The sequence below is a fragment of the Chitinophaga qingshengii genome (assembly GCF_014529935.1).
In the GTDB taxonomy this organism is placed as follows: domain Bacteria; phylum Bacteroidota; class Bacteroidia; order Chitinophagales; family Chitinophagaceae; genus Chitinophaga; species Chitinophaga qingshengii.
On sequence record NZ_JACVFC010000001.1, the window covers coordinates 1,211,098 to 1,268,768 of the forward strand.

50 protein-coding genes (1 of these 50 running past the window's edge) are annotated in these 57,671 nt (G+C 47.8%); 16 read left to right on the forward strand and 34 right to left on the reverse strand.

The annotated features are described in order from the left end of the window. Nucleotides 1–915, forward strand: partial view of a hypothetical protein gene (locus tag ICL07_RS04295; protein WP_188086700.1) — the 3' portion only. It extends 60 nt beyond the left edge of the window; 915 of the gene's 975 nt are visible here — the last part of the coding sequence; its start codon lies off the left edge, out of view; it ends in the stop codon at nucleotides 913–915. A 149-nt stretch (nucleotides 916–1,064) separates the two neighbouring features. Here the strand turns inward: ICL07_RS04295 and ICL07_RS04300 are convergent, their stop codons facing one another. From ICL07_RS04300 to ICL07_RS04315, 4 genes are read right to left on the reverse strand one after another with little or no spacing between them, the layout of a single operon-like run. Further along, a complete protein-coding gene (locus tag ICL07_RS04300) occupies nucleotides 1,065–3,602 on the reverse strand; it encodes a DNA gyrase/topoisomerase IV subunit A (protein ID WP_188086701.1) in 2,538 nt (845 codons plus the stop codon). A gap of 14 nt (nucleotides 3,603–3,616) precedes the next feature. After that, a complete protein-coding gene (locus ICL07_RS04305) occupies nucleotides 3,617–4,018 on the reverse strand; it encodes a hypothetical protein (protein WP_188086702.1) in 402 nt (133 codons plus the stop codon). Further along, nucleotides 4,015–4,902 carry a DUF1835 domain-containing protein gene (locus ICL07_RS04310; protein WP_188086703.1) on the reverse strand — a complete coding sequence of 296 codons (888 nt, stop codon included), beginning with the start codon at nucleotides 4,900–4,902 and terminating at the stop codon, nucleotides 4,015–4,017. The genes ICL07_RS04305 and ICL07_RS04310 overlap by 4 nt, the downstream gene beginning before the upstream one ends. A 10-nt stretch (nucleotides 4,903–4,912) precedes the next feature. Then, the gene (locus tag ICL07_RS04315) at nucleotides 4,913–6,820 is read right to left on the reverse strand and encodes a DNA topoisomerase IV subunit B (protein ID WP_168868902.1); all 1,908 of its coding nucleotides are present in this window, start codon (nucleotides 6,818–6,820) and stop codon (nucleotides 4,913–4,915) included. A gap of 328 nt (nucleotides 6,821–7,148) precedes the next feature. On the opposite strand from ICL07_RS04315, the gene ICL07_RS04320 reads away from it, so the two are divergent. From ICL07_RS04320 to ICL07_RS04335, 4 genes are all read left to right on the forward strand, one after another. Beyond that, complete coding sequence (locus ICL07_RS04320) at nucleotides 7,149–7,298, forward strand: hypothetical protein (RefSeq protein ID WP_168868903.1); 150 nt, start codon at nucleotides 7,149–7,151, stop codon at nucleotides 7,296–7,298. Between the two features lie 519 nt (nucleotides 7,299–7,817). Next, a complete protein-coding gene (locus tag ICL07_RS04325; RefSeq protein ID WP_188086704.1) occupies nucleotides 7,818–8,987 on the forward strand; it encodes a glycosyltransferase in 1,170 nt (389 codons plus the stop codon). A 27-nt stretch (nucleotides 8,988–9,014) separates the two neighbouring features. Continuing rightward, nucleotides 9,015–10,205: a glycosyltransferase gene (locus ICL07_RS04330; RefSeq protein WP_188086705.1), complete on the forward strand. Its 1,191-nt coding sequence runs from the start codon at nucleotides 9,015–9,017 to the stop codon at nucleotides 10,203–10,205. A gap of 11 nt (nucleotides 10,206–10,216) precedes the next feature. After that, a complete protein-coding gene (locus ICL07_RS04335; protein WP_188086706.1) occupies nucleotides 10,217–11,293 on the forward strand; it encodes a glycosyltransferase family 2 protein in 1,077 nt (358 codons plus the stop codon). Here the strand turns inward: ICL07_RS04335 and ICL07_RS32675 are convergent. The 4 genes from ICL07_RS32675 to ICL07_RS04355 all read right to left on the reverse strand — a co-directional run bounded on the left by ICL07_RS32675 (nucleotide 11,279) and on the right by ICL07_RS04355 (nucleotide 16,796). Beyond that, complete coding sequence (locus ICL07_RS32675; RefSeq protein ID WP_188086707.1) at nucleotides 11,279–12,451, reverse strand: glycosyltransferase; 1,173 nt, start codon at nucleotides 12,449–12,451, stop codon at nucleotides 11,279–11,281. The two genes, ICL07_RS04335 and ICL07_RS32675, sit on opposite strands and share 15 nt — an antisense overlap. Nucleotides 12,452–12,477: 26 nt before the next feature. Next, complete coding sequence (locus ICL07_RS04345; RefSeq protein ID WP_188086708.1) at nucleotides 12,478–12,783, reverse strand: HP0495 family protein; 306 nt, start codon at nucleotides 12,781–12,783, stop codon at nucleotides 12,478–12,480. A 231-nt stretch (nucleotides 12,784–13,014) separates the two neighbouring features. Continuing rightward, nucleotides 13,015–13,683 carry a response regulator transcription factor gene (locus tag ICL07_RS04350; protein ID WP_188086709.1) on the reverse strand — a complete coding sequence of 223 codons (669 nt, stop codon included), beginning with the start codon at nucleotides 13,681–13,683 and terminating at the stop codon, nucleotides 13,015–13,017. Between the two features lie 47 nt (nucleotides 13,684–13,730). Further along, on the reverse strand, nucleotides 13,731–16,796 hold the full coding sequence (locus ICL07_RS04355) for a ligand-binding sensor domain-containing protein (RefSeq protein ID WP_188086710.1): 3,066 nt from the start codon (nucleotides 16,794–16,796) through the stop codon (nucleotides 13,731–13,733). A 196-nt stretch (nucleotides 16,797–16,992) separates the two neighbouring features. On the opposite strand from ICL07_RS04355, the gene ICL07_RS04360 reads away from it, so the two are divergent. The 3 genes from ICL07_RS04360 to ICL07_RS04370 all read left to right on the forward strand — a co-directional run bounded on the left by ICL07_RS04360 (nucleotide 16,993) and on the right by ICL07_RS04370 (nucleotide 21,931). Next, complete coding sequence (locus ICL07_RS04360; protein WP_188086711.1) at nucleotides 16,993–18,072, forward strand: WD40/YVTN/BNR-like repeat-containing protein; 1,080 nt, start codon at nucleotides 16,993–16,995, stop codon at nucleotides 18,070–18,072. 336 nt (nucleotides 18,073–18,408) lie between these two features. Further along, nucleotides 18,409–20,811 (forward strand): glycoside hydrolase family 31 protein, encoded by a 2,403-nt coding sequence (locus ICL07_RS04365; protein ID WP_188086712.1) that lies wholly within the window; start codon nucleotides 18,409–18,411, stop codon nucleotides 20,809–20,811. Nucleotides 20,812–21,232: 421 nt separating this feature from the next. Beyond that, nucleotides 21,233–21,931 carry a CTP synthase C-terminal region-related (seleno)protein gene (locus ICL07_RS04370; protein ID WP_188086713.1) on the forward strand — a complete coding sequence of 233 codons (699 nt, stop codon included), beginning with the start codon at nucleotides 21,233–21,235 and terminating at the stop codon, nucleotides 21,929–21,931. Nucleotides 21,932–23,210: 1,279 nt separating this feature from the next. On the opposite strand, the gene ICL07_RS04375 is transcribed toward ICL07_RS04370, so the two are convergent. The 12 genes from ICL07_RS04375 to ICL07_RS04430 all read right to left on the reverse strand — a co-directional run bounded on the left by ICL07_RS04375 (nucleotide 23,211) and on the right by ICL07_RS04430 (nucleotide 35,203). After that, the gene (locus ICL07_RS04375; RefSeq protein ID WP_188086714.1) at nucleotides 23,211–23,843 is read right to left on the reverse strand and encodes a toxin-antitoxin system YwqK family antitoxin; all 633 of its coding nucleotides are present in this window, start codon (nucleotides 23,841–23,843) and stop codon (nucleotides 23,211–23,213) included. A 112-nt stretch (nucleotides 23,844–23,955) separates the two neighbouring features. Next, nucleotides 23,956–24,861: a DUF4382 domain-containing protein gene (locus tag ICL07_RS04380; protein ID WP_188086715.1), complete on the reverse strand. Its 906-nt coding sequence runs from the start codon at nucleotides 24,859–24,861 to the stop codon at nucleotides 23,956–23,958. A gap of 302 nt (nucleotides 24,862–25,163) precedes the next feature. Continuing rightward, nucleotides 25,164–27,104 carry a 1,4-alpha-glucan branching protein GlgB gene (gene glgB / locus ICL07_RS04385; RefSeq protein WP_223151746.1) on the reverse strand — a complete coding sequence of 647 codons (1,941 nt, stop codon included), beginning with the start codon at nucleotides 27,102–27,104 and terminating at the stop codon, nucleotides 25,164–25,166. Between the two features lie 292 nt (nucleotides 27,105–27,396). After that, nucleotides 27,397–29,166 (reverse strand): DEAD/DEAH box helicase, encoded by a 1,770-nt coding sequence (locus ICL07_RS04390; protein ID WP_188086717.1) that lies wholly within the window; start codon nucleotides 29,164–29,166, stop codon nucleotides 27,397–27,399. 79 nt (nucleotides 29,167–29,245) lie between these two features. Continuing rightward, complete coding sequence (rimO, locus tag ICL07_RS04395) at nucleotides 29,246–30,553, reverse strand: 30S ribosomal protein S12 methylthiotransferase RimO (protein WP_188086718.1); 1,308 nt, start codon at nucleotides 30,551–30,553, stop codon at nucleotides 29,246–29,248. A gap of 242 nt (nucleotides 30,554–30,795) precedes the next feature. Next, nucleotides 30,796–31,680 (reverse strand): cupin-like domain-containing protein, encoded by an 885-nt coding sequence (locus ICL07_RS04400; protein WP_188086719.1) that lies wholly within the window; start codon nucleotides 31,678–31,680, stop codon nucleotides 30,796–30,798. A 211-nt stretch (nucleotides 31,681–31,891) separates the two neighbouring features. Continuing rightward, on the reverse strand, nucleotides 31,892–32,854 hold the full coding sequence (ftsY, locus tag ICL07_RS04405; protein ID WP_188086720.1) for a signal recognition particle-docking protein FtsY: 963 nt from the start codon (nucleotides 32,852–32,854) through the stop codon (nucleotides 31,892–31,894). Nucleotides 32,855–33,089: 235 nt separating this feature from the next. Next, on the reverse strand, nucleotides 33,090–33,263 hold the full coding sequence (locus tag ICL07_RS04410; protein ID WP_078670879.1) for a DUF4295 family protein: 174 nt from the start codon (nucleotides 33,261–33,263) through the stop codon (nucleotides 33,090–33,092). Nucleotides 33,264–33,333: 70 nt separating this feature from the next. Next, the gene (gene rpmG, locus ICL07_RS04415) at nucleotides 33,334–33,516 is read right to left on the reverse strand and encodes a 50S ribosomal protein L33 (RefSeq protein ID WP_089896023.1); all 183 of its coding nucleotides are present in this window, start codon (nucleotides 33,514–33,516) and stop codon (nucleotides 33,334–33,336) included. 30 nt (nucleotides 33,517–33,546) lie between these two features. Next, nucleotides 33,547–33,783, reverse strand: a complete 237-nt coding sequence (gene rpmB, locus ICL07_RS04420) for a 50S ribosomal protein L28 (protein WP_078670880.1) — start codon at nucleotides 33,781–33,783, stop codon at nucleotides 33,547–33,549. A 205-nt stretch (nucleotides 33,784–33,988) separates the two neighbouring features. After that, entirely contained in the window at nucleotides 33,989–34,576 is a 588-nt protein-coding gene (locus ICL07_RS04425; RefSeq protein WP_188086721.1) for a carboxymuconolactone decarboxylase family protein, read from the reverse strand. Nucleotides 34,577–34,648: 72 nt separating this feature from the next. Then, nucleotides 34,649–35,203, reverse strand: coding sequence for a peroxiredoxin (locus tag ICL07_RS04430; RefSeq protein ID WP_188086722.1), 555 nt, complete (start codon nucleotides 35,201–35,203; stop codon nucleotides 34,649–34,651). Between the two features lie 276 nt (nucleotides 35,204–35,479). Between ICL07_RS04430 and ICL07_RS32590 the strand changes: the two genes are divergently transcribed. Beyond that, complete coding sequence (locus ICL07_RS32590) at nucleotides 35,480–35,605, forward strand: hypothetical protein (RefSeq protein ID WP_262488163.1); 126 nt, start codon at nucleotides 35,480–35,482, stop codon at nucleotides 35,603–35,605. 25 nt (nucleotides 35,606–35,630) lie between these two features. On the opposite strand, the gene ICL07_RS04435 is transcribed toward ICL07_RS32590, so the two are convergent. From ICL07_RS04435 to ICL07_RS04465, 7 genes are all read right to left on the reverse strand, one after another. Beyond that, nucleotides 35,631–36,536, reverse strand: coding sequence for a serine hydrolase (locus ICL07_RS04435; RefSeq protein ID WP_188086723.1), 906 nt, complete (start codon nucleotides 36,534–36,536; stop codon nucleotides 35,631–35,633). A 179-nt stretch (nucleotides 36,537–36,715) separates the two neighbouring features. Beyond that, nucleotides 36,716–37,444 (reverse strand): bacillithiol biosynthesis deacetylase BshB1, encoded by a 729-nt coding sequence (gene bshB1 / locus ICL07_RS04440; RefSeq protein ID WP_188086724.1) that lies wholly within the window; start codon nucleotides 37,442–37,444, stop codon nucleotides 36,716–36,718. 48 nt (nucleotides 37,445–37,492) lie between these two features. Continuing rightward, on the reverse strand, nucleotides 37,493–37,990 hold the full coding sequence (locus ICL07_RS04445; protein ID WP_188086725.1) for a hypothetical protein: 498 nt from the start codon (nucleotides 37,988–37,990) through the stop codon (nucleotides 37,493–37,495). 17 nt (nucleotides 37,991–38,007) lie between these two features. Continuing rightward, nucleotides 38,008–38,634 carry a DUF4294 domain-containing protein gene (locus ICL07_RS04450; RefSeq protein WP_188086726.1) on the reverse strand — a complete coding sequence of 209 codons (627 nt, stop codon included), beginning with the start codon at nucleotides 38,632–38,634 and terminating at the stop codon, nucleotides 38,008–38,010. A gap of 91 nt (nucleotides 38,635–38,725) precedes the next feature. Continuing rightward, nucleotides 38,726–39,727 carry an alpha/beta hydrolase gene (locus tag ICL07_RS04455; RefSeq protein WP_188086727.1) on the reverse strand — a complete coding sequence of 334 codons (1,002 nt, stop codon included), beginning with the start codon at nucleotides 39,725–39,727 and terminating at the stop codon, nucleotides 38,726–38,728. A gap of 104 nt (nucleotides 39,728–39,831) precedes the next feature. Next, entirely contained in the window at nucleotides 39,832–42,357 is a 2,526-nt protein-coding gene (ccsA, locus tag ICL07_RS04460) for a cytochrome c biogenesis protein CcsA (protein WP_188086728.1), read from the reverse strand. 108 nt (nucleotides 42,358–42,465) lie between these two features. Continuing rightward, nucleotides 42,466–42,864 (reverse strand): cytochrome c maturation protein CcmE domain-containing protein, encoded by a 399-nt coding sequence (locus ICL07_RS04465; protein ID WP_188086729.1) that lies wholly within the window; start codon nucleotides 42,862–42,864, stop codon nucleotides 42,466–42,468. A gap of 238 nt (nucleotides 42,865–43,102) precedes the next feature. On the opposite strand from ICL07_RS04465, the gene ICL07_RS04470 reads away from it, so the two are divergent. From ICL07_RS04470 to ICL07_RS04480, 3 genes are all read left to right on the forward strand, one after another. After that, nucleotides 43,103–44,146 carry an agmatinase family protein gene (locus ICL07_RS04470; RefSeq protein WP_188086730.1) on the forward strand — a complete coding sequence of 348 codons (1,044 nt, stop codon included), beginning with the start codon at nucleotides 43,103–43,105 and terminating at the stop codon, nucleotides 44,144–44,146. A 4-nt stretch (nucleotides 44,147–44,150) separates the two neighbouring features. Continuing rightward, complete coding sequence (locus ICL07_RS04475; protein WP_188086731.1) at nucleotides 44,151–44,738, forward strand: hypothetical protein; 588 nt, start codon at nucleotides 44,151–44,153, stop codon at nucleotides 44,736–44,738. 104 nt (nucleotides 44,739–44,842) lie between these two features. Then, the gene (locus tag ICL07_RS04480) at nucleotides 44,843–46,138 is read left to right on the forward strand and encodes a radical SAM family protein (protein WP_188086732.1); all 1,296 of its coding nucleotides are present in this window, start codon (nucleotides 44,843–44,845) and stop codon (nucleotides 46,136–46,138) included. Here the strand turns inward: ICL07_RS04480 and ICL07_RS04485 are convergent. After that, nucleotides 46,135–47,064 carry an AraC family transcriptional regulator gene (locus tag ICL07_RS04485; protein ID WP_188086733.1) on the reverse strand — a complete coding sequence of 310 codons (930 nt, stop codon included), beginning with the start codon at nucleotides 47,062–47,064 and terminating at the stop codon, nucleotides 46,135–46,137. The genes ICL07_RS04480 and ICL07_RS04485 overlap by 4 nt on opposite strands. Before the next feature lie 68 nt (nucleotides 47,065–47,132). Continuing rightward, nucleotides 47,133–48,362 (reverse strand): MFS transporter, encoded by a 1,230-nt coding sequence (locus ICL07_RS04490; RefSeq protein ID WP_188086734.1) that lies wholly within the window; start codon nucleotides 48,360–48,362, stop codon nucleotides 47,133–47,135. Nucleotides 48,363–48,503: 141 nt separating this feature from the next. On the opposite strand from ICL07_RS04490, the gene ICL07_RS04495 reads away from it, so the two are divergent. The 3 genes from ICL07_RS04495 to ICL07_RS04505 all read left to right on the forward strand — a co-directional run bounded on the left by ICL07_RS04495 (nucleotide 48,504) and on the right by ICL07_RS04505 (nucleotide 52,317). Then, nucleotides 48,504–49,397, forward strand: a complete 894-nt coding sequence (locus ICL07_RS04495) for a hypothetical protein (protein ID WP_188086735.1) — start codon at nucleotides 48,504–48,506, stop codon at nucleotides 49,395–49,397. A gap of 166 nt (nucleotides 49,398–49,563) precedes the next feature. Beyond that, the gene (locus ICL07_RS04500; protein ID WP_188086736.1) at nucleotides 49,564–51,018 is read left to right on the forward strand and encodes a DUF5723 family protein; all 1,455 of its coding nucleotides are present in this window, start codon (nucleotides 49,564–49,566) and stop codon (nucleotides 51,016–51,018) included. Nucleotides 51,019–51,027: 9 nt separating this feature from the next. After that, nucleotides 51,028–52,317: a bifunctional folylpolyglutamate synthase/dihydrofolate synthase gene (locus ICL07_RS04505; RefSeq protein ID WP_188086737.1), complete on the forward strand. Its 1,290-nt coding sequence runs from the start codon at nucleotides 51,028–51,030 to the stop codon at nucleotides 52,315–52,317. Here the strand turns inward: ICL07_RS04505 and ICL07_RS04510 are convergent, their stop codons facing one another. From ICL07_RS04510 to fbp, 5 genes are all read right to left on the reverse strand, one after another. Next, on the reverse strand, nucleotides 52,318–52,875 hold the full coding sequence (locus ICL07_RS04510; RefSeq protein ID WP_246484972.1) for an NUDIX hydrolase: 558 nt from the start codon (nucleotides 52,873–52,875) through the stop codon (nucleotides 52,318–52,320). A 9-nt stretch (nucleotides 52,876–52,884) separates the two neighbouring features. Continuing rightward, entirely contained in the window at nucleotides 52,885–53,412 is a 528-nt protein-coding gene (locus tag ICL07_RS04515) for a YfiT family bacillithiol transferase (RefSeq protein WP_188086738.1), read from the reverse strand. Between the two features lie 11 nt (nucleotides 53,413–53,423). Then, the gene (locus tag ICL07_RS04520) at nucleotides 53,424–54,188 is read right to left on the reverse strand and encodes an ABC transporter ATP-binding protein (RefSeq protein WP_188086739.1); all 765 of its coding nucleotides are present in this window, start codon (nucleotides 54,186–54,188) and stop codon (nucleotides 53,424–53,426) included. Between the two features lie 187 nt (nucleotides 54,189–54,375). Then, the gene (locus ICL07_RS04525; protein ID WP_188086740.1) at nucleotides 54,376–54,864 is read right to left on the reverse strand and encodes a CAP domain-containing protein; all 489 of its coding nucleotides are present in this window, start codon (nucleotides 54,862–54,864) and stop codon (nucleotides 54,376–54,378) included. A gap of 165 nt (nucleotides 54,865–55,029) precedes the next feature. After that, complete coding sequence (fbp, locus tag ICL07_RS04530) at nucleotides 55,030–56,040, reverse strand: class 1 fructose-bisphosphatase (RefSeq protein ID WP_188086741.1); 1,011 nt, start codon at nucleotides 56,038–56,040, stop codon at nucleotides 55,030–55,032. A gap of 144 nt (nucleotides 56,041–56,184) precedes the next feature. On the opposite strand from fbp, the gene ICL07_RS04535 reads away from it, so the two are divergent. After that, nucleotides 56,185–57,453: an aspartate kinase gene (locus ICL07_RS04535; RefSeq protein WP_188086742.1), complete on the forward strand. Its 1,269-nt coding sequence runs from the start codon at nucleotides 56,185–56,187 to the stop codon at nucleotides 57,451–57,453. Nucleotides 57,454–57,671: the final 218 nt, after the last annotated feature.

Below are 57,671 nucleotides of genomic sequence, written 5' to 3' on the forward strand. Positions count from 1 at the left end.
CAAAGGCCTGATGCTGCCGGCTATGCACGCCTGCGGAAAGATCAGGACACCTTGCAGCAGCTCAGCCGGGAAATATTCGCCGGGAAAGGCGACGCCGGCAGGGAAGCCGCTACCGAGCGGTTTATCCCGGCACTGGTGCATGCCCTTAAAACACCCTACTCGTTCCGGTTTTCATTCGACTCCCTGCGTACCGTGTCTATACAATATCCGCAAGATAGCAGCTTCCGTATTTTCACGTGGGCACTGGAAAGGGAAACAGGCTTCTACCGCCACTATGGCGCCATACAGATGAATACGCAGGATGGTCAGCTGAAACTGTTCCCGCTGTTTGATATATCCGATTATATCACGAATACAGATACCATCGCCGGCAACAAAGCCTGGTACGGTTGCCTGTATTATAACATTGTACAACGGCACTATTTTAACCAGGAGTATTACACGCTCTTCGGTTGGGACGCCAATAATCCACGCAGCCAGAAAAAACTGGTAGAAATGCTCACCTTTAAAAACGGTACTCCGGTTTTCGGCGGCCCTTTCTTCAGCTATGCGGAAGACTCCGTGCCAAAGCCCACCCGGAATCGCTTTATTCTTGAATATAAAAAGGAAAGTACCGCCACGCTCAACTACAACAAGGAACTGGACATGATCGTATTTGATCACCTGATATCCGAAACCAATGAGCCGGCAAAAAAATATACCTACGTATCAGATATGGATTACGAAGGCTTTAAATGGAAAGGCGGCAAATGGACGCACGTCAACAAAATATTCCATGACGCTATTCCTTTAGGTAAAGGCGCTCCGGTGCCACAACCGCTGGACCAGAAAAAGAAAAGCATGACCAACCCGCGGTCGGCAGAGGATTATCAAACGGAGCCAAACAACAAACAACCCGCGAAAAAGAAACAATAGCTAAATTTTGAGATTTTTTGATTTACGATTTTTTGATTTCGGGAATCATCAGAGCGAATAAAAAAGAAGACCAAAGCGAGCGAATCGCTTTGGTCTTCTTTTTTATCATCCACAAAATCAAAAAATCGTAAATCAAAAAATCTCAAAATTTAGAATAATTCGCCTTGCACCTGTGAGTCGTCATTCGGGTCCGGATCTTCATCCTCAGACAATAATTCTGCACTGATCAGGTCATCGCCGGCAATACGGGTACCTACTGTTCTCCAGCCGGTTACCTCCACAAATTCGGAGAGGTCTATTTCCTCTTCTTCCGGACTGCGTTTTTTGCCGGTTTTCAGCAATACAACAGGCTGGGTATGTGTGGTCACCATTTCCAGGTAATTGCCGTTGCCTTCCTTGATGAACAGGAATTTATTATTCAACGTCTGTGTTTCAATACGGAAACGTTTTACGTTGAACTGTTTTTTATCAGCGTCAAAGTAAATTGCCGTTACGATCTTTTCCGGGTTGAATTTCTCGATATACACCACATCATTGGATTCATAACGGTTGGTGAGCTCGAAGTTTGTCAGCTCATAAGTACCGTTTTTGAATGCCACGAAGATTTTATCGTCTCCTTCAAAGCTGCCGATGTACACGCCTCTCTCTTCTGTATTCAGGCGGCCTGTTTCTGAATCGTACCAAATTTTCTGGCCGGCCAGGGTGGATACGCCTTTTTCTTTGAATTTCACGCCACGGATCGGGTATTTGGTCACCTGGTTACCCATGGAACTACGGCCTTTGATGGCAATGGTTTCAAAGAACAGGTCAAACTCTTTGTTACGGGCAGAGCAGTTCGGGCTCAGTTTGATAGTGACCACTTCCGCTTCCCCGTTCGGGTTGGCAGAGAAATAGTGCACCTTGGAATTTTTCTCTCCTTTATGCGCCAGGTCATATTCTTTATCACGGGTAACACCGGTAACGTTGAAACGTTTGGCGTAGCTTACGCCTGTTTTACCTTCCACATAAATCATGTTGTAGGTAGTACGTTCATCGTTCTTACGGAACACGTCCACATGAATAATATCCTTGCCCACAAAGGTTTTGTCCGCCACTTTGGTGACCATCATCTTACCATCGCGGCGGAATATGATGATATTATCGAGATCGGAGCAGTCAGCCACAAACTCGTCTTTCTTCAGCGAAGTGCCGATGAAGCCGTCCGCACGGTTTACGTATATCTTGGTATTGGCAATGGCCACCTGTTGTACCTGGATGGTATCAAAGGTTTTAATTTCCGTTTTACGTTCGCGGCCTTTGCCGTATTTCTTCTGCAGCCCTTCATAGTAGGACACAGCGTAGTCCACCAGGTTTTGCAGGTCGTTTTTCACCTGTTTGATGTCTGCTTCGAGGCCTTTGATCTGTTCATTCAGCTCATTGATATCGAGGCGGTAAATGCGGCGTACGGGCTTCTCCGTGAGTTTCACAATATCTTCGCGGGTAATGTCGCGTTTCAGTTGTTTTTTATACGGAGCGAAACCTTTATCAATCGCATTCAGCACTGTTTCCCAGTCTTTATGCTTTTGTTCCAGTTCCTTGTAAATCCCTTTTTCAAAGAAGATTTTTTCAAGGGAGGTGTAATGCCATTTGTCCTGGAGTTCCGCCAGCTTGATTTCCAGTTCCTGTCTCAGCAGTTCTTTGGTGAAGTCAGCAGATGCTTTCAGCAGTTCGGAAGCGGTCAGGAAGTGTGGTTTATCCTCAACGATCACGCAGGCGTTGGGCGAAATGGATATTTCACAGTCCGTAAATGCGTAGAGCGCGTCGATGGTGATATCCGGAGAGATCCCGGGCGCCAGCTGCACTTCAATTTCCACTTCAGCAGCGGTGTTGTCCACTACTTTACGGATTTTGATTTTGCCACTGTCGTTTGCTTTTACGATAGACTCCATTAGCTGGGTAGTGGTGATGCCATAAGGCACGTCTTTGACCAGCAGGGTCTTTTTATCTTTCTCCTCGATATGTGCACGCACCCTTACCTTACCACCGCGTTTGCCGTCGTTATAAGCGGCCACGTCAACCATACCACCGGTAGCGAAATCGGGGAACAGTTCAAATTTCTTTCCTTTAAGATATTTGATGGAAGCGTCTATCAGCTCGTTGAAGTTGTGCGGTAATATTTTGGTGGACAATCCTACCGCGATACCTTCAGCTCCCTGTGCCAGCAGCAGCGGGAACTTCATCGGAAGGGCCAGCGGCTCGTTTTTACGGCCGTCGTAGCTCAGCTGCCAGGTAGTGGTTTTGGCATTAAAAGCCACGTCCAGCGCAAACTTAGAGAGACGAGCCTCAATATACCTGGCGGCGGCTGCGTCGTCGCCTGTACGTACATCCCCCCAGTTACCCTGGGTATCTATCATCAAATCCTTCTGACCGAGGTTTACTATGGCATCGCTGATGGAAGCGTCCCCATGCGGATGGTACTGCATGGTTTGCCCGATCACGTTGGCCACCTTATTAAAACGGCCGTCGTCCATTTCTTTCATGGCATGGAGGATACGGCGTTGTACGGGTTTCAGCCCGTCTTCCACACTGGGTACGGCACGCTCCAGGATTACATAGGATGCATAGTCCAGAAACCAGCTTTCATACATACCTCCCACGTGGGTGATATTATGCAGCGATTCGTCTGATGTTGTATTTTCAATATCCATGTATAATACGCTTACTATTTTTCGATAAACATTTTTTCGAGATCTGTTCTCCAAATACGTACGCTGTCTTTCTGCACATCGGCCATGGAGTTCAGTTCTATAAAGCAGCAGTCCGTTTCGGCGATCAGCTGGTGCCATACGTTGATGGGTACTTCCACGCGGGCTGGCGCCACTACTTCGATGGTAAGGATTTCATCCCCTCCTACAGGGCACCAGTGTATCAGCGCTTTACCAGTAAGCAGGAACATGATCTCCGGGTTTTTATTGTCGCTGATACCGGTATGGTAATGCTGGCCGCTGCTGCTGCCGGCATACCGGTAACAAAGCATAAATTCCCCGGTGCGGGCACAGTCCCAGAGGTAGTTGCTTCCCCGGTCGTCTTCCCCGGCGAGTGACAGGGTGGTTACTTTTATCATTCCGTTACAGGATTTGTAGTGTTAATGTCTTCTCCCGGCAGCTTCACTTCAAAGTCACGAATTGTTTTCAGGTCTCCTTTGCTTTCCACTTTGCCTTCTTTCACCAGTTCTTTCAGGCGCCATCCCAGGAATTGGTCCATTACCGGGTATTTCAGCTTACCGGTAACCTGTTGCACTACTCTCCACGCTTTGACAAACTCTTTACCGGTTTGTGCCAGCAGTTCCTTATCATAAAACAGGGTCGGTTCACCTTTAATTTTTTTGCCGCCATCCAGCATGCGGATACCGGCATTTTCATTCATCATCCGGTGCCATTCGTCGCCGTCCAGTTCAAATTCCGCCAGGGATACAGGTCTTGCCAATCCTTTTGCCTTCCGGAATTCCGATGGTAATATCTGGTGCAGATAGGTCGGGAAAAAGACTTTTTTATCCTCGTTCAGAAACGGCAGATTATTGAGATAGATGATGTGGATACGGCCTGCAAAATCATACAGTTGACTCACCAGCCAGTAGTAACCACAAACATCGCGGGCGTTCTGTCCGGCCCATATCCATATTTCCAGGGATGGATCTTCTTTCAGCTGCGCTTTCATGGCTTTGAGCCTGTCCGCATCACCGGGCGCTTCTTCCACTGCCGGAGCGGCTTCAGTGTCCATCGTTTCCGGCAACAGTTCTGGTTGCACTGGCGGTGGCACAGCAGCCAGCTGCTGCCACCACAAACGGCGGTTGGCTTGTCCTTCTTTGGTATCCAGGATAAACAGCGGGCCAACGGACAAGTCGTCTTCAAAGCTGAGCAATTCGCCCTGTAACTTCTCATCCAGGTTGATGGCTTCTGTTAATACCGGTACGGCTGCCTCACCAAACACAATGTGTAAAAGCCCCATCTTTCTTTATTTAGATTTCTTCTTCAATCAGGTCCTTTTCGTACCGCAGGTTATTGATGATGAATTCCTGTCTGGCCTGGGTGTTTTTGCCCATGTAGTATTCCAGTAACTTCTGGATGTGGATGTCTTTAGACAGGATGATCGGCTCTATACGGATATCATCACCAATGAAACGGCCGAATTCGTCCGGGGAAATCTCACCCAATCCTTTAAACCGGGTGATCTCTGGCTTATTGCCCAGCTTTTTCACTGCTTTCTGTTTCTCTTCTTCGGAATAACAGTAGATGGTCTGCTGTTTGTTGCGTACGCGGAACAGCGGTGTCTCCAGGATATATACGTGCCCGTTTTTCACCAGGTCAGGGAAAAACTGCAGGAAGAAAGTCAGTATCAGCAGGCGGATGTGCATACCGTCCACGTCTGCATCGGTAGCTACCACAATGTTGTTGTAGCGCAGCCCTTCCAGCCCTTCCTCAATATTGAGGGCGTGCTGCAGCAGGTTAAATTCCTCATTTTCGTATACGATCTTTTTAGTGAGGCCGAAGCTGTTCAGCGGTTTACCCCGTAAGCTGAACACCGCCTGTGTTTCCACGTTGCGGGATTTGGTGATGGAACCGCTGGCGGAATCACCTTCCGTAATGAAGATGGTGGTTTCCAGTCGTTTTGTTTCCAGTTCCGCTTTCTCCTTGCCGGTAAATTCGTCATTGAGATGAAAACGGCAGTCACGCAGTTTGCGGTTATGCAGATTGGCTTTTTTGGCTCTTTCGTTGGCCAGTTTTTTAATACCGGCCAGCTCTTTTCTTTCGCGTTCGCTCTGCTCAATCCGTTTCTTCATGGCATCGGCCACAGCGGGATTGCGATGCAGGAAGTCGTCCAGGTGTTTGGACAGGAAATCCAGTATAAATGCTTTGACAGAAGGACCACCTTCAAACACCACCTGGGAGCCGAGTTTGGTTTTCGTTTGGGATTCAAACACCGGTTCCTGTACCCGAACGGAAACAGCCGCGCAGATAGATGAACGAATATCGGTGGCTTCGTAGTCTTTTTTGTAAAAGTCACGCACCGTTTTCACGAAAGCCTCACGGAAAGCCGCCAGGTGCGTACCGCCCTGGGTAGTATGCTGACCGTTGACGAAAGAATAGTATTCTTCACCATATTGGTTTTCGTGGGTGATGGCCACTTCAATGTCTTCACCTTTCAGGTGGATGATGGGATAGCGCAGGTCTTCCTCATTGGTTTTACGCTGCAGCAGGTCCAGCAGACCGTTTTTGGAGAGATATTTTTTTCCGTTGAAATTCACTGTCAGTCCAGCATTCAGGAAACAATAGTTCCAGATCTGGTTTTCCAGGAATTCAGGGATGAAGCGATAGTTTTTGAAAACTGTATCGTCCGGTGTAAAGGTCACCAGTGTTCCGTTGGGTTCGGATGTGGCGGTTTCCTTGTGTTCCTTGATCAGTACCCCACGTTCAAACTCTGCCACTTTCATGCGGCCATCACGCACCGACTGCACGCGGAAATAGCTGGAAAGGGCGTTCACCGCTTTGGTACCCACCCCGTTGAGGCCTACCGACTTCTGGAAGGCCTTGCTGTCGTATTTGGCGCCGGTATTGATCTTACTCACCACGTCTACCACCTTGCCCAGCGGAATGCCACGACCAAAGTCGCGCACAGTCACATTGTGCTCGGTCACTTTCAGATCTATCTGCTTGCCAAAGCCCATAGTGTGCTCATCGATACAGTTGTCGGCCACCTCCTTCAGCAGGATGTAAATACCGTCGTCCATGCTGGAACCATCGCCCAGTTTACCGATGTACATACCTGGACGGAGCCGGATATGCTCCCGCCAGTCCAGTGACCGTATGGAGTCTTCCGTATAGGAAGCAAATAGATCCTTGTTATCCGTCTTGTCCGTGTTTGCCATATTATATTAAAGTTTCCTAAATATTTATTTTCCTAGGGTTTAAAAAGCTGCTGCAAGGATACTAAATCTTTTAGCAAAATCCGATTGCTGGCAAAAATAAAGGATTCAGTGAATCATCCCAAGTATTAGTTATACAATATGCCTAGATGATTAATTATCAATGTATTGACCATGTTAATTTTTTTGGGGAAAAGGGGAACGTCTATATATTATTTTATTTTTGATCCCAGGCTTTCGAAAAATTCTATAAAAAATATTTTTTATTTAAATAATTCGTTATATTTACTGTAGACACACACTTATTGAAAACATCCTAACCTATGTCCTTATGAAAACACTTTTTATCATTCTCGTTTTAATCGCCCTGGTCGCGGCAGTCATCGCAACTTACATGATTCGCCGGGAACAGGAAAACAATATCGGTAATAAATTCCTCCGCCTCATCCGGAAATTTGATTCCTGGCAAATGATGCGGTAATCTGTCACCCACAGCAAGGTCTTCCTGCATTACTATCAGCAAAAAAGCATCAGTCTGGCTATCGCCTTCAGAGGAGTGTCATGTTTTTGTACACAGGGAAAAATTATTTAACCATACAATCCCATCCTATGAAAACTGGTCTGTTATTCAAAACGGCATGTCTTATTATTGCCTCAGTGGTATTATGTGCTCACTTGTTGCGCAAACACGCAACAAAGTAAAGAGCTATAAAGGGTGTACGTGAAAATCCCTTTCAGACTTTCACGTACACCCAATTTTATTTGATCGATAAATCCCCCCTGTACCTGTAACTTCTCCATACTGTCTTCGTTTTAAGATATTGACATGACCATTGAGATCATCACTCCTCTATCGCATCACTCTTCCCCATTTAAGGTATCTACTGGAAAAGTATATTATTAAATCAATATACATATCTAACAAATTATAAAACAAACATTTAGAATATTTAACTTATTTTCTCTAGCTTTGCCGCGAATTCATTATCGCAAGCCTGACATGAGTAAAGTCCTTTTCACTTTTCCTTTAAATCCGATAGAAAAAACCAGCGGCGCACAAACCCGCGTAATTACGTTGTTACAGTATTTTAAGGAACGGGGCATAGAGGTTGATTTTTTTTCGCTGACCGACTATTGGGGCGTGACCTCACCAGAAAACATCAAAGCGTTCAAAGAAAGCGGACAAGTCAGGAACGCATGGTTTTATCCCAGAAAACCGGCTAAGAAAAATTTCTTTCAATACTTTTTCTCGTATAAAATACCCAAACTGCTGCACCGGGTAAAAGGCACCATCCCTAACCACGTAAGCCCATATCTACAGGAGAAATTCAATAACATACTGGAACAACATCAGTACGATTATATCATTGTCAGTTATGCTTACTGGGCTGACCTTATCAAAGACAACCCACGCATAGGAAATGCCATTACCATTGCCGACACGCATGATCTGCTGGCAGCACAACACCAGCACGACAAAGGCGTGGACCGGGGCATAGCATTGGGCGATGAATTAAAAAGATTATCGCGGTTCGACCAGGTATGGCTGTGCTCTCCGGAAGAAAATTATTTCTTCAGCCAGTTCCTGAAAAACCAGGTAAAATATATTCCGACCATGGTAGAAGAACCAGTGAATATAAAGAAGGATGTTCCCGGGAAATATGACCTGCTCTATGTAGCCTCACATAACCCGCATAATCTTGTGGCGGCAGACTGGTTCTTCAAACAGGTATTTCCTTTGATTCCTGACCACGTCACGCTTTGTGTGGTTGGATCAATCTCCCGTTTTGTTCCCGGCGGCCATAAAAACATTACGCTGGTACCGTTTGCAGAAGACCTCAGCGAATATTACCTGGCGTCAAAAGTAGTGATATGTCCTATGCTTTCCGGAACAGGCGTGAAAATAAAAGTGGTGGAAGCCATGTTATTTGGACTGCCTGTTGTATGTAATGAAAGAGGCATGGATGGACTGCCGGACAAAAACAATTGCGGCTGCCTCGTAACGCAGGACCCACAGGAGTTCGCCGGCTATATGCTGAAATTGCTGGAAGACAAAGCCTTTCATGCAACACAAAGCGAACTGAGTGCCGCTTCATTCAGAAATAATTTCGCAGCAGCCAACGTATATAAAAAGCTGGACAAAGCACTCAACTACACCAGCGCCAACTAACACTAATCTCGTAAAATCACCGTCAGCATGGCTAAACAGCAACGCGTTTTATACTTCTTTCCTTATAATCCTATCGGCAGGCAAAGTGGCGCCCAAACCCGGGCCATCACCCTTCTCCGGTATTTTAAGAGCAGGAGCATGAAAGTAGACCTGGTGTCCCGCCAGGGTGACTGGGAGAAGATTACACCCGAAGAAATGGACATGGTGAGAAACAGCGGATTTGTAGAAAATGCCTGGTTCTGGTTCCGTAAGCCTCCTAAAAAAAATCCACTCGTTTACTTTTTTCAATACAAGTTGCCGCACATGTTGTTCAACCGTAAGCTCAACCCCATAAAAGGTGGCTTGCCCAACCTCGTGAATCTGCACCTGCGCAGGGAATTCGACAAACTGCTTCAACAACATACATACGACTATATCATCATCTCCTATGCCTATTATGCAGACCTGATCAAAGACAATCCATTGATCAACGGTGCCTGCACCATCATGGACACACATGACCTGATGGCTTCACAACACCAGCTGGATAAACACGTGAACGTAGGCGCCGCCCTGGGGGATGAGATCAGAAGGCTTTCCCTGTACGATCAGATATGGGCCTGTTCGGGTGAAGAGAATTATTTTTTCAGCCAGTTCATCCGGAAAGAAACACTCTACATCCCTACCATGGTGGAAGAGCCAAGACAAGACGACGGCCTGACAGAAAAGAAATACGATATCATCTATGTGGCATCGGATAATGAAAACAATAAAAAATCAGCCGCCTGGTTTTTTGATAAAGTGTACCCGTTATTGCCACAGTCGTACCGTCTCTGCATTATAGGCAAAATTAATGCACATATTCCGCAAGGCCTCAGCAATGTAACTTATCTTCCATTTGTGGAAGACCTGAGCGATTATTACCTGGCTTCGAAAGTAGTGATATGTCCTATGTTGGCCGGCACCGGCGTCAAAATAAAAGTACTGGAAGCCTTCTCTTACGGAAAGCCCGTTGTTTGTAACGAACGGGGGCTGGATGGGCTGCCGGAAAAAACTGACAACGGCTGCCTCGTATCGGAAAGCCCTGCCGGGTTTGCAGATCACATCACCCGCCTGCTAACCGATCCTGCATTGTTTGCACAACAAAGCGCATGGAGCGCTGCTTCCTTCAGGAAAACATTTGCAGCAGAAAAAGTGTACCAGCGAATGGACGCCGCTTTAAAGGTTAACCAGCCATAAAATATTTCAGGATGCCATCTCCGCTAGTAACAGTCATCATTCCCGTCTATAACCTTGCTCCATATCTGGAAACTACCATCCAGTCGCTGGTCGGGCAAACCTATTCCAATACGGAATTGCTCTTTGTGAACGATGGTTCTACAGACAGCTCAGCGGAGATATTAAAGGCCGCAGCGGAGAAATACCCGAATGTCAGGCTCCTGCACCAGGACAACGCAGGGCAGGGAGCCGCCAGGAACAACGGGCTGGATAACGCTACCGGCGAATTCGTTCTCTTCCTCGATGGCGACGACTGGCTGGACCCTGTTACCCTGGAACGGGCAGTGGAAGCGGCGTTGAAGGAAAATGCAGACATAGTCTGTTTTGGCTACAAAAGCGTAAAAAAACAAGACGATGGTAAGCTGGAAGAACTATATAAATTCGAATATGACCCTTCTGTCATTTATGAAGACCTTGTTTCCTGTTTCCTTGCGGAAAACACCGTGAGGAAAGATGCAGTGAACACCGCCACTCTGGGCAAACTGTACAAACGTTCGCTGATCGAAACACATCATATTCGTTTCCGTCAACGTATCTTCGAAGACTCCCCTTTTATGCTGGAAGCGGTTTATCACGCCACCAGGCTTACCTGTATCAGCGGTTATTTCTACTACTATCTTCAAAGGGGAACAGAAGGAGAAGCGTCTACCATGAACAGCGGTTTCAGGGCAGATAAAGTAGCGCTCTTTTATCAGGCAGACCAGCAAATGAAATCATTTCTCCTTTCCAAAGGAATATGGTCCAGGTACCGCAGCGATTTCAGACGTTACCACAATGCCCGTGTGATTATTTACGGTGGTTATTTCGAATTGTACAGGTACAGCGATGCTGCTACAAATGAAGCATACCGCGCCTTTATAAAATTGCTGCAGAAGCACAGTACCGACCTGGGATGGGAAAGAGATTCCCTCTTTAAGAATTACAGAAAAAGAGTCCCTGTTCTTCACATAGGCTTATTCCTGAGCAGGATCAGTCCGCGGCTGGCGGACCGCTACTTCAGGACTTATGAAAAAAAATATGCGTTCGACCGGCCCTTATCCGGTAATTGACATGGCCGTGTCCAGGCGTTTGGAAACTTCCTCAGCGGAGAAACATTGCAGGAAAGTATTCTTCGCCATGTCACACTGCTTTTTGTAGAAATCATGGTCCTGTAAAAGCTGATCTACAAATTGTGCAAAATGGCCGGGCGTTTCAGCCACCAGGCAACCGTTATTGCTTTTAAACGGTAAGCCATCTGTTCCTCTTTCCGTACATACTACCGGCAGGCCGTGCGACAAGGCCTCCACCACTTTTACCTTCACGCCGGTTCCTTCCAGCATAGGCGACAAAGCCACACGGGCATTGACATACATCGTTTCCAGGTGCTGAACGTAAGGAATAAGTGTTACGTTTGGCAGGTCTTTGGGCACATGGCCGGTAATAGAGCCTACCACCGCCAGCCTGATATCAGGAGACAGCAATGGATACACTTCACTGAAGAACCAGGCCGCCGACATAATGTTCTTAGCGTTATCACTGGCTACGTATACAAGATCATATTCCGGCGTTGCCTTGCTGCTGACAGGTATAGGATCAGGCAGCATCATAGGAATGTATTTTACGCGGTCACCCAGGAACTGAGAGAAAAAATAACTCTCTTCCGGCGAAATGGCCCATACCTGGTCAAAAAGCTCCAGGCGCCTTAACTCATCGCCCAGCGCCACGCTTACGTCAAACCCAGGCTCATGCTGAAGCAGTGAGGATTCCAGGTCATGTGTATCTATGATGGTCAGCGATTTGGCAGCAAGGGGATTTTTATAGATCAGGTCGGCCCAGAAAGCATAGCTGATGATAATATAATCGTAATGCTTCCGGGAAAGCACCTCATTGAACTGCTGCTGCAGATGTAAAGTTACGCGGTTAAGAATCCCTCCTTTCGGGCTGGTTTTCCTGATGAATGATTTGTTCCTGAGTTTATATCCAAAAAAATAAGAAACCGGATTCTTTTTCTTCGGTTTCCTTTCCAGCAGGTATACTTCATTTACCAGGCCTGTTTCCTTCAACCCGGCTATCCCTTCATCAGTAAAGGTTCCCCAGTGTTTTTCGGACACAAAATCGACTTCCAGGTTTCTTTTTTTGAAATATTCCAGGAAACCTAAAGCTCTGGTCACATTGCCTGCATTTTTCGACAATGGGTTGACCGGAAAATAGAACAATAATCGCTTCACCTATAAAAAATTAAAACGTATGGTCTTTATAACATAATGACAGAGTCGATCTTCGACACTTCTTTGTAATAGTTGATCACTTCTTCTTCGTTCTGCACCAGCAGCTTTATGGTAAATGATCTGTATTTCCCGTTAGAAGAATTGATAGCAGTGATCTCCGCCGGCGTACCGGCAAATACCGATTTCAACGCAGCGATCTTTTCTTCCTCCGCCTTCACGATGAACTTAAAGGTATAGATAGCAGGAGAGATGATAGACTGTTGCAATAGCGCCCGAAAATTCTCATATGGATCTCCGCTCAAGTTGGCATCTCTCTTCTCTTCAATTGCCATTTTCTGTGTTTATTAAGTACAAAACCTGCAAATTAACCAATTTTAGGCGCTTACAGCCAACACATTAATAATAAAATGATATTATTTTGCAAAAGTTACTTCATCAATAGTTTTGTGCGGGACAGCAGATTGGAAACACAGGAGGCAGACGAAGGCTGGGGCGTAATATTGTTTAGATAAAATGAGGCGGGCCTGAAAGCCTTTATGGCTTCAGGCCCGCTCCTGATATGTTTAACGGTTGTAGTATTTATTCACCGCATCGGTCCGGCTCCGGACATGCAGCTTTTCATAAATATTATGAACGTGCCGTCTTACTGTTTCTATACTGATAAACAGGTTGCTGGCAATTTCCTTGTAGAGGAATCCTTTGGATAACTGGTCCAGGATTTCTTTCTCACGCGTAGTCAACGCTTCCAGTGCAGGATTGGGTTTGGCCTGTTTCTGGAAAAAAGCCACTACCCTTCTGGCAATCTGCGAACTCATAGGAGAACCTCCTTCATGCAGGTCTCTGATGGCTTCCAGCAATTCACCGGGAGAGGTTTTTTTGAGGATGTACCCACTGGCGCCAGCTTCCAGCGCCATGAAAATTTTGTCGTCATCTTCATATACAGTGAGCATCATAAACTGCATGTCCTGGTACTCTGCTTTCAACCGGGCAATACATTCAATACCATTCATCCCACCGGGAAGATTAAAATCCATCAATACCACGTTGGGCAGCAACTGAGGGATTTGCTCCAGTGCGGTTTCTGCATTATTGAAGGTGCCAACACAGGCATAACCGTCAGAACCATTAATCAGCAATTCCATAGCCGTGCGAATATCATGGTTATCCTCTACTATTGCAATAGAAATGATGTCCATGTTATCCTGGGCCTTCTTCTTTGAGTATACCGTCATGTTTATAGGAATTATAACACTTAAATGTTACTTAAAACAAATGTATGTTAATTTAGTGGGATATCGAGAAAAACTATTGTTCCATTGTTGGAAGTAATATCTGCATTGCCACCAACAGCCATCATTCGCTTCTGGATATTTTTCAACCCGTTGCCAAACAAACGGACCTTCTCCTGGTCGAAACCTTTTCCATTGTCTTTAATCATGATCGTCATGTTTTTATGCATTTTCACTTCTATGATCACCTCCGTGGCCTTGGCATGTTTCATCACATTATGCAACGATTCCTTCACGGCCAGGTAAATGTTCCGCCGGGTACCACCGCTAAGTTTGATGTCCGGAATAACTTCAGGGAAGAAAAATTGATGCGAGATGTGCGCATGCTCCAGGAAGTCGGCCGCAAAACTGCGCATATAAGCGATCAGATTCGCCAGGGAATCATTGGAAGAATTCATCGCCCAGATGATCTCACTCATCTTGTCGATCATCTCCCCGGCTGTTTCACTAATCCGCTCAATCTCTTTCGTTTGAGAGGTATCCGGTATCTTTCTTTTGGCTATTTCGCTCAACAGTCTGATCGTGGACAAACCAGACCCCAGGTCATCGTGCATATCGCTGGAGATACGCGCCCGCTCCTGATCTACTGCCTGCTCTTTCTCCAACTTCAATTTCTCATGCCTGATTTTATAATCAAGATACAACGTAGAGAAATAATATGCAATGCCTAATAACAACAACAACAATAAAAACCTGAACCACAAGGATTGCCAGAACGGTATACGGATCTGGATCTCCAGCGTGGTAGGCGTAGTATTCCAGCTGTCGTCATTATTGGATGCTTTTACTTTAAAGATATAACTGCCGGGATGCAGGTTGGTATAACGCGCCATCCGGAAAGTTCCTGCTTCTACCCAATCTTCATCGGCTCCCTCCAACTTATACTGTACCTTGTTTTTCAAAGGGTTGGTATACTCCAGCGGCACAAATTCAATGGCGATCGTATTCTGATTGTAAGGCAGCTCTACCCGCTTCAGCAGCGAAACAGCGGTATCGGATTCATAAGGTTTGTCCAGCACTTCCATCCGCCGGATAATCACTTTGGAATTAAAAGGGTTTTTCCGGAAATCTTTCGGATAAAAACCATTCACGCCACGGATACCGCCAAAAAACAACTCGCCGTCAATGGATTTATAAAAGGCGCCGGTATTAAATTCGTTGGACTGCAGCCCGTCTTCATGATTAAACGTGGTAATCTCCCGGGTAACCGGATTGATCTGCGTAACACCTTTGTTATGACTCACCCAGATACGGTCTTTATCATCCAGCAGCACACCATACAGATAATCGTTGATCAGTTTCGGATAGTCGTAGCTGTTATAATGTATTTTCAGCCGCTCGTTGGCATCAAATACAAACAGGCCTTTATTGGTAGCTACCAGCAATTCTTTATGCGGTGTTTTGTTGATGCCCTTCACCGAAGTGCCATCGGGCAACCTAACATACTTCCAGTGAGAGTCCGGTAAATGTTTGATGTACAATGCCGATTTCGTACCTACGTACTGGTTACCCATATGATCTTCATAGTAGGTGGTCAGCAGCTCGTCTTTAAAATCATGCACAACGGACACCGTATAGTCGCTACCGTTCCATTCATGAAAACGCAGCAGGTAGCAGCCATAGTTAAAATACAATTCCCCATTGGCCCGTTTAAACAGGAATGGGAATGGATCCCGCTGCTGGGGCAGGTTCAGCGCGTTCACCTTACTGGTCAGGTCACGGAAACCTTTGGTCTGTACGTTAAACAACCCGATATGCATACCGGAAAAATGCAGCCACAGGTGTTCAAAATCTTCCCGGCAGATAGCTCCCAGGTCATTGCCCGGAAACTTATGCGGATACAATTCATTGCTGATCCTTTCCAGGAACCGGCCCCCGTCTGCATAGATATTCAGCCCATCACGCATCAGGCCCACATACAGTTTGCCGTCATCGTGCTTGTACACGGACTGTACCATGTTGTGAGAAATATACGGGGAACGGTACAGGTTAAATACCTTTTTGTGGGGAGAATATTTTTTCAGTCCATCACCATCAGTACCTACCCACATGTTATCAGAGCCATCACGGTAGAGGTAGCTAACAAGGTTAAAGGAACGGGTTTCAAAAGTATTGAAACTCACGATATGCCGTACAATCTCATTGCGGGCGATACTATAAATAAGGATGCCGTCTGTACCGCCAATCCAGGCGTTGCCGTCATGGTCAATCTCCATGACGTTCGGCCTGAAGCTATCGCCCCATTCGTTGTGGTAGTCATAACTCAGGTCACTGAATTTATTCCGTCGTTTGTCGAATACCACAATATGGCCTTCGCTGACGATCAATATGGAATCGGCATTCAGGTTCCGCATGATCGGATTTTTGCCTACCCCGGGCAGACAATAGGTTTGTAACCGTAAAGTCTTGATATCGAGTGCCAGCAGCTCCCCTTCGTCGCCGCTCATCCAGATGGTATTGCCGTCTTTGAGCAGGGCAGCAGGAATGATGCCCATCCGCTGGAACTGCGGCGGATACAGGATAATACGCCGGGTGGCGTAGGTGCTGTCATCCAGCACGTAAAGACCTTTCATGGGACGCCATACCCAAAGCGTCCGGGTAGTGGGGTCTTCTCCCAATATCCGGTATTTCACATTGGCATCCCGTTCCTGCGCATTTACGTTGGACGTATCCACCAACACATTCCGGAAATTATTACGGTATTTGTCATACAGACTGATACCGTTATTATGGGCCAGCAGCAGCTGACGGTGGCTATCGAGGTAGAAGGAATACCCTTTGTATCCTTTCAGGTCAAACTGATTGATCACGGCCCTGTTGCCATTGCTGCCACGTGGTACCAGCTCTCCTCTTCCCTCTCCTGCCCTCAGTTGGGAACTGGGCTTAAAACGGTATTCATTGAAAGTATAGCCATCAAACCGGTTGATCCCATCGCGGGTAGCAATCCAGAGAAAACCCTGATCATCCTGGGTGATATCGAAAACGGTGCTTTGAGAAAGTCCGTCATTCACACTGTAGCTGTCAAAAATATACGGCTTATCCTGTGCATATAGCATGCTGGTGCCCATTAGAAGGACGCATAGGCTCAGGTGAAAAAGTTTTTTCAATTGGCGGGAATGAAGCACGCTGATTTAGTTATTGACAGTAAGCTGGTTTAGGCTGTTTTTGCAAATATATAATTCTACGCCACACTTTAAAGCTATTTTGTAATTTTCTTGCGGTTTAACAGATTGGAAATAAATATTATAATTAATGCCCATACTTTCTAATTGCTTTCAACAGGCTTCTTTTATCGCTTTCAGGAAGATGATTTCCGCGAAACAAATACTGACCCGTAGCCTGCTGCTGATGCCGCTTCTGGCCGGTATGCTTTCCTCATCGGCACAAAAACAACTCCACATAACAGTGGCACAGCCCCCGCTGAAAAGCATAAGGGGACTGAGCGCTGTCAGTGATGACATTGTATGGGCTTCTGGCACCGGTGGTATGGTAGGTCGCAGCCTGGACGGGGGCAACACCTGGGAATGGCACCAGGTAAAAGCCTGCGACAGCTGCGATTGGCGCTCCCTGTACGCCTTCAACGACCGTAAGGCGGTCGTAATCAACGCCGGTGAGCCGGCGCATGTGTTCCTGACGGAAGATGGTGGAACATCCTGGCAAAAGGTATACTTCAACGCCACACCCGGTATTTTCTTTGATGCGGTAGCTTTTTATAATGACCGGGAAGGCATGGCTCTTGGCGACCCGCTACAGCAGCACTTTGCAGTACTCCGTACCCATGATGGTGGCCAAACCTGGCAAATGGATGCCCCTGCTGTTTCCCCTGCGGCTGTTGCCGGCGAATCCATCTTCGCAGCCAGCGGTACCGGTCTCATTGCCCGCAAAGGACTGACAGCCTTCGTCACCGGTGGCACCGTAGCACGCCTGCATACACTTTCCGGCGACCGCTGGAGCAGCAGCCCGTTACCATTGTTACAGGGCCAGCCCAGCGCCGGCGCATTTTCTGTCGCTTTCCTGGACAACCGTACCGGCATTGTGGTAGGTGGTGACTATAGAAATGATACGCTTCGCCGGCAAAACTGCCTGTTAACCAGCGACGGCGGTCGTACCTGGACCATACCGCATACGGCTCCGGGCGGTTTTAAATCGGCCGTTACCTGGTATAATTCCCGGGTGTTGGTCACTACCGGTACCTCCGGCACCGATATTTCACTCAACGGTGGCAAGGACTGGCAGCGGATTGGAGAAGGATTTCATTGCGTAGTAAAAGCAAGAAAAGGAAAACGCCTATTTTTGGCAGGCAAATCCATCGCATATTTAGAGATTTTCTGATTTGCGATTTTTTGATTTCGGGAATGCCGGGCCTTTTCTAAATCCCAAAATCGAAAATCAAAAAATCCCTAAATAAAAAGGTGCTCCTGGAAAGGCGCACCCGTAAAAATAGGTTAAAGCAAAAAGTACATTTACCATATGAAGTTACTAACTAATCAAGTCACTTTTCGTTCTTTTTTGTCAAAAGAATGATTTAAACAGTAAACGCAGGATTATGCGCCTCTAACGCGAATGTCTGCACTACTGTGATTTTTTTATGTAATTTAAGACCATGCAACAGCCGGGAGTTAATCCGGTATAAAACAAGCTGTTGTTCGTGATTCACAAAAAGAGATTATGCAAGTTGAAACCTCGTCCAGTAAATACGGCATCAAACATTATCCTGATGCTATCAAAGAATGGAAAAAAGAAGGAAACTATTTTTGTTTTTATACCAGCGAAACCATTTTGGAAGTAAGGGTAATCGCCGACAAGATCATCCGTTTCCGTTACGCTGCCGACGGTACTTTCCAGCGTGACTTTTCCTACGCCACCAGCGATACCCTCGAAGAATCTCCCATCAGCTTTGGCATAAAGGAATGGGAAGAGACTTTTGAAATATATACCGATGTGCTCAAAGTATTCATTGCCCGGGACAACCTGCGTATTACCATTACCGATAAAGACGGGAAGGTGATCAACCAGGATGAGATGGGCTTCCACTGGCAGCATTACCTGCAAAAAGGGGGTAAAATCGTTTATTGCAGTAAACTGGTACAGGAAGAAGAATGTTTTTACGGCCTGGGGGATAAACCAACGGAACTGAATCTCCGTGGCAAACGCCTCGAAAATTACGGAACGGACGCTTACGGCTACCAGAAAGACACCGATCCGCTATACCGCAACATTCCTTTTTATTACGGGTTGCATAACGGTATCGGCTATGGTATCTTCTTCGATAATACTTTCCGCACCATCTTCGATTTCGGTAAGGAAAGAGAAGACGCCTGCAGCTTCTGGGCCAGGGGCGGAGAAATGAACTACTATTTTATCTACGGCCCTGAACTGCTGGATGTGGCCGCCTCCTACACGCGCATCACCGGTACACCGGAGTTGCCGCCCCTGTGGACGCTGGGCTATCACCAATGCCGCTGGAGCTATTACCCGGACACGCGTGTCCGGGAAATAGCCGCCGAATTCAGGAACCGCAATATTCCCTGCGATGTCATTTACCTCGACATTGACTATATGGAAGGTTTCCGTTGTTTTACCTGGAGCAAGGAATATTTCCCGGACCCGGCCGGACTCATCAGAGACCTGGCTGCGCAAGGTTTTAAAGTCGTGGTTATCATCGATCCGGGTATTAAAGTAGATCCGGATTACGCCATTTATCAGGAAGGCGTTAAAAACAACTACTTCTGCAAACGTGCCGACGGCGCGCTGATGGAAGGCGATGTATGGCCGGGCAAATGCGTGTTTCCCGATTTCACCAATCCGGAAGTCCGGGAATGGTGGAGCAGTCTCTTTAAAGGCCTCGCCGAAACCGGCGTGCGTGGCGTATGGAACGATATGAATGAACCCGCCGTTTTTGAAATGGGTACCTTCCCCGAAGATGTACGCCATGATTATGACGGCGAAGAAGTGAGTCACCGTAAAGCACACAACATATACGGCCACCTGATGAGTAAGGCCACCGCAGCGGGCATGAAAAAATACCTGTTGCCTAACCGGCCTTTCCTCATTACCCGTTCCTGCTACGCCGGCGCCCAACGCTGGTCTTCCGTATGGACCGGCGACAACGTGTCCAGCTGGGAACATCTGTGGCTGGCCACCATACAGTGCCAGCGCCTCGCAGTGTCCGGGCTATCCTTCGCCGGCAGCGATATCGGTGGTTTCATCGGCGAACCCGACGGAGAACTGTATACCCGCTGGATTCAGTTGGCTACCTTCCATCCGTTGATGCGTACCCATTCCGCCAGCAACGAAACCGGCTTTAACCAGGAGCCCTGGAGCTTTGGCCCCGATTATGAAAAAGTAGTCGCTAAATTCATCTCCCTGCGTTATGAACTGCTGCCTTATCTATACACCACCTTCTGGCAATACGCTACACACGGCACCCCCATGTTGCGCCCGCTGGCATTTGTGGCGCAGCACGATGCGGCCACCCACAACTGCACCCACGAATTTATGATGGGTGATGCGTTGCTGATCAGCCATGTAAGTGAAGAAGGCATGAAGGAAAAAGCAGTCTACCTCCCACAGGGGCAATGGTACTACTTCTGGAATGACACCCTATTCCAGGGAGGTCAACAGGTAACCGTTGCCACCCCGCTGGAAGAAATGCCGCTGTTTGTAAAAGCCGGCAGTGTAGTTCCCCGTTACCCGGTGATGCAACATACCAGTCAGGCGCCCGTGACCGAAATGCTGCTGCACGTGTATTATGGCGATGCCGTCACACTCAGTACCCTGTACGAAGATGCCGGTGATCACTACGGTTACAAGAATGGCCAGTATAATGTCATCAACTTCAAACAAATGTCTACAGCAACACAATTTGTGCTGAAGAAAAAGTACTACATCAACTACGAAACAGCGTATAGCCATCACCGTATTGTCCTGCATGGCCTGCCCTTCCAGGCCGGCACCGTGCTGGTAGACGGAGCACCACTGACCTTGAACAACGACAACCACTTGCCGGACGGCACTATTTCGTTTATAGTGGACCGCGGGTTTGAGAATATTACGATACAGCAAGCGTAATCGTTTGCCAACAAAACGTAAGCATTGTGTTACGTCAAACGCGATCGTTGCCGACAAAAAAAAGCATCGTGCTGCACCCAACGTGATCGTTTGCCAACAAAACGTAAGCATTGTGTTACGTCAAACGCGGTCGTTGCCGACAAAAAAAAGCATTGTGCAGCCCCCAACGTGATCGTTTGCCAACAAGACGAAAGCATTGTGCTACACCAAACGTGATCGCTTGCTCACAAGACGAAGGCATTGTGCTACACCAAACGTAATCGTTTGCTCACAAAGCAAAACATCAGGACACACAAAGTATCGTCGTTTTCCAGATCGAAAACAGGATGATACACGTTTTACAACAGGCCGGTCATGTGAACCTCAGCAGGTTTCCATGGCCGGTCTTGCTTTTTTCGGGAGATAATTAATACCTGCCTGCATGAATATTGCCATTATTGGAGATTACGATCCGCACTCAGCCACCCATCCCGCTACCGGTGATGCGCTACAACACGCCGCCGGGGCGTTAGGTATAACCGTTTCCTTTGATTGGATACCTACCGAAAACATCATTCCGCAGTTTGAGATTATCCGGGATCATTATGATGCCTATTGGATTGCGCCCGGAAGTCCCTACCGGGATTTCGCCGGTGTCTTGCACATCATCCGCTATGCCAGGGAAAACCGTATTCCTACAATCGGCACCTGTGGCGGATTTCAGCATATGGCGATCGAGTTTGCCCGTCATGTACTGCAACTGCAGGATGCCGAACATGCAGAATATGATCCGTATGCATCCCGGCTGGTAGTCACGCCACTTAGTTGTTCTCTCGTCGGACAAACGCTCACCATCCACATCACCGACCCACACTCCAAAACAGCAAAGGCGCTGCCATCCGACCAGTTAACCGCCCGGTACTATTGCAATTTCGGACTAAACCCGGATTACCAGGCGATGCTGCACCAGCATGGTTTTCATATTGTAGGTACCGACGATCAGGCAGAAGCCAGGATATTGGAACTCGCAGATCATCCGTTTTTTGTGGCAACACTTTTTGTACCGCAAACCAGTTCTACCGCAGCGTATCCACACCCGCTGATTACAGGCTTTTTAAAGAGTATCACCACCAGAACATAGATAGCATCCGTTGTAGCGTGTTGTCAGGCTTTATCGCGCATCATTTTATGGAAAAATGATCAACCTCTCTCCGCCACGCGGCGTGGAAGGGGACGCATCCCTAAACCCAGGGCTTACAGCGCCGGGCTAAGATCTTATTCAATTTCTTTTAGTGGAAGAACCTAGTCGTATCGGTTGATCTACATCTCCTACCGTAGATATTCCTGATCGAGGCGCTATGCAATTCATGCCAATAGCCAGCAGCCATTTACGCATCATAAACACCTTAGCCCAAGCCCATAAATCACTCAACCCACCCTACTTACGAACTATTCGTTTACATATCATAAACTTCTTAGCCCAGCGCTGTAAGCCACGGGTTTCGGGGTTTTCTACATCTTCTTCATCCCTCAACATTCTTCAACATCTCCCAACATCCCTCAACATCCCTCAACATCCTTCAACATCCTTCAACATCCCCCAACATCTCCCGACATCCCTCACCCCTCCCCATATCACACCCAACATCACCCTCACACAAGCCTCCGCCCCGCGCTTCCATCATCATTGAAACGCAGCAGTTCGTCAGCAGCAAAAGCTTGTCACAGCTCTTACAGTCAATCATGGAACAACTAAAAAGAATGGGTAAAATCAATACTGGCGAAGAAAGAAAAAAAGGCTCTCAGATAGAGATCTGCCGCCGGGTTCCTAACCTATGCCAACTTTAGAGACTGTAAAATTAATGGCTTAAATGCGATGCACAAAATCCCGGCAGGCTTAAAAAGCACAATGAACAAAATGAACAAATTCATTAACATTGAATTAAGAAAATAGTTTTTCCATAGCAATCACACTCCCAGCAAACGCAGGTCTACAAAGCATTTCAGCAACAAAATCAATTTAGCAACACGAACAAAAAAAACCGGATATTCTATTACACTTGTGATCACCACAAGTGTGTAAAATATCCGGCTTATATATCCGACTCAATAAAAAATCGACAAAAAGAAAATGGAGATCAATGCACAAAATACCAGCAACACAAAAATCGCACGAAACAAAATCTCAGTCCTATCCGGAGTAGTCTCGAGGCCATTCAATTCATGAGGTCCATCTCCGTGGTTGATTATCAGGTTTTTCATACAAACAAATTAAAGGATTTACAATAAAACAGTTCAACTCATTGTCACCAGCGCTTATTACCTCATCTACTCCTTATGAAAGTACAAAATAAAAAGCTAAAATGGACAACTTTATCCTTCCTTTTGGTACAAAAACCTGTTCATTTTGTTCAACCCTTTTAATTCCGCTTCTTCCGCTTACCAGCATCCTCATGGGGCAAGTGCGCAGGAGCGGGTGCCGTAGGGGGCGTTGCGACAGTGGTACTGTCTTCTCCCATATCCTCCGGGGTGACCAGCTCCCCTCTTTTGTAATACGACTTCACCATTTTACCGGTATCTTCATCATATAATTTCCACACACCGTTACGCACAGAATTACCCTGCCGCACAATCTCCACCGGCGTCTCTTTCTGGGTAACAGGGTCTACTGCCATCACCGTATCCCGTTGCCCCTCTATTTCTGTTGCCAGATAAGCACCTTCCTCACTCCGCTTGCCATTCGGATAAAAATACTTGCAATACCCATCCAGCACATTGTTCTTATAGGTTTCCTCGGCCATCACATTGCCACCCAGGGAAGTCTTCTTCCAAATCCCTTCCTTACGGCCGTTTTTATAAACTCCCTCCCAGATATAACCCGGTTCTCCCCTCAATTCATCTACCTGCTCTATCCAATACCCCTGCTTCCTTTGCTGGGCATCCTTCTGATTCCTGGGCTGCTTCGCCTGCACTACCTGTCCTGGCTGCCCTTGTCCGTAACTGGTGGTAGCCAGCATCAACCCTATGATGGTTCCTGCAATAATGATTCGCATAAGCTCCTATTTTATCACAAGTTAAAAAATTCCCACATGTATTTGAACAGGTAATAAAAAAGCCGGCGTTCCCTGCAGGAAACACCGGCTGTACTGTTTTTTAGTTGCGTTACTATTTATGCAATTTAATATCTCCCAGCTTGGTATCCTTACCCCGCTCAATGGTTACATTCGTAATGGTGGTGTCTTTGTACCCGTTGGATGTATTCACAAATACATTCCAGGTACCTGTTTTCAAACCACGCACTTTAAACTGACCGCTTCTCCACGGCAAGGCATAGAGTGTGTCTTTGTTGCTGTTGTAAACGGAGACAACAGGGTAGGCATCCCAGGGCGTAACGCTGCCGGAAAGGCTGCCCATTTTCAGGATAGTGAATACGTTAATGTATGGTGTCAGGATAAACTTACCATTCCAGGTACGGATAATGGAACGCTGTACGTCGAAATCCAGCCACAGCTGCAGGTTGTCGGTAGATACTTCATCCCATTCGTTATGCCTGATCCTTACAATAATTTTTGACTGTCCAGACACGGAAGCAACCGGATAAGTCACCCCGCTTTTCACCAGGGAATTATTGCTGCCAATGGTGATCCGGATCTGTTTCATGATACCTTTTTTCACCAGGCCACCAGCCAACAGCGTATCTGCCCCATTGCGCAATGTCAGCAGGTCATACACGCCCGGATGAATGCTAAGCGAATCCCACACCTGGCAGGAATCTCGGCCCTGACGGTCATGATCATGATCTTCATCCCACCAGCAACGGTCACGGTCATTCCAGCTGTCATTATCCGCCTTACCGCAGGTGTCTACCAACACCTCTACCTTACGGATGTCCAGCAATACCTTGTCAAACAACCCGGGGTCATCAGAAAGAAATAAACTCACCTTTTGCTGATTGGGGGGAATCGGCTCATTAGAGGATGACTGATCTTTTTTACAGGAGTACAACATAACGGCGGCCAGCAACGGAATCGACACTGCCAGCAGGCCTCGCTTAAGGAGAGCACTTTTCATACTTAGATGGTTTTATACAATAAAAAATTATGGCTGATGGCATCATAGCACTTAGCAGAAAAACCGACTGTTACTTATGGCTGATCATTGGTTTTATATCTGTCTTCTTCTGTTTCGTCATCCAGGCGATGACTAATTACTATGTGCTACAAAAAAACGTCTGTATCTCTCCTCTTATTGCAGTCTCTCAAACGTTCTGATAATAGATGGGACAAAATGGAAAAGGTTTAATACAAGAAAAGAAAAATCCGATACCCCGCCGTAACCGGGTATCGGATTCAAATAAAATGTATGTCAAATAATTACGCAGTAACAGGTTTCAATATAGTTATGCCCAGTGGCGGAAGACGCAGTGACAGGGTGAATTCGCGGCCATTATAAAATTGTTTGACGGCCTTCAGCTGCCCCGTGTTTACCACCCCGCTTCCATAATAAGCAGGATCATCACTGTTTAATATCTCTTCCCATAAACCTCCCAGGGGAAGACCTACCGGGTATTGCTCCCGTGGCACGGGTGTCATATTCAGTACCACCAGCATAACATCACCGGCTGTTTTGCCTTTTCGTAAATAAGCCAGCACACAATTGTCATAGTCGTTGACGATCATCCATTCAAAACCGCTCTCTTCAAACTGTAATTCGTACAAGGCGGTAGACTCCCGGTACAACCGGTTCACATCTTTTACAAAGTCCTGTATCCCTTTGTGGGTAGGATATTTCAACAGTTGCCAGTCCAGCTCCCGTTTGTAATTCCATTCCGATGTCTGCCCAAACTCGTCACCCATAAACAATAACTTGGTACCGGGATGCGTATACATATAACCATACAACAACCGCAGGTTGGCACATTTCTGCCAGTCATCGCCGGGCATTTTATACAACAACGGCGACTTCCCATGCACTACTTCATCATGGCTCAGCGGCAGCATATAATTCTCCCCGAAAGCATATACCAAACTAAATGTCAGATCATTCTGGTACCATTTGCGGTGAACGGGATCTTTTTTGAAATAGTCCAGCGTATCATTCATCCAACCCATCATCCACTTCATACCAAAACCCAAACCACCTACAAAAGTTGGCCGGGATACCCCATAATGATTGGTGGAATCTTCGGCGATGGTTTGTACATCGGGGAACAGGGCATAAACAGTTTCATTCAGTTTTTTGAGAAAACTGATGGCTTCCAGGTTTTCGTTACCGCCCAGTTCATTGGGCTCCCAGGCTCCCCGTTCCCGGGAATAATCCAGGTGTATCATCGAAGCTACAGCATCTACCCGCAGCCCGTCAATGTGAAATTTGTCCAGCCAGTAAATAGCGTTGCTCAGCAAAAACGACCGTACTTCGTTGCGGCCATAATTGAAGATATAGCTGTTCCAGTCAGGATGATATCCTTTGCGCATGTCAGCATATTCATACACATGGGAACCATCGAACCGGTACAGACCATGGGCATCATGCGGAAAATGCGACGGTACCCAATCCAGGATCACCCCGATACCCGCCTGATGAAAGGCTTCTACCATCAGCATAAAATCCTGCGGTGTGCCGTAGCGGGATGTAGCGGCGTAATAACCGGTCAACTGGTAACCCCAGGAGCCGTCGAACGGATGTTCCATCACCGGCATCAGCTCTACATGCGTAAAGCCCATTTCTTTCACATAAGGCACCAGCATCGCTGCTATTTCACCATAGGTATACACACTTTCTTCGTTGTTGGGGTCTGGCCGGCGCCAGGAACCGAGGTGTACTTCATACACGGAGAAAGGGCTGTTCAGACTGTTTTGTTTTTTTCTGCCCTGCATCCATTTTTTATCGTGCCAGGTATGATCCAGCGGATGCACCTGGGAAGCGGTTTTAGGCCGCACTTCCCAGCGGGTGGCAAAAGGATCGCCTCTGAAAAGTTCTTCGCCGCTGTTGGAGCGGATAAAATACTTGTACAGGCAACCGGCTTCTACCCCGGGAATAAAGCCTTCCCAGATACCGGAGCTGTCCCAGCGGGGTAAAAGGGTGTGACTGTAATGGTCCCATTGATTAAAATCGCCCATAACGGCTACAAAGGCTGCGTCAGGAGCCCATACGGCAAAATAGGTACCCGGTACGCCTTCATACTCCAGCGTATGTGCACCGAATTTTTCGTATAGCCGGTAGTGTGAGCCTGCCTGAAACAGGGCAATATCTCCGGATGAAAAAAGGGAAAATGGCTCTACTGACTGCAAAGGGCGATTGATAACTCCGGTCATAGTAACGTGTGAATTGGGTGTCTGCATAAACAAGATAGTCTAAATTTGGCTATTTTGACATTTAGTCGTTGGGTTATTTGGTTATTTGGTTATTTGAGATGTTGGAATTTAGGGATTTTTTTGAAGAGAAGAATCATCAGGGGCAAAATGGACTTTCCGGCAGCGGCAGCAATAACAAAATATAAAAATAAAAAAATAAAAAAATCCCAAAATGAAATTTGGGTATCTCAATATCCGGGTGCTCTCCGCAACCAGGATATCAAAATACCCAAATATTAAATATCAAAACGAATTAGTACTTACGTTTGAACGGAGGTTTGCCACCACCGGAGAACTCACGTTTCTCACCGCTACGGGGACCGCCGGGAGACCAGGTTCTTTTACGCGGGCCACCTTCGCCGCCACGGTTGCCGTTGAAACGACCACCGCCGCCACCGCCGCGTTTGTCGCCGTCCTGAGACATTTCGATCCGCACGCTGCGACCGTTGTATTCCACTTTTTTGAAGCTCTGTGTCACTTTCTCTAATTCATCATTTTCCACTTCAAAGAAAGAGTATACGCCTTTCAGGTCGATACGGCCGATTTTATTGCCACGAACACCGGTGTTATCACACAGGTAACGGAGCATATCGCCACGGTTGAAATCGTCCACAGAACCCAGGTTGATGAACAGGCGGGTGTACTTGCCACTACCACGGCGGTCACGTCCTTCATCGCCACCAAAACGTTTTTCGTCTTTTACGTTCAGGTCCGGAGCGTCCTGGTAGTATTCGAGGAACTGGTTGAATTCCAGGGAGGCAAAGCGTTTGATCAGCTCTTCCTTGCTCATGGCAGAGAATTCTTCGTATATACGTTCCAGGTATGGATCGATCTGTTCTTCGTTCACTGTTACGTTATGTACTTTATGAACGAGGCCAAACAGTTGTTTTTCGCAAACAGCGAAACCATCCGGTACTTCAGCTTTCACGAATTTTTTGCCGATCACTCTTTCGATCTGGCGGATTTTTCCGGTATCACGGCCGCTGATAATAGCGATAGATACACCGGATTTACCGGCACGGCCGGTACGGCCGCTGCGGTGGGTGTAGTTTTCCACGTCATCCGGCAGGTCGTAGTTGATAACGTGTGTTACGTTATCTACGTCGATACCACGGGCGGCCACATCGGTAGCTACCAGTACCTGGAGGGCTTTTTCACGGAAACGTTTCATCACCTTATCACGCTGTTGCTGGGTAAGGTCGCCGTGCAGGGCGTCTGCATTGTAACCATCCTTGATCAGGGATTCAGCGATCTCCTGAGATTCAATTTTGGTACGGGTGAAAATGATACCGAAGATATCGGGGTTATAGTCCACGATACGTTTCAGGGCAGCATATTTATCGCGTGGGCGAACCACATAGTATTCGTGCTCGATGTTGGCGTTACCGCTGTTTTTGGTACCAACGGTCAGCTCAAACGGATCTTCCATGTATTTTTTCGCGATACGGCGCACTTCCTGTGGCATCGTAGCGGAAAACAGCCAGGTAGTTTTAGATTCCGGGGTATTGGACAGGATGCTGTTGATGTCTTCCTGGAATCCCATGTTCAGCATTTCATCGGCTTCGTCCAGTACGGCATAACGTACATTGTCGAAGTTAACCGCGCCACGGTCGATGATGTCGAGCAAACGGCCCGGAGTGGCTACCACAATGTGTACGCCTCTTTTCAGTTCGCGCAGCTGTTGCACGATGCTGGAACCGCCATATACCGCAACAATACTTACCTCGCCGAGGTATTTGCTGAAGTTTTTGAGGTCATTGGTGATCTGCAGACACAGTTCACGGGTAGGGCACAGGATCAGTCCTTGTGGTTTGTTGATTTTCAGGTCCAGTTGCTGCAGCAATGGTAAGCCAAAAGCAGCGGTTTTACCGGTGCCCGTCTGGGCCAGTCCCACAAAATCGCGGTCTCCGCTTAACAGAACGGGAATAGCCTGTTCCTGGATCGGTGTTGGGGAAACGAAACCCAGGTCCGTAATTCCCTTCAAAATAGGCTCTTGTAAGCCCAGTGATTCAAATGTTGTCATTGATTTGCATTAATCGGGCTCCGTCGGGAGCCATGTAAGGCCCTACGCCTGCGGGCGGCGGGCTGTTTGAAATATTTTCCTATACTAATTCACCTTCGAGATCGTAATCAAACGCTTTGGTGATACGTACATTCACAAAATCGCCGGGTTTGAGGCGTTTAGAGGTATTGATAATCACTTCATTGTCCACTTCCACAGAGTCGAACTCCGTACGGGCCAGGTATCTGCCGGCCTCTTTTTTGTCAACGATGACCTTCAATACTTTACCTACTCTTTCCTGGTTTTTTTCCAGGGAGATTTCCTGCTGTACTTCCATGATCTCCTGTGCTCTTCTTTCTTTTTCTTCAGCGGGGATATTGTCTTCCAGGGCATAAGCACTGGTACCTTCTTCATGGCTGTAGGTAAATACGCCTACCCTGTCAAAACGCATTCTTTCGAGGAAACCTTTCAGTTCTTCCACGTCGTCTTCCGTTTCACCGGGGAAACCGGCAATAAGGGTGGTACGGAGACAGATACCGGGTACTTTGGCGCGGATCTGGTGTACCAGCTCCTCGATGTCTTCACGGGTAATCTGCCGTTTCATGGCTTTGAGCATGGCATTGGAAGCGTGCTGCAAAGGCATGTCCAGGTAATTGCAGATGTTCGGAAACTCGTTCATCACATCCAGCACTTCCATGGGGAATTTGGTTGGATAAGCGTAGTGCAGGCGTATCCATTCCAGGCCTTCCACACCTGCCAGTGCGCGCATCAGGTCGGCCAGGCGACGCTCTTTATACAGGTCCAGACCGTAATAGGTCAGTTCCTGTGCTATGAGCATGATTTCCTTCACACCGGAGCGGACCAGTTTCTCTGCTTCTTTTACCAGCTCTTCGATAGGGCGGGATACGTGTCCGCCGCGCATCAACGGGATGGCACAGAAGGAGCAGGTACGGTTACAACCCTCTGCAATCTTCAGGTATGCATAGTGGGAAGGAGTGCTGAGCAAACGTTCGCCTATCAGCTCGGATTTGTAATCGGCGTCAAATTTTTTCAGCAGCAAAGGCAGTTCCATGGTGCCAAACCAGGCATCCACACCGCCAATCTCTGATTCCAGATCACCACGATAACGCTCGCTCAGACAGCCGGTTACATATACTTTGTCCAGCTTGCCGCGTTGCTTCAGCTCTACCTGTTCGAGGATGGTGTTGATGGATTCTTCTTTCGCTTTGTCGATAAAACCGCAGGTGTTGACCACCACGATATTATGGTCTCTTTTGGTGCTTTCGTGCACAACATCGACCTCATTGGCCAGCAGTTGCCCGCTCAGCACTTCTGAGTCAACCATGTTCTTCGAACAACCAAGCGTAATAATGTTAACCTTGTCTTTCTTTAAAGTTTTCGTCTTCAAGGGCGAATGTTTTAGAGCATGCAGCCAGTATTTACTGACCGACCCGCTACCGCCACGAAGACACACAGACACTAATTGAATAAAACAGCAGACTTACTGTACGTGACTTTGAGCCTTAGTGGGGGTTGAGTAAGGAAGTGCAAAGGTAGGGAATTATTTGATTACTTGGACATTTTGTCATTTGATTATTGAATTTACGGGTATGGAGCGTCCGAAAATGCAATAATCAAATGACAAAATAATTATATAGCTAAATTTGCCAGCGCCTTGTCCGCCCGCTCTTTAGCCAGTTCACGCTTTTTATGGTACCACCATTGCGGCGCCAGTTTAATCAGGATGTTGTTCATGCCCCGCAGCCCTACTATATGGTACAGGCCGTTCAGTTTACCGGCGAGGGAGGCGTCCAGGGCACGCAAACTCATGGCGAAACCACTGTCCATATATTCCATATGATGCCAGTACCCGGCCGGCATAAACAGGGTATCTCCATGGTTGAGAACGGTGGTAAGCCCTTTGGCTTTCCTTAAAGCAGGGAAATGTTCTTCGTCGAGTTTTTCGTGCCAGTTGACGAAAGAAGCGGCACTTTCTACCGTAAAAGGCATGCGGTAGATAAAAGGGGATTGTTTGTTTTCCAGCAGCAGTACCCGCTTACGGCCCAGGAACTGGGTATGGAAGATATGCGACATATCGATGTCGTAATGCATATGCGCCACCGACCCGGCCCCGCCCACAAACAGCATGGGGTATTTTTTCAGGAAACCTTTGGCTAACTGGTCCGGCCAGACAATGTCCTGCGCCAGCTGCGGGGCATGTTGGAAAATGTTGAAAAGGAATATACGCAATTGTACCGGCCCTTTCCGCACCATATCAATGTACTCTCCGAATGTAATGTAATCATCTGCCCCGTTCACCAAAGTGTTGGCATTAGCACGTTCATTGTTGTAAACGCCGACCCGCTTGTCGCCTACGATACTTTTAAAGTAGTCCCAGGTCCATTCTGTGAAAGCTGGCCATTGTTTACTCAGCCCTGCTGCTGAGATGACAACTGGTTTACGGGGTAAGTAATAATTTTTGCGAAACTCCTCAGGTGTGATATCGTCAACTCGGTCTATGTTGTTTATGATCATAACTACGAATTGTTAAGTAGGATTACAAAAAAATACTATAAATCAAATGTAACAAATGCAGACTTATAAACAGACAAATTGTGAAAGAGCGAAAACGTGGCCAAAAAAAATCCGGGCTTTATTTGACAGCCCGGATATGCTACTTATTTAAAGTAAAAATCTAAGTGGGCGTGATTCAAATTTCAAAACAACACACACAAAACTATATCAATCAATCATTTACGCTAAAGAGCGTTTCTACAAACGCTTCTTTATCAAATACTTGTAAATCTTCCATTTTTTCCCCGATACCAATATATTTTACCGGGATTTTAAACTGGTTAGCAATAGCCAATACCACGCCACCTTTAGCGGTGCCATCCAGTTTGGTGATGGCCAGGGCGGTAACTTCGGTAGCAGCAGTGAACTGACGGGCCTGTTCCACGGCATTTTGCCCGGTAGAGCCATCCAGTACCAGCAGCACTTCATGGGGAGCATCCGGAATCACTTTTTTCATGACCCGCTTAATCTTACCCAGTTCGTCCATCAGGTGGGCTTTGTTATGCAAACGACCGGCGGTATCCACAATGATCACATCCACATCGCGGGCAGCGCCGCTTTGCACGGTATCAAAAGCTACCGCACCAGGGTCGGAACCCATTTGTTGTTTCACGATGGGTACGTCAGCGCGTTCACTCCAGATAGTGAGCTGGTCTACCGCAGCGGCGCGGAAAGTATCCGCAGCGCCCAGTAATACTGATTTACCGGCTTTTTTGAAGTTATGGGCGAGTTTACCGATGGTGGTTGTCTTCCCTACTCCATTGACGCCTACCACCATGATCACATAAGGTTTTTTACCGGCTGGTACATCGAATTCGCGGAATCCGCTATCGGGCGCATCCACGAGAATAGCTGCAATTTCTTCCTTCAGTAGCCTGTTCAACTCACTGGTTCCCAGATATTTATCTTTCGCTACCCTTTGTTCTATCCTGTCAATGATTTTTACCGTCGTATCAACGCCCACATCGGCAGAAACCAGGGCTTCTTCCAGGTTGTCCAGTACTTCGGTATCTACGGTTGACTTACCCGCGATGGCACGTCCTATCTTACTGAGAAAGCTTTCTTTGGTTTTCTGTAACCCCTGATCAAGGCTTTCTTTCTTCTCCCTGGAAAATAGTTTGTTGAAAAAGCTCATAGTTAGTTTAATTGGGCTGGAATTTCCTTGATTCCATTATCTGCATTATCCGGGTGCTGGCAGGCAGCATTCGAACTGTTCCAAACAGGCTGCTAAAATACAGCTTTTGTGTTAACAATCGCACCCAGGGGGATAAAGAGACAAACTTATGGTAATAATGAGGGTTTCGACCGGTTACAACACAAAAAGCTGTCCTTTAACGGGACAGCTTTTCAGTATTATTAGTAAAGCCGAATTACTTTTGATTAATGTGCTCTTGAACTTTGTCCTTGTGCACGATTGCTTCTTTGAAAGTATATGCACCGGTTTTAGGAGAACGTACCGCTCTGATTACCTTAGTCCACACTTTAGATTCAGCTGCTGCCTTAGCATCTTTTACTTTCGAGTTCTTTGAAGCTGCTTTTGCCATTGTATTATTGTTTTTATGGTCTAATGGCGTTATGGCCATCCAGAACAGCCATTCACCATTTCACAATTACTTATTTAATTTCTTTGTGTACAGTCACTTTCCTGAGAATAGGATTGTACTTTTTCAACTCCAGACGTTCAGGAGTATTCTTTTTGTTCTTGTTGGAGATATAACGGGAAGTTCCGGGCTGACCAGAAGTTTTATGTTCTGTACATTCCAGAATTACCTGTACTCTATTACCTTTTTTTGCCATTTTGTATACAAATTAAGTGAGTCCTGAGAATTAGATTTCCGTACCAGCTGCACGCAATTCTTTGACTACTGCATACAAACCTCTTTTGTTGATGGTTCTTAAACCGTCAGCAGATACCTTTAAAGATATCCATTTGTCTTCTTCCGCGAGGAAAAAGCGCTTTTTCTGCAGGTTGGGCAGAAACCTTCTCTTTGTCTTAATGTTGGAGAAGGAAACATGGTGACCTGTAATCGGCTTCTTTCCTGTCACCTGACATACTCTTGCCATGATTTAAAAAATTTAGGAATGCAAAAATCCAATTTTTTTATGGAATTTGCAAATATTATTAGATGAATTTATTCACAATCCCTCTAAATCCGTTTAATCCCAGGTATCTGCCCGACTGGCAAATACCATACAAACTATTGATAATCAATGGCTGCAGGACGAATTTACATCTGTCCGAATGAGGTCGATATTTTTTATATAAATTTTATAACAATACGACCAGACTACGCAGTACCGCCCCTAAACGAACAGCTTCCAGTACGCGGAGCTGTTCAGTACCTTGTTTCAGGACTGCTTCTTCATGCGAAGTTACGCACATTTCGCATCCGTTGAGCGCAGATACCACGAGGCTCAGCAATTCGAAAAATTCTTTGCCGATTACCGGGTTGGCCATAATGCTCATCCGGATACCTGCCGGAGTGGCGGTATAAAACTCCTTGTTCACGAAGTGACGGAAACGGTAAAACACGTTATTGGCACTCATCAGGGAGGTACAGCTGATTACTTCAGCAATTTCTTTTTCAGTAGCGCCTTCTGCGGTAGCCAGCTTCCCGAAGGAAGCCTGCAGCACCGGATGTTTGTCATTCACCGCTACGGCTACGCCAATCAGGTAAGCTTCTTTTTTATTCAGGGTACCCGCATTCAGGGCATTGGTAACATTGATCTTCAGATCTTTCAGATAACGCGCATCGGCATTTACAAGGGACTGCAGGCTGGCGGAGGGGGTGGTGCCTGCCAGACCGACTGCTTCCAGCAGCTGCACGGCCGTGTCCTGGTTAGTGGTTGCGAACATAAGTTGTATGCTTTATTTAAAACAAAGCAGCAAAGTTCTCTTTGCTGCTTTGCGGATCGTTATACGAATAAATTAAACTGCGAGGGTAGCTTCGCCTTTGTTCCAGTTGCAAGGGCACAGCTCATCTGTTTGCAGTGCATCCAGTACACGCAGTACTTCTTTCACGCTACGGCCCACAGACAGGTCGTACAGGGATACCCAACGTACAATGCCCTGAGGATCTACGATATAGGTAGCACGGTAAGCCACTTTTTCGTTCGCTTCCAGGATACCCAGCTCATCTGCCAGAGATTTGGAGGTGTCAGCCAGCATCGGGAATTTCAGATCGCGCAGATCTTCGTGATCTCTTCTCCAGGCAGCGTGTACAAACTCGCTGTCGGTAGATGCACCGATCAGGATAGCATCACGGTCAACGAAATCCTGCGCGTGTTTGTTGAATTCAGCGATTTCAGTAGGACAAACGAAAGTAAAATCTTTGGGCCACCAGAACATTACCATCCATTTACCGGAAGCTTTCAGCTCTTCGGAAGACAACTCATAAAATTCTTTACCTTTTTCGATGGAAACAACTGCCGTTTTTTTGAATTCGGGAAACTCTGACCCTACGGATAAAATAACATTTTTCATAATTCTATTCGATTTTTGATTTATAGTTCAAGGTTCTGTTTCAATTTACCGGCGCAAAGATCACTTTACCTTCATTATTAATCAAATAGATTTTTAAAATGTGACATTGAGTTTGTCTATATATGTACCTTTTAGCAGACACAGGAAGGATGTCCGCACCCTTTTGCCTTATAAATAAAAATATTCTCCCGGACTTAACATTTTAATGCTATTTCTGTAACTTTTTGGCACGTTATTTAGTTATATAAGCAGAGATTTTTTTAAACTAACAACAGCATGGAAATGAAAAAAAAATACGTATTACTGGTGATTATAACGATTGGACTAGCTTTGATTCCGTTTATTAAAAACAGCATCATCAAACAGGATGAATTTGACGCTACCAAAGATCTGTTCATCTAGTGTTTAGCCGGTCCCATTGTGCCGATCAAAACTGCCCCGAGCCGGGGTCGGGCTTCCATTTGCTGTTTGGTTCGTAATGCTGCCATATTGCACCCCCTACTTTCCTTAACAGTTCCCACGCCTCGTTATCCCGGTCCCAACGCTGATCAGCGTTGTTTTTTGTGATGATGCAATACACATAGTCGCCGTGCGGCGCATTTACCAGGATTACTTCTGACCTTGACGCATCCACTGCCCCGTTTTTGGACGCAGTCCGGATATCCGGAGGCACCATCCGTAAGCCTTCCGAATCCCAGAAATTGCGGGTAAGATTACGATACATCCGTTCACTCGCCGCACGGCTCACCACTTCCCCCTTATAAATCCGTTCCATCAGCGTAGCCATCTCCCGTGGCGTCGTTTGCCCCCATCCATATATTTCCCAGATAGACTGCCTTCCCGGTGTCCTGGAATTCACCCGCGTATCCTTAAATCCATTGGCTTCCAGCCAGGCATTGATCTGTGCCCCTCCCCCGGCCAACGACTGTAGCCATAAACTAGCCGTATTGTCACTCATCGTCAGCATCAGCATCATCACTTTATCCAGCGTGATCTGCTGCCCGTCTTTAAAAGCGCCCAGAATATCGTCCCCGGGATATAACAGGGTGTCGCGGTAGGTCAGCAACTGCCGGTATTGCAGTTTTCCCTGCCGTAACTGGTCAAAAATTCCGGCCTGTATGGTCATTTTAACCATACTCGCCGTGGGAAACACGCTGTCGGCATTAATAGCTACCGTGTTGCCGGTCTTTAGATGATGTACATATACACCCGCCACACCATGATGCGCCGCCAGTAATGGCGCGAGTATGTTATACAGTTTTCTGTCAGTCTGCTGCGCGGCAACCGGTTGTAAAACCACTACCAGCAACAGGAGAAGGAATATCTTTTGCATGTTGGTTGAATTGCTCCGGCTCCGGGGCCGGACGTGAAGAAATACGAAACCCTCCATCACTCCCCTATCCAATATAAAACAAAACCCCGGGCGCTGCAAAGGCCCGGGGCGATATTTTTGGCGGTATACTGACGTATTGGCGTAACCGTTAGCCAATGACGTATATCCGGCAACGTGAATCAGGTAACTTCGTTGATCAGGTCAGCAAAGTTGCGGATACCGATCATTTTGGCGGAGGTATAGCCTTCGGCGTAGTCCACTCCTACCATTTTTCCCAGCATTTTGGCGCGGTAAACAACGCTGTCGAAGAAACCGGAGCCGGAGATATAGGTCTGCGGTTCATGGTCTTTCGGTGCGAGGAATTGGGAGCTAAACGCCCGGATGGCATCCAGTTTCTTTTCTATTACCGGGGTGATATCCACCACAAAATCCGGTTCATGGTAACGGTCCTGTATAAAGTGGAACACCTGTTTAGGGCGCCAGGCCTGCTGCGGCACACCGTCCACGGAAGTTTCTATCTTACGCAGCCCTGCCAGGAAACAGCTGTCGGCAATCAGTTTGCCGGCACGGCCATGATCCGGGTGTCGGTCATCCATCGCATTAGCCAGCACGATATCCGGCTGGTACTTACGGATGGCGGTAATGATGGCCATTTGTTCCATGGTGTCGTTTCTGAAGAAACCATCGGCCAGACCCAGGTTTTCCCTGATTTCCAGTCCCATGATCTTTGCCGCGTCCTGCGCTTCCTTTTCTCTCAGTTCAGGCGTACCACGGGTACCCAGCTCTCCGCGGGTGAGGTCTACCACACCTGCTTTCATGCCTTGCTGCGCATGTACCATTAATGTACCTGCACAACCCAATTCCACATCGTCGGGGTGTACAGCGATTGCGAGTATATCCAGTTTCATGCTGTAAATAAATTGAGGTGCAAAGATGGGAAATTATTGCGTAAGGCATCACTTTTCCGTGCTGACAATACGCACACCGGCCTGCCGGTTTTTGATATGATAAATCTCTTCCAGCACCTTGGGAGAGATGATTTCCAGGGATACAAACGTCCGCTGGTCCAGCGTCATCAGCCGGGTTTCGTCTGTAGGCGTAATGGGAACATCGTTGACGATGTATTGAAACGTGCTGTCGCTGCCATAGCGTTGCAACAGGCTATCGTAGGCCGGAGCGGCAGCGCTGAGCAGGCGGCGTACCCGTTTACGGGCAAAAGGTTTTGTTTCTACATAAACCACCCCGTTGGCAGCCTGACTGCCATATTTCAAAACAGCTTTTTTTCCGTGGGCAATGGTAATAAGACCAATCTGGTCCGGAGCAAGATTTTCCATCAGGGCGGGAGAAGCCAGTACACTGTCGATCACATAAACCGGTACATCTTCTTCACTTTGTGCCAGGGCGCCCAGCGTGGTTAACAACAGGCTACATAACAATATCCGTGCTTTCTTCATACAGCTAAGATAACCATTTAATTAAAAGCGCGGTACCGCTGGTACATTTCCAGTTCCTGTACAATCACTTCAATATCGTGGTCTTCCTGTTTGTCGTAATCGCTTTTCAGATTTCCCCCGAAGAAGAAGGCTACTGTTTGCCACACACGGGCATTAAAGCCGCCTTTCAGTTCTTTGATGATCTCATAGCAGTTCTGCCCGGTTTCGCGGTCAATCAGTTTCATCAGCACTTTCCCCTGGTATACGGAGAGGTTCTGCAGTTTATCCCCGAATTGTTCTTTCATTTCCTTTTCCTTGGAGGCCAGGAAAGCTTTCCGCTCTTTTTTGGAAGACATGGTAGCCAGGCGGCTGTTCACATCTTTCAGCAGCCGGGCGGCAGTACGGGCGTATGGATAAGTGACATATACGGCGTTGCGGAGGCGGTTATAGCGCTCTTTTTCTTTCCGCAGGGCTTTGGGCATTTTGTCCACCACATCGAAGATAGCGAGGGTGATCACCGGAATAGTATCATGGCCTACCACTACTGCATGCAGGGCCACGGTGTCCACACCGTGAGGCTGCGACTGCGCGCTGGCTTCCTGCCGGCACAACGAGATGCCCGTGAGCAGGATGGCAGATAAAATGAGTCGATGGCGGCAATGCATACTATTTCTAACGGTGCTGATGGATAAATGTTACCACAAGTTAAAAAACATTTCAGACTATAGTACAATTAAAAAGGACTTGAAAAAACAATCAGTATACCGGCTTCATGCTCAATACCGAATCGGCAAAACCATTGACAGCATTGGCTACAGCGGGCAGATCGTGGCCGGTAAGCCAGCAGCCCATCACATGGGCACCGGCACCCGGAATGGGGATAGCCGCTTTCTGGTTTTCGGGCGTGGCGAGCAGCTGTTCCATTTCCAGGATAGCAGATACCCTTACTGTAGGGTCCTGGTGTTGTTCGTCTTTATAATAGTAGAGATTGAGCACCGGCTGATGCACCTTTTCAAAAGTTGCCGGCGTCATGGATGTTTCCACGAGGTTTTGCAGTTGTACCACCGCTTCCAGCCGGTATTTGTTAAACCAGTACTGCGACCGCAGTTTGCTGGTATCCACAGACTCCTTGTATTTACCGCCTTGTACCAGGCGGGCCAGCTGTAAACCCCAGGGGTCGTTGGCCAGGAAAGCCAGGTTATCATTGATAGCGATGTTGGGCGACATATTAATGACCGCATACACATCCTGCGGATAGGTAGCTGCCAGTTTCAGGGCCAGGGTGCCTCCGGTAGAGGTACCCATGAGAATCACCTTCTGCCCCAGTGCCTTGCCGATTTGCAGGGCTTCCTTGGCGTCGTTCCATAAACCGTCGGCCGTCATGGTGAGCAGCGGGTCGGAGGTATCTACCCCGTGGCCATCCAGGCGGCTGAGGTACATATTACAGCCATAACGCCGCGCAAAACTGCGGTGGATGGAGTCCCCCTCTTCCTGGCTGGCAGAGAAGCCATGCAGGTACACGACGGCATAGGGAGTAGTATGATACGGCGAATCGGCCCATACAATACGGGCTTCATTATCGGGCTTCAGGCGATGGTGTGATTCTTTATTACGGATATACTGTTCCAGCGCGGGGCCATCTGCAGGGACCGTGGGCAGCGTGGCGGAGTATACCGGCTTGGCTGGATGTGGTCCGACCATATATATGGCTGCCAGGACAATTAGCACGATCAGCAAATTGCGTAGAAATCGCTTCATAGCGGGGATGCTTGTTTAAAAAACCAGGGGATCTGAATTACCTGAAAATCTACGCAAAATTTTCAAGTAATACAGATCCCCTGTATGAATAAATCTAAAAATCTTTAAATATTAGCTGCTTCTCTTTTTGCAGCGGGTTTATTTTTTTCCGTTTTACGGGTACGTTGGATGATGCTCATAAAAGTACCCACGATAGTGATGATAACACCCAGCCACAATACGTTGATGTACGGGAATACCAGCGCTTTCATGACCACATAGTCGCTGAAACCGGCGGTTTCTTTCACTTTCAGCTCGATCTTGTTTTCTGCCGGCATGATCTTGGAAAACCGTACGCTCAGGTTCAACGGCGCCAGTGTATCTTCTATACTGTACTGGTAGCTGCTGTCGCGGATAAAATAGATCGGCTGCAGGTTGAAGTGATCATCTGTTTGTGTAAACACTTCCAGTTTGGCGCCTACTGCCAGGTCATTTTTCTCCGGCACATAGTTTTTATTGGTCGGCGTTGTCTCCAGCGATTTCAGTACCATAAATCCTTTAGAGAAGAAAACGGAGTCCCCTATTTTGATTTCATGCGGCACATACGCAGTGGTATCGGTAGCAGCAGCTTCCGCCTTGTTAGGGGCGGCAGACACGTACGTGAAGATATCGCGGGTAAGGTAGTGTTTGGAAGCCGGGTTGGAAGACAGTGCGTTTTCCTTCTTGTTCACAAACGCATCCGGATACAGGGTAAACCTTTCCTTTACTTCACCGGTAGTTTTGTCTTTGCGCTCATAGTTCATCACGTAGTAGGTCTTCGGATCGCCTTTGGCAATGGAATCACCTTTATACGTCACGTGATAATCGCCCATCTGTATCTGCACATCTTTAGGCAGCATGATGTTTTCACGGGCGTTCTGTTTGCTCTCTTTACGGAAGAAACCATCGTTGAGCATTTTCATGCGATCAATAGAAATCACCTCCATTTTGGAAGAAGAGATCAGTGCGCCGAGCAGCACCATCCCGAAACCGATGTGAGCTACAGAGGCGCCCGCATTTTTCAGTTTGCCTTTCAGGCCGGCGAAGATGTAGGTAATGTTACCGACGATCGCGTAAATGCTGGCAAACAGCATGATATAGATAGCGGTGAGGAAACCTGCACCATATTTATCAAAGGTGATAGGACCTTTCCAGGCAATGAGCAATGTGAACAACAGTGCCAGTGCGGTAGGCAGCCATACTTTGCGGGTAAAGACGCCTTTCGGTGTGTCTTTGTATTTCAGGAACTGTACAACAGCTGTCAGCACACCCAGTACAATGGCAATCCAGATCTGGATTTTGTTGTAGTGGAACATGACATCAGAAGGCGGTGCCAGATCGTCTAATTTAAACAGGCCTTTCAGACCGGTGAGTGCCAGCAACTGATTCCATACGGGGATGGAGGTCGTAAAGGTCACCTGGATGGCTGCAATCAGCAGGATCAGGGCGCCTACGAACAGCCAGAACTCCCTGGAATAAGTGCTTTCTTCTTTATTATTACCCGGGATTTCTTTCCGGCGGGCAATCAACAGATAAATAGAAGGGACGGTGAACACCAGTATGGAAAACAGCAACTGGGCGGTCATACCCATATCCGTGAAAGAGTGCACGGAAGTGTCGCCCAGTACACCGCTCTTCGTGAGGAAAGAGGAGTACAGGATCAGCACGTAGGATATAAAGAAGAAAAAGACGGTCGATTTCAGGGCATGGCCGGTATGTTTATATGCCAGCAGCGTATGCAGGCCAGCCACCATCGTGAGCCAGGGCACCAGGGAAGCGTTTTCCACCGGGTCCCAGCCCCAGTAACCGCCGAAGTTGAGGGATTCATAAGCCCAGGCGGCGCCCATCATGATACCGGTACCCAGCAGCGCTACCGCGAAGAGGGTCCAGGGCAGTACGGGTTTTACCCAGCCGGTGTAGTCGCGGGTCCAGAGGCCGGCGAAGGCGAAGGTGAACGGTACGATCATAGAAGCGAAACCGAGGAACAATATGGGTGGGTGGATCACCATCCAGTAGTTCTGCAGGGTGACATTAAGACCATTACCATCATGGATATGCTGCAGGTAGTCTGCCTGCTGGAAGATAGGTGCAGCCTGGTTTTCAGGCGCCTGTCTGAGCAGCATGAACGGATTACTGCCCACTTTATAACCCAGGATGAAGATGCCCAGCAACATGCTGGCAAAAATCACCTGAGCCAGGGAGAATATCGTCATCACCGGTGCTTCCAGGTTCTTGGAAGTACGGATCAGGATAAGGCCGAGGATACTGTTCCAGATGCTCCAGAGCAGGAAGCTGCCTTCCTGGTCAGACCAGAGGCTGGAAAGCAGGTATTGAGTAGGCAGGTCGCGGGAGGTATTGCGCCACGCGTATTTATATTCAAAATAGTGATTGAAGAGAATATAGAACAAACAGCTGAAGATGGCGACTACGGCAGCTGACTGTATCACAAATGACCAGCGGGCCAGCTTTTTCCATGAATCACGTACCAACGGCTCTTTGACTTTAACAGCATTATAATAAGAGACCGTGGCTACCAATGACGCTACAAATGCCAGAATGGCGAAGAAATGGCCCAATTGGCCCGGTAATAAATGTTCCCCTTCAAATTTCATGTGAAATGGTATATAGATTGAAGAATTTAAATATTTTTTTATTTGGTTATTTTACTATTGAAAACCAATTCAATAACTAAATATCAAAATATCTAAATCTGAAAATTTTTAAAGCTGTTTGTCACTCACGACTACCTGGTCGTCTTTGTATTTAGACGGGCATTTCATGAGAATTTTGCTGCAATGGAACTCATTTCCCTGCATTTTTCCGGTGAGGACCACGGACTCCGCTTTTTCAAAATCTGTAGGTTTGGCGCCGTAGAAAACGACTTTGCGGGTTTCACCTGTTTTATCGTGTACGAAGAAGCTGAATAAGTTGGCATCTTTAATGGGATCATAATGCATAGCCTGCAGGGTATCCAGCTTGCCGATCACATGAAATTCTTTCCCTTCTTTCTCTCGTGCGGTAGCGAACGTTTCATAGGTACTAAAGTCACCTACCATGGTCACAATCACACCAATTGCAACCGCAATCACCACCAGCAGAATAATATTTGTTTTTTTCATATGAAAATTATCTTCCCTATTGTTGTGACACAGGCTGTAAAATCCGCCACCAGCAAAGCTTCTCCATTCTTCTTACCTTACCTGCATTTATCTCTTTCCAATTCACGGGGCAAAATTAACGCAAAATGACCGTCTTCCGACAAAATTTATATAAAAGGTAATTCTTTTTATAGGGAGGAAGGCTGTAAGTAAACATAATGCTATCTTTGCGCGGAATTTTGAAATGTAAGATTTTATCATGGCTGATTTATCTCAATTTGACCCAAACTCGGTGGGGTTGTTATCCAACAACATTTTCGGTTTACCTTTTTCTGAAGAAGAAGCCAGGCTGGTATTGCTGCCTGTGCCCTGGGAAGTGACCGTATCCTATAGTAACGGTACGGCACGCGGGCCGGAACATATTTTCCGGGCTTCCTTCCAGGTAGACCTGTACGATGCCGATGTAAAGGACGGCTGGAAACAGGGCTTTTTTATGCGCGAACCGGATAAACACCTGCTGCTGCGCAGTGACTATCTGCGTAAAGAAGCAGAACTGTACCTGAAATTCCTGACCGAAGGCGGAGATATCTCTGAAAATGAGTTTCTGAAGAAAACGCTGGTAGATGTCAACAACGGTACCCGGGCAATGAACGAATGGGTGTACAATCAAACCCGCGGTCTGCTCGAAAAAGGCAAACTGGTAGGTTTGCTCGGTGGCGACCACAGCACCCCGCTGGGCTTTTTCAAAGCTATCGGCGAGCACAAAGGCGACTTCGGTATCCTGCAGATCGACGCCCACTGCGATCTGCGTGACAGCTACGAAGGTTTCCACTACTCCCACGCTTCCATTATGTACAACGCACTGGCCGAAGTTCCCCAGCTGACCAAACTGGTACAGGTAGGTATCCGCGACTATTGCGAAGAGGAAGTGGATTATATCAACGCCAGCAACGGCCGTGTGGTGACATTCTTCGACAAACAGATCAAAGAGCGCCAGTTTGAAGGGGAAACCTGGAAAGCTATCTGCGACAGCATTATAGACACCCTGCCACAACAGGTATACATCAGTTTCGATATTGACGGCCTCGATCCTAAACTGTGCCCGCATACCGGAACCCCGGTAGCCGGCGGTTTTGAAGCCGAACAGATATATTATCTTTTCAAACGCTTATTGGCGAGCGGCCGCCAGTTGATTGGTTTTGACCTCAACGAGGTGAGCGCTTCACATGACGACTGGGATGCCAACGTAGGTGCCCGCGTGCTGTTCAAACTTTGTAACCTGCTGGTGAGCGCTAATTCATAAGTATATGTACCGTTTGCGTATCCTGCACCCGAATACAGCCAGCAGGCTCCGGCTGCTGCCGGTGATGCACGGGCTGGCAGGCATCCTGTTTCTCTTTGATGCCATCGGCATTTATAAAGGACCTCAGCCCAACTGGTTGCTGGTAGGCTTTTTTATGGCCGTAGGCTTCCTCTCCCTGGCCTTCCCTTTTGTGGTGAAGCGCACACGGAAATTCAGCGAAACCAACAGCGTTGCCCGGCTGATACAGGCATTCATTTGCCTCAGCGGCAGCCTTTATTTTCTGGGACATCAGCAGCCAATTACCGGTCTGCTGATGTTCGTGACTGGTCTGGGCATGGCCTACATCGGCTGGATGGAATACAAGCTGTTCCAGCCTTCCTATGTGAAGATGGACAATACCGGCATCAGTCTGCCTACCACCTTCTCTGAGAAACGCATTGGTTGGAACGAGCTGAATAACGTAATTTTGCGGAATGACCTGTTCACCATGGATTTTAAATCCAATAAAATCATCCAGCTGGAAATAGTGGATGAGCCCGGACAGGAAGAACGTGAAAAAATGAACGGATTTTTCCGGGAAAGACTTGGATAATTTTGGAATTTTTTGATTTACGATTTTTTGATTTCGGGAAAGCAACAAATTTTTACACTCCCGAAATCGTAAATCAAAAAATTCCAAAATCGTAAATTTATTATATGCTGAAACAAACACCTTACATATTATACTCCGACGGGAAGGGAAATATTTTTGAAGATACCTCCATGCAAGTGGTAGGCCGTAGTGGCTGGGATGCCTTTCCGGTTGATCCCGAAGAATGGATCGAACTTCCTGAAGGCGGTAATCTGTATGAACTGCCTGGCCGCCGTGGTATTGGTATCGACGCCGAAACCGGCGAAATGGGCCTGTGTGACAAAGGTTGGGCCGTAGCGGCGTTTATCCCGCCTGCCCATACCGGTTTTTACCTGGCTGCCTATGAAACCATGCCGGACGCTCCTACCCTGCCCCTGTTTTGTTACACGGCAGTAGGCTGGCTCGATGGCAAGTTCTATGTGCCTGCCACCCGTATCGAAGCCGATATCCGCCAGGAATGCGCCGGTTTTGACGCCAAAAAAGTAAAACAGGGCGTAAAACAGCTGATGGACGCCTATCCGCATAACAGGCTGGTAAAACACCTGGCGGAAAATTGCGCCCTCACCTACGAATGTCCTGCTGCCCGTAATTATTTTATGGGAAGATGGGAATGCCCTATTCCTTCCTCTCCGGCCTGTAACGCGAACTGCGTGGGTTGTATCTCCTTCCAGCCGGAAGATGAGACCATCGTATCCACGCAGGACCGCCTCCGCTTCAAGCCTACGGCGGAAGAAATCGTGGAATATACCGTACCGCACCTGGAAACAGCGCCTTTCCCGATCGTCAGCTTCGGCCAGGGTTGCGAAGGTGAACCACTGCTCATGTGGGAAACCATCCGCGAATCTATCCTCGAAATACGCAAACACACGCCTAAAGGCAGTATCAATATCAACACCAACGGCAGCAAGCCCGATGCAGTGCGCGCCCTCTGTGAAGCGGGCCTCAACAGTATCCGGGTGAGCCTCAATTCCGCCCAGGAAAGGTATTATACGCCGTATTACCGTCCCAATAACTATGCTTTTGAAGATATCATCGAAAGCCTGAAAGTGGTACGGGAATTTAATGGCTGGACGTCCATCAACTATTTTGTTTTTCCGGGGATGACTGACACGGAAGAAGAATATGAAGCCCTGCGTAAACTGATCCGGGAAACCGGCCTGAATATGATCCAGTGGCGCAATTTCAATATTGATCCCGACTGGTACCTGGGCAAACTGGGTATTACCGATCCCGGCCCCTGCATGGGCATTAAACAATTACAGGAAATGATCCGGGAAGAATTTCCGGACCTGAAATTCGGATATTTTAATCCGCCGATAGAACGTATCCAAGGCGATTACATGGCTGATTTCGCCCACTAAAGCGCTACTTCCTCCCACTCATTGATAAAGCCGCTCCTATGCGCGTTCTCTTGCCCGAAACGGTATTGACGCGCATAGGCAGACGGCGACATACCTGTCACCTTCCGGAATACCCGGTTAAAAGTGATTGGGTTGTTATACCCCGTGGCATACGCTACCGATGCAATACTCTCCGCATCACCATTAATAATTTTTTTACAGGCCGCATTGATACGGATTTCATTGAGGAATTCGAGGTAAGTCTTGCGGGTGTGTTTCTTAAAGTATTTACAAAAGGCGTAGGTAGTCAGATGCGCCACAGACGCGATCCTCGCCAGGGAAATATTTTCTGCATAATGTTCCAGTGTGTACTGGTAAATATCATTCATCCGGAGCCCTTCCGATTCGCTGTAAGCATGGCGCAGGAAACCGGTGGACAATGATTTCCAATCCTTCACCTGCCGGGAAAACCAGGTCAGCAGCGACATAAAGGCAAACAACCGTTCCGCCCCGGTAAGTTTACAAAGCCGCAGGATTTCCGCTGCCGTTTTTTCTTCGTGTACCGCCGGTAACTGCAGGCTGGAACGGGTGAGCTGCAGGAATTTGCGGACAGATTCCAGCTCCGGCAATGCCAGCATACCTTTCAAGGCATTGTCATGGTCGAAGAAAATATGGATGGCGTGGATATTCTTTTCTTTCAGGTTTTCAAAATAGCGGGCATCGCCTTTGAACATGTGCGGCTGGTTGGCGCCGATCACATAAATATCACCCGCCTTGAACGGCTGGGTGTAACTACCCGCAATCAGCGTCCCCTCCCCTTTGATGATCAGGGTTAGCTGCGCCTCTTTATGACGGTGCAGGTAATTATAAAAATAAGGAAGTATGTCCTCCTGGATCACCACAGAACCTTCCTCAGCAACCGGAACAGTAAATTGAATTACTTTCATTTACCAATTTTACTCCTTTTTGGGCAAAATTAGTCATTCCAGGACAATATTCGTAAACTGTTGAACAATTACGCAGCCATCAGTTGTTCCACGCGGGCCCTTTTCCGTTGCAGCCACATAAAACCGAGTGCAGATATAACACAACCGCCGGCGGTGATAGCCCACCAGGCGGTGAATCCAATATGCTGTACCACAAAAGCCCCGCTGGTAGGCGATACAACAGTGGCCACGGAATAGGAAATCGTGTATAACGCGGCATATTGCCCGCGGTTATGGTCCTGGCTGCGGCTGATCCAGAAGCTGTTCATAAAGGGCAGACAGAGCATTTCACCGAAAGTGACTACGATCATAAACACCGCTGCGATGCCCCATACCGGCGGCAACAGGCAGAGCAGCACATAGGCCAGGCATACCATCATGGCCCCTCTTGACACGTATACGAGGTTGGGGCGTTTTCCATCGAGGTGATGCACCATGACCATTTCCACCATCACAATCAGCAGTCCGTTGAGTGACATATTCAGGCCGATAGCCCATTCCTTCAGGTGTATGACTTCTTCAAAATACAGCGGTACCATACTGGAAAACTGGAAGAGGCAGATGGCGTTGATCATCCCGAAGACCAGGAACCAGAGATAGAGGCTGTCGTTCCATACGTTATCCTTTTTTGCGGCGACAGCGGTCTTTTCCGGTTTAGCCGGCGCCGGTACCGACGGCAGGAATATCCGCATCAGCAGGGCCGCAGCAATACAGGTAGCGCCATCTACCCAAAACAGCCATTGATAACTGATGCTGGCGAGGAAGCCTCCCAGCGCCGGGCCTACCGACCAGCCGAGGTTTACCGCCAGCCGGTTGAGTGAATAGGAACGGGTGCGGTTTTGTGGTGCACTATAAGCTGCAATCGCAATACTGTTGGCCGGCCGGAAAGCGTCGCCCACGGAGCTTAACACAAATACGCACACGCATATCTGCGGAAAGGTGCGCATCTGGCCCAATAAAATGAGTAATAAACCGTTAAAAAGGAGGCTCCAGAACTGTACCTGGTAAAAACCGATCCGGTCTGACAGCCAGCCACCCAGCAATGCACCGATAATAGCGCCGGAACCAAAACAGGCCATCACCAATCCGGCCTGGGCAATGGAAAAATGCAGGTGTACAGTGAGATAGACCGTCAGAAAGGGGACTACCATAGCGCCGCTGCGATTGATCAGCAATACCAGTGATAACCACCAGGTAGCCGCAGACAGGCCCGTATAGGCATTTTGATATAGCCGGATAGTTTGTTTGAGCAAATTCATACAACAGCCGCAAAATAAAATGCAACGAATAGGATTAACAGCATAGTTTTTGCAAAGATGGATAAATTCAGCTTGCTGTATCTATATTTTTTTTCATTCAAAAGATTAACTTTGACGCTTACAGGCGCTTAATCAGCTATCATGGAGGAAAACAACCGTAAAAAAAATATTCAGGCAATAGGAGTAACGATCGGCGTACATGCGCTGCTGTTAGTAGCGCTGGTATTTGCCGGTTTTTCGGCGCCACCACCACTACCCGACCAGGACCTGGGGATGGAAGTCAACCTCGGTACTTCCGATGACGGTATGGGCGACGAACAACCTCTTAACCCGAATCCTCCCAGTGCAGCAACGTCCACCCCTGCCCCCGCAGAAAGTGAAGCCGCTGCTACTGAAAAAGATAACAGTGCCCCACAGGAAGTAGCTACCCAGGACGATGAAGAAGCTCCGGAAATAAAAAAGCCGGAAAAACCGGTAGAGAAACCGAAGGAAATGCCTAAGAAGCTGGAGCCGAAGCCGGTAACCAAACCGGTGAAAAAACCGGCAGCGGAACCCAAACCTGCTCCACCAGCACCCAAACCTCAGCCTAAGGCCGTGTATTCCGGCGGAACCAGCACCAATGCCAATAGCGGCAATGGCGCGCAGGGCTCTAATAACTCCACCGGTGAAGGTAACACCGGTAAACCCGGCGACCGGGGCCAGCTCAATGGCGACCCTAACGCTAAAGGATATACGGGCGGCGGCCTCGGTGGCGGACGTTCCGATTTCCACCTCAATGGACGCAATCTGATTAGCCGGCCATCCGTTACCTACGACGGCACCGAGTCCGGTTATATCGCTGTTAATATCAAAGTAGACCAAAAAGGGAATGTGATCGCTGCTACCTTCAGCATGAAAGGATCTACCCTCAGTAACCCGCAACTGATAGACATTGCGCGGAAAGCTGCACTCAACGGTCAGTTAAAATACAATGCAAATCCCGACGCACCCGAAGTGCAGTTCGGTACCATCCGCTTTTATTTCAAAGCCGAATAACCATACAAATTTTTTGATTTAGGGATTTTTTGATTTACGGATTTCTGGGATTTTGATTGCGTTTGCACTGGGAACAGAAATCAGCATCCCCCGAAATCCGCAAATCAAAAAATCCGTAAATCAGAGAATCATTGAGAAACCTGTCTTACACAAGCCAACAATGAGAATGCAGCGAATCCTATTCAGTACTATTCTATTTTTATGGACGGCCAGCACCGCCATAGCACAGTCATTCCCCGGTTATAATACCAGCAACTATGCCGGTATATACGGCGTACTCTCCAATCCGGCCAGCGCAGCAGGCTACCGGTATAAGTGGGACGTCAATATTATCGGGGCCGATGTAAAAGGAGGCAATACCTACGTGAAAGTGCCCAAGTCCATCCTGTTCCACCAACCCGCTACCAACAACTGGGTACGTAACCAGGACTATTTCCTGGACACCACTGCCAACCGCCGGCAAAACGGCTGGGGTATGGCAGACATTGTGATGCCTTCCGTGTTGTATGCGATCGATGAAAAACAATCCGTCTCCTTCGTTTGGCGTATGCGTGCCAGTGCCAGCGGTGGCAACCTGCCCACTCCGCTGGCCAACTTTTTTGGTAACGACTTTCCCAATATGCAATACCGTGGCAAAAGTCTCACGATCGAAAAAGTAAGCGCCAGCGCGCACATCTGGAATGAACTGGGGCTTAGCTATGCCCGGGTGATTCATGAAGGATACAACAGCCGCTGGAAAGCTGGTGTGACGGTGAAACTGCTGAGCGGCGTGGCCGCCGGTTATGCCCAGGTAGCCAATACCAACTTTGTGCTTAATAATAAACGCAGTGCCGATATTACCAGCGGCACCCTTCGGTATGCCTACAATACAGAACTGGACCACTGGCAGAAGCCGGATAACCGTAACCTGCAAATCTTTCACAATAACGGTGTTGGCTTTGACCTGGGCGTTATTTATGAATACCGCCCCGATAACGGCGGCTTTGGCAAGTTTGAAGGTACCGACGCCGATGAATACAAGTTCCGCGTGGGTGTATCCCTCACGGATATCGGCCGGATCAAATACCAAAAAGGCGCCAATAACATGGACCTGGATCTCCGGAAAGACAATATCAATCCCAGGGATATCACCTACCGGGACAAAGAAAGCCTGAAACAATATTCCACCCGGTTGAACCGCTATTTCTCTCCTGCCCATCCCAATCCCACCACCGACAGCGACAGCTCTTTTGTGATGGCATTACCCGCCACCCTCAACCTGATGGGCGATTATAATATCGACAGCCGTTTCTTTGTCAGCGCCAATGCGGTGATCGCATTGAATGCCGGGAAAAACGGACTGGCCAGAACATATGCCCTGACCCAGTTGTTAATTACACCACGCTACGAAACGGAGCTATTTGGCGCCTATATGCCGTTTGTGATTAACCACAACGGACAGGCCGATGTAGGGGCAGGTTTCCGTGTGGGGCCGCTGGTAGTGGGTTCCTACAGTCTTTTTACCACGCTTTTCCAACATCGCATCAACCATACGGATGCTTTCGTAGCTTTGCGGCTCAACCCGAGCATGCTGGGCCACCGTAAAGACAAAGGTCAGCTTGGCTGCCCGGTAAATTATTAATTTACCCTTATGAATGCATATCAGGAAGCACTGGACTATCTCTACTCACAACTACCCATGTTCACCAAAGTAGGGGCCAGTGCTTATAAAACAGACCTGCATAATACGGTCGCGCTGTTACAACAACTCAACAACCCGCAGCATACTTTTAAAACCATACACGTAGCCGGTACTAACGGGAAAGGCTCTACCAGCCATATGCTGGCCGCTATCCTGCAACAGGCCGGCTATAAAACCGGTTTGTACACCTCGCCGCACCTGCTGGATTTTCGGGAACGTATCCGTATCAACGGACAGGTAGCTTCCGAAGATTTTGTGGTGAAGTTCACTAACGATATGCGGCCGTTTATCGACAGTATCGCCCCTTCTTTTTTTGAGCTCACCGTAGCCATGGCCTTCGAGTATTTTTCACAGGAAAAGGTAGATGTCGCCATCATAGAAGTGGGACTGGGCGGCCGGCTGGACAGTACCAACGTGATTACGCCGGAACTGTCTGTCATCACCAATATCAGCTTCGACCATAAAAATATCCTGGGCGATACGCTTCCCCAGATAGCCTTCGAAAAAGCGGGCATCATCAAAGAAGGCATTCCTGTAGTGATCAGCGAAACACAGTCTGAAATACAGCAGGTGTTTGTCAGCAAGGCCACTGATATGAATGCGCCCATTTTCTTTGCAGACCAGGAATGGATGGTAGATGGCAGCGATATCAAAGGCAATCACCTGGAGCTAACGGTACTGGATACACGTCAAAATAAAATGTATCGTTTCCGGTTGGATCTGAGCGGGCAATACCAGGAGAAAAATGTGATGGGGGTATTATCTGCCGTTAAACAATTACAGCAAAAGGGCTGGCATATTACGTGGGAGCAGGTGTCGGCAGCATTATCGCAGGTACGTAAACTGACAGGGCTGCGCGGACGCTGGGAGATAGTGAGCGAGCATCCCCTAACGGTGATGGACGTAGGTCATAACGAAGCCGGTATCCGTGAAATAGTACAGCAGCTGGAACATGTCAACTACCAGCACCTGCATATTGTGACTGGTTTTGTAAAGGATAAAGAGGTAGAAAATGTGCTGCCATTATTTCCCGTTACAGCCACCTATTATTTCTGCCGGGCGCAGTTACCACGTGCCATGGATGAGGTAGCGCTGGCGGAAATGGGCGCCCAACACGGGCTGCAGGGCCGCGCCTATGAATCGGTGCAGGCCGCGTTGCAGGCCGCACGCCAGCATGCTAAACCGGAAGATATGATCCTGGTATGCGGCAGCTTCTTTATTGTAGCAGAAGCATTATAATTATTTCATTTCCATTCGTCCCAGGTGCATCAGCGCATACATCAGGCCGGTAACATGCAGGCTGTGAACAATTTTATTGTCCAGTATCAGCTGTTGCACTTCGGGAACAGACATCAGCACCACTTCAATTTCCTCGTTGTGGTCCAGCTGCTGTTCTTTTACCTTACGGCCACCGGTAGCGAGAAACATATGGGTGTAGTTGTTACTGGACGCCGTATTGGCAGCCACTTTTCCCAGCGATATCAATTCTTTGAATTCGTATCCGGTTTCTTCCAGCAACTCCCGTTGCATCGCAAATTCAGGAGACGGATCGGTGTTGTCCATGGTGCCGCCGGGAATTTCGAGCAGTGTCCGGCCAATGCCCTGGCGGTATTGGCGGATCATCACCACCTGCCCTTCTTCAGTGAGGGCCACAGCATTTACCCAGTCGTTATACTCCAGTACGTAATAAGGCTCTACAATCGTCCCCTGTGGGGTGACACATTTATCTACCCTCGCGGTCAACCAATTGTCTTTGAAGAGGTATTCAGATGACAGCAGTTTCCAATCCATATTCATAATAATACTTTACCAGTTCATCCGCTCTTTCAGTCCCTGTATATGGCCGAGGTGGTGCTTTCCGTGCCAGGCGTAGTTGGCAACCGTGGTTTTCAGGTTAAAGCGCCGGCCATGTTCGGGATGAATGAAAGAACGTTCCCATTGTTCAGGTGTCAGGCGTTCCAGGAGGTTGGCCCAACGGGTGTGCAGGGCATGCAGCAGCGTAACAGACACGTTGATAGGCGTGTTTTTCACATCTTCCAGTTCCGCCCATGCCGCTTCATCGTATGGTTTAATAATAGGTTTTTCTTCTGTCAGCGCCATTTTCATGCGGGTGATCGCGTTGATATGGCTGTCTGCCAGATGATGTACCACCTGAGCGATATTCCATCCGCCGGGCCGGTAGGGCTTCTGCAGCTGGAAAGCGTCCAGGTTTTGTACGGCCAGTTCCACATGGGTGGGCAGGTCGCGTATATCAAAAATATACTCCCGTAACATAGCGGGACTATAGTCAGGCAGCGGTTCAAAACGACCGATAGGATATTGTAATGCTTCCATAAGCGGGTTTATTAAGACTCGCGAAGATCCTTCCCGGTGAGGTGGATAAACACGTCTTCCAGGTTGGCTTTCTTCACCTCTTTACTACGCTCGAATCCTTTGGATACCAGGTTGTCGATCAGGGTATCCGGGGAGTCAATGGCAATGACCTGTCCGCTGTCCACGATCGCGCAGCGATCGCACAGGAACTCAGCTTCATCCATATAGTGCGTGGTAATAACAACGGTAGTGCCCTGTGATCTTACCTGCAGGATCAGGTCCCACAGATTGCGTCTGGCCTGCGGATCGAGGCCGGTAGTGGGCTCATCAAGGAAGATGATCCTGGGTTTGTTGATCAGGGTGGTGGCGATGGAGAAACGTTGTTTCTGGCCGCCGGAGAGTTCTTTGTATTTGGATTTAGCCTTGTCTTCCAGGTTGAAGAGCCGCAGCAGTTCCATGGGTTCCACCGGTTGATTGTACAGGCCGCCGAACATCTCGATGAGCTCTACCAGGTTGAGCCCTGGGTAATAACCGGAGCTTTGCAGCTGTACGCCGATGATTTTTTTGATATCGTTGGGCGCGGTGTCCAGGTCGAATCCGCCGACGGTCACCTTGCCATCCGTTTTGTCACGAAGTGTTTCAATGATCTCCAGGGTAGTAGACTTTCCGGCGCCGTTAGGCCCTAACAGCCCGAATATCTCATGTTCATACACATCAAAGCTGATACCCTTTACTGCAGTGAATTCCCCGTATTTTTTCACCAGGTTGTTCACCTCAATGATCTTGTTCTTTTCCATGCCACCAAATTATAAAAGATTTACGGATTTTGAGATTTACGTATTTGCGAATTTTGGGGAAATAGCCCGGAGAGCCTTTTTATTTAAATATTTAAATATTTGATTATTAAAATAAACACGGGCTTCCGCGCTTCCAACCCCGAAATCAAAAAATCCGTAAATCCCTAAATCCGCAAATGCAATTGATTTAGTGTTTGATGAACACCTGGGTAAAGAAGGTAATTCTTCCTTTACCGGCGGCGCCTATACCGATGAGGTTATAGTCGCCCAGCATATTACGCCGGTGGCCTGGACTTTTGATCCAGCCATCTACCACTGATTGGGCGTCGAGGGTGCCATAGGCCACATTTTCTGCGGCTGCGCCTACTCTGCCCATTTTTTTGGAGATGACAGCCACGCGATCCTCAAAACCTTCGTGTCCGAAACCAGTACTGCCATTAGCCATATCCCGGCTGTGGCGGCGAGCTTGCTGGCTGATGGTTTCATCCAGCTGCAATGGTTTCAGGCCTTTGGATTGACGGAATTTGTTGGTGTAATAGAGGATCTGTTCTTCCAGGCTACCTCCGGTTGTGGTGCTGTCTGCGCGACTGGTGGCACGTGAACACGCGCTTACCTGGAATGCGGCAAACACTGCGAGCAGTAATACAAGGATACTGCGGCTTTTCAAGATGGACATAAAAATTGATGGTTAATAATTAGAACTTTCGGGATGCAAGCAAGCGCTGTACCAAACTATTCAAGGTGGATAAATTGTTACCGCATTTTTCAAAAACGAAGACCCGGACGTTGCTATTGTACGCCCGGGTCTTTTTTGATATGCAATTAACAAAGCGTGTTTCCGCTATTTGTTCATGATGTCTTTCCAGGTCTCCATCATGTTTTTGGAGCCGATGAAAATAGGCACCCGTTGGTGCAATTGTACCGGCTTCAGTTCCAGCAGGCGCTGACGGCTATTGGCCATAGACATACCGCCGGCTTTCTCCATAATGAAAGACATGGGGTTACACTCGTAACAGAGGCGCAGACGGCCGGACGCATATTTGCCGAAAGCCGGATACATAAAGATACCCCCCTGAATAAGGGTACGATGTATTTCCGCTACCATGCAACCTACAAAACGGTGCCGGTAGATCCGGTCGTTTTCATTGCGGGCCATAAAATGATCGATAGACTGACGCACTCTCTCTTCGTACAGATAATAATAACCCACGTTCACGGAGAAGATATCGCTTTCCGGCGGGCATTTCAGGTTGGGATGCGACAGGCAGAACTCTCCGATGGAAGGGTCCAGGGTAAAACCCTGTACACTACGGCGGGTAGCATATACCATCATGGTAGAAGAACCATAGATGATATAACCGGCAGCGATCTGCTGGGTACCCGGCTGCAGGAAATCCTCCAGGTTACATTCCTCTCCTTCCGGCGACAGGCGGCGGTAAACAGAGAAAATGGTGCCGATGGATACATTCACGTCGATATTGCTGGAGCCATCTAACGGATCAAGCAATACTACATATTTGGATTTTTTAGAGTGTTCGTCAGTAAAGGCGATGAAGTGTTCTTCCTCCTCGGAAGCCACGCCGCAGCAATAAATGCTGGTACGTAATGAGTTGATAAACTGTTCATTGGCAAATTCATCGAGCTTTTTAACGGATTCGCCCTGCACGTTGGTTTTGCCGGCTTCTCCCAGGATATCAGCAATACCGGCTTTGTTTACCTCCACATTTACCCTTTTACCAGCCAGACCGATATCGCGCAGTAAACCTGACAACTGGCCTGTAGCGCCGGGATAGTTACGTAACTCCTGGATGGTAAATTCATCCAGGGTCATTACTTTTTCCTTGTGATTCATAACGTTATTTCAGTTTTCCGGGACGAAATTACAGGAATACGCGCTTATTTTAAGGGAAATGTCATTTCTCTGTAAACAGATTTTAAAACAATTCTAAACTTGCCGTAATTTGCCAAATAATTTTTCAAAAGGACAAACTATCATATGAAGGTTTTCAAGTTTGGCGGCGCAAGTTTAGAAAGTGTTGAACGCATTAAGCAAGTAGCACAAATCGTCCAGTCATTTCCGGACGACAAACTCCTGATTGTTATCTCGGCCATGGGCAAAACGACCAATGAGCTGGAGAAAGTGGCGCAGAACTACTTTATGCGCAAAAGGGAGATAGCCGCCCAGTTGCTGTATAACGTAGAACAGCAGCACATCCAGGTAGCCGAAACCATTCTGGGGACCCGTCAACACCCACTTTTCCAGCAACTGCAGCAGTTCTTCACGGAAGCAGAATGGACGCTGGGAGAAAAACCCATACGGGCGTACGACTATTACTACGATCAGCTGGTAGGTATGGGCGAACTGCTCAGCACCGCCATTGTCAGTGCATTCTTTAATTCCGTCGGTTTATCCAATACCTGGGTGGATGTGCGCGATGTGTTCCGTACCGACGATAACTTCCGCGATGCCAATATCGACTGGGCTTTTACCCAGAAACAGGTAACCGAAAAAGTAGCCCCGCTGTTCGATACCACCAATATCGTGATTGCACAGGGTTTTATCGGCAGCACCGACCAAAACGAAAGCGTGACCCTGGGCCGTGAAGGCAGTGACTACTCCGCTGCTGTATTTGCCAATATGCTCAACGCGGAAAGCCAAACCATCTGGAAAGATGTGGAAGGCCTTAAAAATGCCGATCCCAAACTCTTCCCCAATACGGTGAACATTCCGGAAATCAGCTATGGCGAAGTAATTGAGATGGCCTACTATGGCGCACAGGTGATTCACCCGAAAACCATCAAACCACTGCAGAATAAACAGATACCCTTACTGGTAAAATGTTTCCTGGATAAAAACCTCCCCGGTACTGTTATCAAAGAGCAGGCAGACAGCCGGCAGCTGCCTCCCATTATCGTGCTGAAAAGAAACCAGGTGTTGCTGACCCTTACTTCCAAGGACTACGCCTTCATCACAGAAGATAAGATCAGTGATATTTACGAAACCTTCCACCGCCTGAAAGTGAAGATCAACCTGATGCAGAACGGCGCTATCACCTTCTCCTGCTGTATTGACCACAATGCGGAAAAGATTGAGCTGCTGATTAAAACCCTGCACAACGACTTCAAGATCTCCTACCACGAAGGACTGGAACTGCTAACCGTACGGTATGACCAGGATGGTTTGCTGGAAAATCTCAGCAACCACCACACCATACTGCTGGAACAACGCTCCCAGGTAACGGTACAGCGATTGCTGAAGAAATAACCACGCAAAGGCGCAAAGCAGCAAAGGCGCGAAGAGATAAATATCTTACAAGATAAGTAAACATTCTTTGCGCCTTTGCTGCTTTGCGCCTTTGCGTGAAACAACCGTTTATCCCCGGAATTTAACAACCTATCCTATTCCCTGCCGCCGCATTTCATTCCCTCTTATTTTTATATTGGTTTCCACTGCTTTGAGATTGGATGAACAGCCCCTGCCCT

What these genes read in the sequence shown, in the direction of transcription:
- ICL07_RS04525 (WP_188086740.1), bottom strand. Translation starts at nt 54,864, where the DNA reads ATGTCCATCTTGAAAAGCCGCAGTATCCTTGTATTACTGCTCGCAGTG.
- ICL07_RS04365 (WP_188086712.1), top strand. Translation starts at nt 18,409, where the DNA reads ATGCAAGTTGAAACCTCGTCCAGTAAATACGGCATCAAACATTATCCT.
- ccsA (WP_188086728.1), bottom strand. Translation starts at nt 42,357, where the DNA reads ATGAAATTTGAAGGGGAACATTTATTACCGGGCCAATTGGGCCATTTC.
- ICL07_RS04510 (WP_246484972.1), bottom strand. Translation starts at nt 52,875, where the DNA reads ATGAATATGGATTGGAAACTGCTGTCATCTGAATACCTCTTCAAAGAC.
- ICL07_RS04320 (WP_168868903.1), top strand. Translation starts at nt 7,149, where the DNA reads ATGAAAACACTTTTTATCATTCTCGTTTTAATCGCCCTGGTCGCGGCA.
- ICL07_RS04315 (WP_168868902.1), bottom strand. Translation starts at nt 6,820, where the DNA reads ATGGCAAACACGGACAAGACGGATAACAAGGATCTATTTGCTTCCTAT.
- ICL07_RS04475 (WP_188086731.1), top strand. Translation starts at nt 44,151, where the DNA reads ATGTACCGTTTGCGTATCCTGCACCCGAATACAGCCAGCAGGCTCCGG.
- ICL07_RS04515 (WP_188086738.1), bottom strand. Translation starts at nt 53,412, where the DNA reads ATGGAAGCATTACAATATCCTATCGGTCGTTTTGAACCGCTGCCTGAC.
- ICL07_RS04470 (WP_188086730.1), top strand. Translation starts at nt 43,103, where the DNA reads ATGGCTGATTTATCTCAATTTGACCCAAACTCGGTGGGGTTGTTATCC.
- ICL07_RS04465 (WP_188086729.1), bottom strand. Translation starts at nt 42,864, where the DNA reads ATGAAAAAAACAAATATTATTCTGCTGGTGGTGATTGCGGTTGCAATT.
- ICL07_RS04375 (WP_188086714.1), bottom strand. Translation starts at nt 23,843, where the DNA reads ATGCGAATCATTATTGCAGGAACCATCATAGGGTTGATGCTGGCTACC.
- ICL07_RS04335 (WP_188086706.1), top strand. Translation starts at nt 10,217, where the DNA reads ATGCCATCTCCGCTAGTAACAGTCATCATTCCCGTCTATAACCTTGCT.
- ICL07_RS32590 (WP_262488163.1), top strand. Translation starts at nt 35,480, where the DNA reads ATGGAAATGAAAAAAAAATACGTATTACTGGTGATTATAACGATTGGA.
- ICL07_RS04535 (WP_188086742.1), top strand. Translation starts at nt 56,185, where the DNA reads ATGAAGGTTTTCAAGTTTGGCGGCGCAAGTTTAGAAAGTGTTGAACGC.
- ICL07_RS04370 (WP_188086713.1), top strand. Translation starts at nt 21,233, where the DNA reads ATGAATATTGCCATTATTGGAGATTACGATCCGCACTCAGCCACCCAT.
- ICL07_RS04435 (WP_188086723.1), bottom strand. Translation starts at nt 36,536, where the DNA reads ATGCAAAAGATATTCCTTCTCCTGTTGCTGGTAGTGGTTTTACAACCG.
- ICL07_RS04450 (WP_188086726.1), bottom strand. Translation starts at nt 38,634, where the DNA reads ATGCATTGCCGCCATCGACTCATTTTATCTGCCATCCTGCTCACGGGC.
- ICL07_RS04355 (WP_188086710.1), bottom strand. Translation starts at nt 16,796, where the DNA reads ATGCTATATGCACAGGATAAGCCGTATATTTTTGACAGCTACAGTGTG.
- glgB (WP_223151746.1), bottom strand. Translation starts at nt 27,104, where the DNA reads ATGACCGGAGTTATCAATCGCCCTTTGCAGTCAGTAGAGCCATTTTCC.
- rpmB (WP_078670880.1), bottom strand. Translation starts at nt 33,783, where the DNA reads ATGGCAAGAGTATGTCAGGTGACAGGAAAGAAGCCGATTACAGGTCAC.
- ICL07_RS04305 (WP_188086702.1), bottom strand. Translation starts at nt 4,018, where the DNA reads ATGATAAAAGTAACCACCCTGTCACTCGCCGGGGAAGACGACCGGGGA.
- ICL07_RS04505 (WP_188086737.1), top strand. Translation starts at nt 51,028, where the DNA reads ATGAATGCATATCAGGAAGCACTGGACTATCTCTACTCACAACTACCC.
- ICL07_RS04485 (WP_188086733.1), bottom strand. Translation starts at nt 47,064, where the DNA reads ATGAAAGTAATTCAATTTACTGTTCCGGTTGCTGAGGAAGGTTCTGTG.
- ICL07_RS04410 (WP_078670879.1), bottom strand. Translation starts at nt 33,263, where the DNA reads ATGGCAAAAGCAGCTTCAAAGAACTCGAAAGTAAAAGATGCTAAGGCA.
- ICL07_RS04520 (WP_188086739.1), bottom strand. Translation starts at nt 54,188, where the DNA reads ATGGAAAAGAACAAGATCATTGAGGTGAACAACCTGGTGAAAAAATAC.
- ICL07_RS04425 (WP_188086721.1), bottom strand. Translation starts at nt 34,576, where the DNA reads ATGTTCGCAACCACTAACCAGGACACGGCCGTGCAGCTGCTGGAAGCA.
- ICL07_RS04330 (WP_188086705.1), top strand. Translation starts at nt 9,015, where the DNA reads ATGGCTAAACAGCAACGCGTTTTATACTTCTTTCCTTATAATCCTATC.
- ICL07_RS04310 (WP_188086703.1), bottom strand. Translation starts at nt 4,902, where the DNA reads ATGGGGCTTTTACACATTGTGTTTGGTGAGGCAGCCGTACCGGTATTA.
- fbp (WP_188086741.1), bottom strand. Translation starts at nt 56,040, where the DNA reads ATGAATCACAAGGAAAAAGTAATGACCCTGGATGAATTTACCATCCAG.
- ICL07_RS04325 (WP_188086704.1), top strand. Translation starts at nt 7,818, where the DNA reads ATGAGTAAAGTCCTTTTCACTTTTCCTTTAAATCCGATAGAAAAAACC.
- rpmG (WP_089896023.1), bottom strand. Translation starts at nt 33,516, where the DNA reads ATGGCAAAAAAAGGTAATAGAGTACAGGTAATTCTGGAATGTACAGAA.
- ICL07_RS04495 (WP_188086735.1), top strand. Translation starts at nt 48,504, where the DNA reads ATGGAGGAAAACAACCGTAAAAAAAATATTCAGGCAATAGGAGTAACG.
- ICL07_RS04400 (WP_188086719.1), bottom strand. Translation starts at nt 31,680, where the DNA reads ATGATCATAAACAACATAGACCGAGTTGACGATATCACACCTGAGGAG.
- ICL07_RS04380 (WP_188086715.1), bottom strand. Translation starts at nt 24,861, where the DNA reads ATGAAAAGTGCTCTCCTTAAGCGAGGCCTGCTGGCAGTGTCGATTCCG.
- ftsY (WP_188086720.1), bottom strand. Translation starts at nt 32,854, where the DNA reads ATGAGCTTTTTCAACAAACTATTTTCCAGGGAGAAGAAAGAAAGCCTT.
- ICL07_RS04360 (WP_188086711.1), top strand. Translation starts at nt 16,993, where the DNA reads ATGCCCATACTTTCTAATTGCTTTCAACAGGCTTCTTTTATCGCTTTC.
- ICL07_RS04455 (WP_188086727.1), bottom strand. Translation starts at nt 39,727, where the DNA reads ATGAAGCGATTTCTACGCAATTTGCTGATCGTGCTAATTGTCCTGGCA.
- ICL07_RS04445 (WP_188086725.1), bottom strand. Translation starts at nt 37,990, where the DNA reads ATGAAGAAAGCACGGATATTGTTATGTAGCCTGTTGTTAACCACGCTG.
- ICL07_RS04350 (WP_188086709.1), bottom strand. Translation starts at nt 13,683, where the DNA reads ATGACGGTATACTCAAAGAAGAAGGCCCAGGATAACATGGACATCATT.
- ICL07_RS04345 (WP_188086708.1), bottom strand. Translation starts at nt 12,783, where the DNA reads ATGGCAATTGAAGAGAAGAGAGATGCCAACTTGAGCGGAGATCCATAT.
- bshB1 (WP_188086724.1), bottom strand. Translation starts at nt 37,444, where the DNA reads ATGAAACTGGATATACTCGCAATCGCTGTACACCCCGACGATGTGGAA.
- ICL07_RS04490 (WP_188086734.1), bottom strand. Translation starts at nt 48,362, where the DNA reads ATGAATTTGCTCAAACAAACTATCCGGCTATATCAAAATGCCTATACG.
- ICL07_RS04300 (WP_188086701.1), bottom strand. Translation starts at nt 3,602, where the DNA reads ATGGATATTGAAAATACAACATCAGACGAATCGCTGCATAATATCACC.
- ICL07_RS04480 (WP_188086732.1), top strand. Translation starts at nt 44,843, where the DNA reads ATGCTGAAACAAACACCTTACATATTATACTCCGACGGGAAGGGAAAT.
- ICL07_RS04390 (WP_188086717.1), bottom strand. Translation starts at nt 29,166, where the DNA reads ATGACAACATTTGAATCACTGGGCTTACAAGAGCCTATTTTGAAGGGA.
- ICL07_RS04430 (WP_188086722.1), bottom strand. Translation starts at nt 35,203, where the DNA reads ATGAAAAATGTTATTTTATCCGTAGGGTCAGAGTTTCCCGAATTCAAA.
- ICL07_RS04500 (WP_188086736.1), top strand. Translation starts at nt 49,564, where the DNA reads ATGCAGCGAATCCTATTCAGTACTATTCTATTTTTATGGACGGCCAGC.